This is a genomic window from Thorsellia kenyensis, assembly GCF_042432445.1.
Lineage (GTDB): Bacteria > Pseudomonadota > Gammaproteobacteria > Enterobacterales > Thorselliaceae > Thorsellia > Thorsellia kenyensis.
On the sequence record NZ_JBHLXE010000013.1, the window covers coordinates 115,344 to 173,014 of the forward strand.

General features: G+C 36.1%; 45 protein-coding genes, 4 tRNA genes and 1 pseudogene (2 of these 50 cut by a window edge). 29 read left to right on the forward strand and 21 right to left on the reverse strand.

What is annotated here, in order from left to right; all coding sequences use genetic code 11:
- Nucleotides 1-282: the 5' portion of a RidA family protein gene (locus ACFFIT_RS00985; protein ID WP_385875550.1), read on the reverse strand. Its footprint begins 102 nt before the window's first position; the window shows 282 of its 384 coding nt (coding positions 1-282); its start codon is at nucleotides 280-282; the stop codon falls past the left edge of the window.
- Nucleotides 283-371: 89 nt separating this feature from the next.
- Entirely contained in the window at nucleotides 372-1,262 is an 891-nt protein-coding gene (gene rdgC, locus ACFFIT_RS00990; protein WP_385875552.1) for a recombination-associated protein RdgC, read from the reverse strand.
- A gap of 252 nt (nucleotides 1,263-1,514) precedes the next feature.
- On the opposite strand from rdgC, the gene ACFFIT_RS00995 reads away from it, so the two are divergent.
- Nucleotides 1,515-4,418, forward strand: coding sequence for a heavy metal translocating P-type ATPase (locus tag ACFFIT_RS00995; RefSeq protein WP_385875554.1), 2,904 nt, complete (start codon nucleotides 1,515-1,517; stop codon nucleotides 4,416-4,418).
- Between the two features lie 121 nt (nucleotides 4,419-4,539).
- On the opposite strand, the gene ACFFIT_RS01000 is transcribed toward ACFFIT_RS00995, so the two are convergent.
- Together ACFFIT_RS01000 and cysQ are read right to left on the reverse strand one after the other, a co-directional pair.
- A complete protein-coding gene (locus tag ACFFIT_RS01000; protein WP_385875556.1) occupies nucleotides 4,540-4,692 on the reverse strand; it encodes a hypothetical protein in 153 nt (50 codons plus the stop codon).
- Between the two features lie 48 nt (nucleotides 4,693-4,740).
- A complete protein-coding gene (gene cysQ / locus ACFFIT_RS01005; protein WP_385875557.1) occupies nucleotides 4,741-5,589 on the reverse strand; it encodes a 3'(2'),5'-bisphosphate nucleotidase CysQ in 849 nt (282 codons plus the stop codon).
- A 134-nt stretch (nucleotides 5,590-5,723) separates the two neighbouring features.
- Between cysQ and cueR the strand changes: the two genes are divergently transcribed.
- The 15 genes from cueR (at nucleotide 5,724) to nuoN (ending at nucleotide 22,790) form a co-directional block, all read left to right on the forward strand.
- Nucleotides 5,724-6,110 (forward strand): Cu(I)-responsive transcriptional regulator, encoded by a 387-nt coding sequence (gene cueR / locus ACFFIT_RS01010; RefSeq protein WP_385875559.1) that lies wholly within the window; start codon nucleotides 5,724-5,726, stop codon nucleotides 6,108-6,110.
- 79 nt (nucleotides 6,111-6,189) lie between these two features.
- Nucleotides 6,190-7,101 (forward strand): site-specific tyrosine recombinase XerD, encoded by a 912-nt coding sequence (gene xerD, locus ACFFIT_RS01015; RefSeq protein WP_385875561.1) that lies wholly within the window; start codon nucleotides 6,190-6,192, stop codon nucleotides 7,099-7,101.
- A gap of 374 nt (nucleotides 7,102-7,475) precedes the next feature.
- Nucleotides 7,476-7,967: an NADH-quinone oxidoreductase subunit A gene (locus ACFFIT_RS01020; RefSeq protein WP_385875563.1), complete on the forward strand. Its 492-nt coding sequence runs from the start codon at nucleotides 7,476-7,478 to the stop codon at nucleotides 7,965-7,967.
- A complete protein-coding gene (locus ACFFIT_RS01025; protein WP_385875565.1) occupies nucleotides 7,964-8,641 on the forward strand; it encodes a NuoB/complex I 20 kDa subunit family protein in 678 nt (225 codons plus the stop codon). Before ACFFIT_RS01020 ends, ACFFIT_RS01025 begins: the two co-directional genes overlap by 4 nt.
- Nucleotides 8,642-8,725: 84 nt before the next feature.
- Nucleotides 8,726-10,522, forward strand: a complete 1,797-nt coding sequence (gene nuoC, locus ACFFIT_RS01030) for an NADH-quinone oxidoreductase subunit C/D (RefSeq protein ID WP_385875567.1) — start codon at nucleotides 8,726-8,728, stop codon at nucleotides 10,520-10,522.
- Nucleotides 10,523-10,542: 20 nt separating this feature from the next.
- The gene (nuoE, locus tag ACFFIT_RS01035; protein WP_385875569.1) at nucleotides 10,543-11,118 is read left to right on the forward strand and encodes an NADH-quinone oxidoreductase subunit NuoE; all 576 of its coding nucleotides are present in this window, start codon (nucleotides 10,543-10,545) and stop codon (nucleotides 11,116-11,118) included.
- A gap of 8 nt (nucleotides 11,119-11,126) precedes the next feature.
- Nucleotides 11,127-12,473 (forward strand): NADH-quinone oxidoreductase subunit NuoF, encoded by a 1,347-nt coding sequence (nuoF, locus tag ACFFIT_RS01040; RefSeq protein WP_385875672.1) that lies wholly within the window; start codon nucleotides 11,127-11,129, stop codon nucleotides 12,471-12,473.
- A gap of 97 nt (nucleotides 12,474-12,570) precedes the next feature.
- Entirely contained in the window at nucleotides 12,571-15,336 is a 2,766-nt protein-coding gene (gene nuoG, locus ACFFIT_RS01045) for an NADH-quinone oxidoreductase subunit NuoG (RefSeq protein ID WP_385875571.1), read from the forward strand.
- On the forward strand, nucleotides 15,336-16,310 hold the full coding sequence (gene nuoH, locus ACFFIT_RS01050; protein ID WP_385875573.1) for an NADH-quinone oxidoreductase subunit NuoH: 975 nt from the start codon (nucleotides 15,336-15,338) through the stop codon (nucleotides 16,308-16,310). Before nuoG ends, nuoH begins: the two co-directional genes overlap by 1 nt.
- 13 nt (nucleotides 16,311-16,323) lie before the next feature.
- Nucleotides 16,324-16,866, forward strand: a complete 543-nt coding sequence (gene nuoI / locus ACFFIT_RS01055) for an NADH-quinone oxidoreductase subunit NuoI (protein ID WP_385875575.1) — start codon at nucleotides 16,324-16,326, stop codon at nucleotides 16,864-16,866.
- Between the two features lie 122 nt (nucleotides 16,867-16,988).
- On the forward strand, nucleotides 16,989-17,558 hold the full coding sequence (gene nuoJ, locus ACFFIT_RS01060; protein WP_385875577.1) for an NADH-quinone oxidoreductase subunit J: 570 nt from the start codon (nucleotides 16,989-16,991) through the stop codon (nucleotides 17,556-17,558).
- Entirely contained in the window at nucleotides 17,558-17,872 is a 315-nt protein-coding gene (gene nuoK, locus ACFFIT_RS01065) for an NADH-quinone oxidoreductase subunit NuoK (RefSeq protein ID WP_385875579.1), read from the forward strand. Before nuoJ ends, nuoK begins: the two co-directional genes overlap by 1 nt.
- The gene (gene nuoL / locus ACFFIT_RS01070; protein WP_385875581.1) at nucleotides 17,869-19,707 is read left to right on the forward strand and encodes an NADH-quinone oxidoreductase subunit L; all 1,839 of its coding nucleotides are present in this window, start codon (nucleotides 17,869-17,871) and stop codon (nucleotides 19,705-19,707) included. Before nuoK ends, nuoL begins: the two co-directional genes overlap by 4 nt.
- 47 nt (nucleotides 19,708-19,754) lie before the next feature.
- Complete coding sequence (gene nuoM / locus ACFFIT_RS01075; protein WP_385875583.1) at nucleotides 19,755-21,290, forward strand: NADH-quinone oxidoreductase subunit M; 1,536 nt, start codon at nucleotides 19,755-19,757, stop codon at nucleotides 21,288-21,290.
- A 6-nt stretch (nucleotides 21,291-21,296) separates the two neighbouring features.
- A complete protein-coding gene (nuoN, locus tag ACFFIT_RS01080; protein WP_385875585.1) occupies nucleotides 21,297-22,790 on the forward strand; it encodes an NADH-quinone oxidoreductase subunit NuoN in 1,494 nt (497 codons plus the stop codon).
- Between the two features lie 386 nt (nucleotides 22,791-23,176).
- Here nuoN and ACFFIT_RS01085 read toward each other — a convergent pair.
- From ACFFIT_RS01085 to mngA, 7 genes and pseudogenes are all read right to left on the reverse strand, one after another.
- Nucleotides 23,177-23,938: pseudogene (locus ACFFIT_RS01085) on the reverse strand (IS5 family transposase).
- A 345-nt stretch (nucleotides 23,939-24,283) separates the two neighbouring features.
- Complete coding sequence (gene sstT / locus ACFFIT_RS01090) at nucleotides 24,284-25,486, reverse strand: serine/threonine transporter SstT (RefSeq protein WP_385875587.1); 1,203 nt, start codon at nucleotides 25,484-25,486, stop codon at nucleotides 24,284-24,286.
- Between the two features lie 347 nt (nucleotides 25,487-25,833).
- A complete protein-coding gene (locus tag ACFFIT_RS01095; protein ID WP_385875588.1) occupies nucleotides 25,834-27,288 on the reverse strand; it encodes a cation:dicarboxylate symporter family transporter in 1,455 nt (484 codons plus the stop codon).
- A gap of 244 nt (nucleotides 27,289-27,532) precedes the next feature.
- Nucleotides 27,533-28,897: an L-cysteine desulfidase family protein gene (locus ACFFIT_RS01100; protein WP_385875590.1), complete on the reverse strand. Its 1,365-nt coding sequence runs from the start codon at nucleotides 28,895-28,897 to the stop codon at nucleotides 27,533-27,535.
- Nucleotides 28,898-29,504: 607 nt separating this feature from the next.
- Entirely contained in the window at nucleotides 29,505-30,647 is a 1,143-nt protein-coding gene (locus tag ACFFIT_RS01105; protein WP_385875592.1) for a glycerate kinase, read from the reverse strand.
- Between the two features lie 47 nt (nucleotides 30,648-30,694).
- Nucleotides 30,695-33,397 carry a mannosylglycerate hydrolase gene (gene mngB, locus ACFFIT_RS01110; protein ID WP_385875594.1) on the reverse strand — a complete coding sequence of 901 codons (2,703 nt, stop codon included), beginning with the start codon at nucleotides 33,395-33,397 and terminating at the stop codon, nucleotides 30,695-30,697.
- Between the two features lie 50 nt (nucleotides 33,398-33,447).
- Entirely contained in the window at nucleotides 33,448-35,385 is a 1,938-nt protein-coding gene (mngA, locus tag ACFFIT_RS01115; protein ID WP_385875595.1) for a PTS 2-O-a-mannosyl-D-glycerate transporter subunit IIABC, read from the reverse strand.
- Nucleotides 35,386-35,612: 227 nt separating this feature from the next.
- Between mngA and ACFFIT_RS01120 the strand changes: the two genes are divergently transcribed.
- The gene (locus ACFFIT_RS01120; protein WP_385875597.1) at nucleotides 35,613-36,338 is read left to right on the forward strand and encodes a GntR family transcriptional regulator; all 726 of its coding nucleotides are present in this window, start codon (nucleotides 35,613-35,615) and stop codon (nucleotides 36,336-36,338) included.
- A 94-nt stretch (nucleotides 36,339-36,432) separates the two neighbouring features.
- Here ACFFIT_RS01120 and ACFFIT_RS01125 read toward each other — a convergent pair whose 3' ends face one another.
- From ACFFIT_RS01125 to ACFFIT_RS01135, 3 genes are all read right to left on the reverse strand, one after another.
- Nucleotides 36,433-38,673 (reverse strand): YgiQ family radical SAM protein, encoded by a 2,241-nt coding sequence (locus tag ACFFIT_RS01125; protein ID WP_385875599.1) that lies wholly within the window; start codon nucleotides 38,671-38,673, stop codon nucleotides 36,433-36,435.
- A 319-nt stretch (nucleotides 38,674-38,992) separates the two neighbouring features.
- A tRNA-Asn gene (locus ACFFIT_RS01130) sits at nucleotides 38,993-39,069 on the reverse strand.
- A gap of 23 nt (nucleotides 39,070-39,092) precedes the next feature.
- A tRNA-Asn gene (locus ACFFIT_RS01135) sits at nucleotides 39,093-39,169 on the reverse strand.
- A gap of 821 nt (nucleotides 39,170-39,990) precedes the next feature.
- On the opposite strand from ACFFIT_RS01135, the gene aroQ reads away from it, so the two are divergent.
- The 4 genes from aroQ (at nucleotide 39,991) to prmA (ending at nucleotide 43,372) form a co-directional block, all read left to right on the forward strand.
- Complete coding sequence (gene aroQ, locus ACFFIT_RS01140) at nucleotides 39,991-40,443, forward strand: type II 3-dehydroquinate dehydratase (RefSeq protein WP_385875674.1); 453 nt, start codon at nucleotides 39,991-39,993, stop codon at nucleotides 40,441-40,443.
- 128 nt (nucleotides 40,444-40,571) lie between these two features.
- Complete coding sequence (accB, locus tag ACFFIT_RS01145) at nucleotides 40,572-41,045, forward strand: acetyl-CoA carboxylase biotin carboxyl carrier protein (protein WP_385875600.1); 474 nt, start codon at nucleotides 40,572-40,574, stop codon at nucleotides 41,043-41,045.
- Nucleotides 41,046-41,076: 31 nt separating this feature from the next.
- Complete coding sequence (accC, locus tag ACFFIT_RS01150) at nucleotides 41,077-42,417, forward strand: acetyl-CoA carboxylase biotin carboxylase subunit (protein WP_385875602.1); 1,341 nt, start codon at nucleotides 41,077-41,079, stop codon at nucleotides 42,415-42,417.
- Between the two features lie 70 nt (nucleotides 42,418-42,487).
- Nucleotides 42,488-43,372, forward strand: coding sequence for a 50S ribosomal protein L11 methyltransferase (gene prmA, locus ACFFIT_RS01155; protein ID WP_385875604.1), 885 nt, complete (start codon nucleotides 42,488-42,490; stop codon nucleotides 43,370-43,372).
- Nucleotides 43,373-43,631: 259 nt separating this feature from the next.
- Here prmA and ACFFIT_RS01160 read toward each other — a convergent pair whose 3' ends face one another.
- Both ACFFIT_RS01160 and ACFFIT_RS01165 read right to left on the reverse strand, forming a co-directional pair.
- Entirely contained in the window at nucleotides 43,632-44,942 is a 1,311-nt protein-coding gene (locus ACFFIT_RS01160; RefSeq protein WP_385875606.1) for a sugar efflux transporter, read from the reverse strand.
- Nucleotides 44,943-44,976: 34 nt separating this feature from the next.
- On the reverse strand, nucleotides 44,977-46,767 hold the full coding sequence (locus ACFFIT_RS01165; RefSeq protein WP_385875608.1) for a DUF3413 domain-containing protein: 1,791 nt from the start codon (nucleotides 46,765-46,767) through the stop codon (nucleotides 44,977-44,979).
- Between the two features lie 203 nt (nucleotides 46,768-46,970).
- Here ACFFIT_RS01165 and ACFFIT_RS01170 point away from each other — a divergent pair, with 203 nt between their 5' ends.
- The 4 genes from ACFFIT_RS01170 to ACFFIT_RS01185 all read left to right on the forward strand — a co-directional run bounded on the left by ACFFIT_RS01170 (nucleotide 46,971) and on the right by ACFFIT_RS01185 (nucleotide 48,670).
- Nucleotides 46,971-47,510, forward strand: coding sequence for a DUF1523 family protein (locus ACFFIT_RS01170; protein ID WP_385875610.1), 540 nt, complete (start codon nucleotides 46,971-46,973; stop codon nucleotides 47,508-47,510).
- 295 nt (nucleotides 47,511-47,805) lie between these two features.
- Nucleotides 47,806-47,893, forward strand: a tRNA-Ser gene (locus tag ACFFIT_RS01175).
- 5 nt (nucleotides 47,894-47,898) lie between these two features.
- A tRNA-Thr gene (locus ACFFIT_RS01180) sits at nucleotides 47,899-47,974 on the forward strand.
- Nucleotides 47,975-48,187: 213 nt separating this feature from the next.
- Nucleotides 48,188-48,670, forward strand: coding sequence for an acetyl-CoA sensor PanZ family protein (locus ACFFIT_RS01185; RefSeq protein WP_385875611.1), 483 nt, complete (start codon nucleotides 48,188-48,190; stop codon nucleotides 48,668-48,670).
- On the opposite strand, the gene ACFFIT_RS01190 is transcribed toward ACFFIT_RS01185, so the two are convergent.
- The 4 genes from ACFFIT_RS01190 to cysS all read right to left on the reverse strand — a co-directional run bounded on the left by ACFFIT_RS01190 (nucleotide 48,644) and on the right by cysS (nucleotide 53,526).
- On the reverse strand, nucleotides 48,644-49,060 hold the full coding sequence (locus ACFFIT_RS01190; RefSeq protein WP_385875613.1) for a DUF423 domain-containing protein: 417 nt from the start codon (nucleotides 49,058-49,060) through the stop codon (nucleotides 48,644-48,646). The two genes, ACFFIT_RS01185 and ACFFIT_RS01190, sit on opposite strands and share 27 nt — an antisense overlap.
- Before the next feature lie 161 nt (nucleotides 49,061-49,221).
- Nucleotides 49,222-50,688 (reverse strand): tRNA lysidine(34) synthetase TilS, encoded by a 1,467-nt coding sequence (gene tilS, locus ACFFIT_RS01195; RefSeq protein ID WP_385875615.1) that lies wholly within the window; start codon nucleotides 50,686-50,688, stop codon nucleotides 49,222-49,224.
- A gap of 75 nt (nucleotides 50,689-50,763) precedes the next feature.
- Nucleotides 50,764-51,726, reverse strand: coding sequence for an acetyl-CoA carboxylase carboxyl transferase subunit alpha (accA, locus tag ACFFIT_RS01200; protein WP_385875616.1), 963 nt, complete (start codon nucleotides 51,724-51,726; stop codon nucleotides 50,764-50,766).
- 369 nt (nucleotides 51,727-52,095) lie between these two features.
- On the reverse strand, nucleotides 52,096-53,526 hold the full coding sequence (gene cysS / locus ACFFIT_RS01205) for a cysteine--tRNA ligase (RefSeq protein WP_385875618.1): 1,431 nt from the start codon (nucleotides 53,524-53,526) through the stop codon (nucleotides 52,096-52,098).
- A 197-nt stretch (nucleotides 53,527-53,723) separates the two neighbouring features.
- Between cysS and ACFFIT_RS01210 the strand changes: the two genes are divergently transcribed.
- From ACFFIT_RS01210 to purK, 4 genes are all read left to right on the forward strand, one after another.
- Nucleotides 53,724-54,212, forward strand: coding sequence for a peptidylprolyl isomerase (locus tag ACFFIT_RS01210; RefSeq protein WP_385875620.1), 489 nt, complete (start codon nucleotides 53,724-53,726; stop codon nucleotides 54,210-54,212).
- Between the two features lie 22 nt (nucleotides 54,213-54,234).
- Complete coding sequence (locus tag ACFFIT_RS01215; protein WP_385875622.1) at nucleotides 54,235-55,035, forward strand: UDP-2,3-diacylglucosamine diphosphatase; 801 nt, start codon at nucleotides 54,235-54,237, stop codon at nucleotides 55,033-55,035.
- A 93-nt stretch (nucleotides 55,036-55,128) separates the two neighbouring features.
- Nucleotides 55,129-55,632, forward strand: coding sequence for a 5-(carboxyamino)imidazole ribonucleotide mutase (gene purE / locus ACFFIT_RS01220; protein ID WP_385875623.1), 504 nt, complete (start codon nucleotides 55,129-55,131; stop codon nucleotides 55,630-55,632).
- A 39-nt stretch (nucleotides 55,633-55,671) separates the two neighbouring features.
- Nucleotides 55,672-56,817, forward strand: a complete 1,146-nt coding sequence (gene purK / locus ACFFIT_RS01225; RefSeq protein WP_385875676.1) for a 5-(carboxyamino)imidazole ribonucleotide synthase — start codon at nucleotides 55,672-55,674, stop codon at nucleotides 56,815-56,817.
- Between the two features lie 448 nt (nucleotides 56,818-57,265).
- Here purK and ACFFIT_RS01230 read toward each other — a convergent pair whose 3' ends face one another.
- Nucleotides 57,266-57,671, reverse strand: the 3' portion of a protein-coding gene (locus ACFFIT_RS01230; RefSeq protein WP_385875625.1) for an Ig-like domain-containing protein. It continues 3,173 nt past the right edge of the window; 406 of the gene's 3,579 nt are visible here — the last part of the coding sequence; the start codon falls outside the window, past its right edge; its stop codon occupies nucleotides 57,266-57,268.

The following is a 57,671-nucleotide window of genomic DNA, read 5'->3' on the forward strand; positions in this document are numbered from 1 at the left end:
GAAGAATTTTTCGTATACACCATTTATCAACGTAAAATCATTCATGTTTTTAATAAAAACTGTCATTTTAATAATATTATTAACACTCACTGAAGCTTCATCTAGTATAGCTTTAAGATTATCTAATACTTGTTGAGTTTGTGCTTCTACATTGTTAGGAATTTCACCAGTCTTGGGGTTCACAGGAATTTGACCTGAAGTAAAAAGCATTCCATTTACATTAATTGCTTGAACATAAGGACCGATTGCCGCTGGGGCATTTTCAGTATTAATTATTTTCATTTAAAACTCCTACTTGGTTAATAAAGTATAACAATAATAAAAAAACAGCATAACTTCAATAAATTTATGTAATAAAATATTTATTTTTACTAGAACGATTGATAGAGATCATCCAAAAGTTGTGTTAATTCTCCACTCATTAAAACAAAGTCTGCATCAAAACGCTGTGCAAAATCAGATTTATCAATATCACTATTTTGTTCTTTCAGAATATCAGTGATTTTTATGCGCTTTATCGTGGCTTCATGCGTTAATATAAAGTCTACTTTCTCTCTCCAGCTTAAAGAGATTTGCATTACACTTTTACCATTATCAATATGATGTAATATCTCTTCAGTTTGTAATTCTTGCTGTTTACACCGTATAACTCCCCCTTCAGCTTCATCAGAACGCAATTCTGCTTCTTGACCAAATTGAAGAAAATGGGGTAACTCATCTTCTTTAAGCCATCTTGTCATTGTTTTTTCAAGTGGTGTTTCAGGGACTAAAGGAACAACAGGAAGGCTACCTAAAGATTTTCTTAATAAGCTAAGCACTTCCTCGGCTCTCTTAGAACTCGATGTATTGACAACGACTCTTTGGTTTTTGAGATCCACCCACACCCATGTATTAGAATATCGACTAAAGGCTCTTGGCATTAATGTGATAAGAAGCTCTTCTTTTAAGGCCGCTTTTTCAGCTTTTGTTAATTTTCTGTCTTGTGCTTCTTCCGTGATCTGCACTTTTTCTTTTAACTGTTGGTTGATGACTTGTGCTGGTAGTATTTTTTCCTCTTTTCGCATCACCATCAGTTTTTGTTGTCCCACCTCATAAACATAATGATTAGAGTTGTTTTCTAATGGCGCGATCCAACCTAGTTTCATGATGTCTTGGGATTGGCACGGAGTAAACGCATCATTTTCAAGCCATTCATTCAATTTTTCATTTACCAAAGTATCATCTTTTTTTAATTGATAGACACGTAGATTTGTAAACCACATAACTCATTCCTTTTTATAATAGAGGGGTAGAAATTCGCCAACAACTTAAGGGTAATATTTTGCAAAAATATATAAGAAATATTTTAGCACACTTAGATGTTAAGCCGAAGTAATTGCATTTTTTGCTATTTTAAAAATACTTTAGGAATACCTGTTGACATTAACCTAATGGGAAGGTTTATACTCATCAGTGAATTAACACTATCATTTTGTGTCTACTAAGAATTATGGAAACGAGGAGTTAATAAGGATATGAAAAAAAATAAATGGATTCTTACTATAAATTTATCAGAACTTTCATGTGGTAAATGCGTAAATAAAATCAGTGGCTTGTTAGCTCAAAAATTTACAGAGAAGAACCCAATCGAAATTGCTCGCTTAGATAAAAAAAGCTTAACATTAATTTGCCCTGAATTTTATTCAAAAGAGCAGCTCAATGCGTTAGCAAATGAATTAGTCTCCGATATCACAGCGATGGGATTTGGTGCTATAGCGCTTCCCTTTACAATCAGTGGGGAAGAATCATCTAAATCACCCGTAATAGAAAATCTTACCCAAAATAACCACATAGAATTAAATTTCCATTTAGCTGGGCTATCATGCCAAAATTGCATAAAAAAAATAACGAATCTTTTCAGCAACGTCCCTTACATTGAAGTTAGAGAGGCAAGTAGAACGACATTAAAATTGATTTATGAAACGAATAACGAGGGGAATAATTCGCTAGACTTTTTGATAAAAAATATTACTTCATCTATTGAGAAAGAAGGATTTAGTGCAACTTATGACAATGCTGTTTATTCAACAAGTCAAGCTAATCACGTTCCTCCACGACCCAAACTAGAAAATCAATTTTTAGCCAGTGAACTACCAGCAAATTCACTAGAAAAAAAATCCCTCAGCCTCATGGTTAAAATTGAGGGGATGACCTGTGCCAGTTGTGTTTCTAGCGTGGAAAAAACCCTACAAAAAAATTCTGCAATCCAAGAATTTTACGTTAACCTGGCACAATCAAAAGTTTTTATTTCAGGACCTAAAATTGCGATTGATGAAGCGATAAAGAGCCTTTGTGCTATGGGTTATAAAAGTCATATTATTACAGAAGATGCCCATCCTTTAGATGAATCAGAATCTATCAATAAACAACAGAAAAAATACCTTTATCAATCAATTGCCGGACTTTTAAGTGCATTTTTACTTATGGGATACGGTATTTATGACAGTATGTTATTAACAGATCACAATCATTTTTTCTGGTTAATAAGTGGAATAGTAAGCTTATTGGTGATTTTTTTCACTGGGGGACACTTTTATAAAAATGCCTGGTTTAAGCTAAAACACTTACAAACCAACATGGATACTCTAATTGTTTTAGGCGTTTCAACTGCTTGGTTATACTCCTTTGTACTGATACTTTATCCTAATCTTATTGAGTCTTCACAGAGATATCTTTACTTTGAAGCTAGCCTTATGATTTTAGGATTAATTAATTTAGGGAGATATTTAGAAACTAAAGCCAAAAATACTTCGTCAAAAGCTTTATCAGATTTGATGAGCCTTATCCCAGACAAAGCAATTCTTGTCAGCCAATCTACTGAGCAATTGATAGATATAAATCAAATATTACCAGGTATGATTCTAAGGTTAAGAATCGGAGATAAAGTTCCTGTTGACGGTATTATCCAAGACGGGTATTTGGTAATAGATGAAAGTTTACTTACTGGTGAACCCATCGCTGTTGAACGAGTTAGTCATGATAAAATTTTTGCAGGGACGATTGTACAATCTGGAAGTGCATTAATTAAAGTATCCGGTGTAGGTAAAGAAACGGCTTTATCTCAAATTATACAGACTGTTGAAAAAGCACAAAGCAGCAAACCACCTATTGCAAGGATAGCGGATAAAATAGCTTCATTCTTTGTGCCTTGTGTCCTTATCATTGCACTTTTAACTGCTTTAGTTTGGTCCTTATTTGGTCCTGAGCCCACATTAAACTATGTAATTTTAACTACCATAAGTGTTCTTGTTATCGCTTGTCCTTGTGCACTTGGTCTTGCTGTACCTATGTCAATTATCACCAGCGTTGGAAATTCAGCAAAAATGGGGATACTTATTAGGGATGCTAATGTTCTTGAAAGAACGACGCAAATTGACACAATCATTTTTGATAAAACAGGGACTTTGACAGAGGGTTACCCTAAAGTCACTCAGGTAATTACCTCTTTTGACGGCAAAAAAGAAGTAAATAAGGATTTAAGTGAATTAAATTGGCTACATATAGCGCAATTATTAGAAACTCAAACCAATCATCCATTAGCACAAGGGATAATAGAGACATATTCTCAAAAATATTCAGACTACTGCAAGACACATTCTGCACCTAAGTTTAGGGACTATGAAATCTCAGAGTTTTATACTCATGTAGGCTTAGGCATTGAAGGGCAGCTTAACGGCAAAGTCTGGTATTTGGGTAACTCGCAATTACTTGAATCGAATTCGATTCGCATGCCAATTTCTGATGATGTTCTAAGTACCTTACACGAGTATCAAAACCGAGGTGCAAGCACTGTTTTTTTAGCTAATGAAAATGAATGTGTGGCTATTTTTATCATCGAAGACGATGTGAAAAAAAATGTGGGCGACTTAATTACAAAGTTAAAACAAAAATACACCCTTTGGCTTGTTACAGGAGATAATTCAAAAAGCGCTGAGGCTATTGCTAACCAAGTTGGAATTGATAATGTTATTGCAAATGCGACTCCGGATGACAAGGCAAAAACAATTAAGAAACTTCAGGATGAAGGGCTACTAGTTGCAATGATAGGGGATGGGATTAATGATGCTCCTGCCCTAGCAAAAGCCGATTTAAGTATTTCAATGGGTAAAGGTAGTGATATTGCTAAACAGACTTCGGATTATATTTTACTAAACAATGAACTTAATAAACTACCTGATTTATTTAAATTAGCCAAAAAAGTGCAAATTAACATCCGACAAAATCTTTTTTTTGCATTCATCTACAATATCATGTTGATTCCTATCGCAGCAGGTATTCTTTACCCTGTAAATGGGATGTTATTAAACCCCATGTTAAGCGCGATGGCTATGATGCTTTCTTCTCTAACGGTGGTTTTAAATGCCAATAGGATAAGATAGCCACAAGGTGGATTTTAACTTTGATTGGTACTCATTTTACTGTGTTCTAAATTATGAATCCATGAATAAAAAAAACAAAAAGAGACTCAAAAAGAATACAGGTATAACTATCCAGTATTTATCAGTAGCCTTTAGGACACAGTGAATAAGTATCACGAATCAATAACGTAATATACGTAATTGAAACCAAGATGCAGGTCTTGGTATTATTTAACGCCCACTGAATGGACATTCGGATGGTATCTACACCTGCAACTTGAAGTAACTCTTGCATATATTAATGCAGCACTTAGGTTTTACAGAGAAACACTCGAAATAAAATCTAAACGTTACCATACCAAGCTTTAAATGGTGGAGCAACAAATGACTCTTTAGGAGAATAATCAATTGTATTTCCATCCCAATCAGTCATATTTGCGCCACTGGCTATAACAATCGCTTCACCTGCAGCAATATCCCAGATGCTTATCGAATTAGCCCTTGGATAATATTGAATTTTCCCTTCCGCTAACCAGCAAAATTTTAAAGAGGAACCGACACTCTTAATTTCAAAATTACTCATGTTTTTGAGTAATTCATCAATTTTTTCACATCGATGAGAACGACTAACACTTATATTTGGGGGAATTGAGGTTACTGGTTGTATTGCTTGTATAGTTTCAGACTCTTGTTTAAATGCTTTATGATTGAATCCCCAGTAGGTGACTTCTTTGGCGGGTGCGTGTATGACTCCGAGTACAGGTCTTGCATTCCAAATAAGTGCAATATTTACGGTAAACTCACCATTCTTTTTTATAAATTCACGTGTACCATCAAGTGGATCAACTAACCAATAAACACTCCAGTGTTTACGTAAATCATACTCAATCAAGCACTCTTCACTGAGTATGGGTATTTCAGGGGTAAGTAGCATAAGCTGACTCCTTATATATTCATCAGCAGCAAAATCTGCTGCAGTAACAGGAGAGCTGTCTTTTTTGCTATCATAAGAAAATCCATCAGGTGAGTTGTATATAGTTAATATTTTCTCTCCTGCATTTTTAGATATATCAATGACATCGTCTGCTAATTGTGCAAAAATAGGGGTAGTTACATCATTAATTTCTTTTAATGAATAATTTTTTAACTTATTCATAGGTTTCATAGGTTTCATAGGTTTCATAGGTTTCATAGGTTCTCCTGTGCTTATGTTTTAAAAGTGGGCATTTCTAGAATAGTTCTTTATATTGTAAAGTATTTCCATCAATTAGATAGGCTTAAGCCATTGGTTTAGATCATCGACTGAATTTATCAAAAGAGCACTCAATGAAGATTGGAGAAATAGCAAAAAAAGTGGGGGTTAGTGCAAAATCGATTCGCCATTACGAAGACATAGGTTTAATAGCCGCACCCATTAGAGCAAAAAATGGCTATAGGTATTATGATCAAACTCACTTTGAGGCTCTTCGCCTCATAAAAAAATCAAGATTCGTCGGTTTTACTTTAGAAGAATGCAAGACTTTACTGGAACTTTGGGCATCACCTAATCGAAAAAGTAAAGAAGTTAATGCTACTTTACTCAAAAAAATAGATGACATTGATGCACAGATTAAAGCATTACTTACGATGAAATCAATGCTAACAGAATTATCAAATCAATGTCCAAATGATGATACTACTTATTGCCCTATTATTTCAACATTAATTAAGTAATTTAGGGTACCGCCAAACAATTGGCATCTTAATTTGCTATATTATTTAAAAAATTACATTACGGTTAAAGGTTAATAAATTGTCACTTAGTAAAGAAGAAAAAATCATCCTAATAGATGAATTTATAGAGTTTTTATGGTTAGAACATGGTCTCTCAGAAAATACCTTGATGGCATACAAACAAGATATGATAACTTCTTTTAACTATTTCATATCTATGAATCTCGATCCTATTACTCTTACCTCTAAAGATTTAAAAATTTGGATTCAAGATAGACTCGCAGCAGAATATAAATCAGCCAGTGTCAGTCGCCTACTTAGTACTTTAAAACGTTTTTTTTTATTCCTTTATGCCAATCAAAAGCGAGAAGATGATCCTACAGCGACTCTAAATCCACCCAAAATACCAAAACGGCTTCCTAAAGAGTTAAGTGAGGAAAAAGTAGCGGATTTACTCAATGCTCCCGATATTCTAAACCCGATAGAGCTTAGAGATAAAGCAATGTTAGAATTACTTTACGCTACAGGGCTTAGAGTCAGCGAATTAATTTCTTTAAGTTTCAGTAATATTAATTTAGTCCAAGGTGTCATTAGAGTAGTGGGTAAGGGAGATAAGGAAAGACTTATTCCGCTAGGTGAACATGCGATTTATTGGATAGAATCTTATTTGAGTCAATCTAGACCCACTTTAATTAAAGATAATATCGCCAAAGAAACAATTTTTCTTAGCAATCGTGGTCAAATGATGACAAGGCAGACGTTTTGGCATAGGATAAAATATTACGCTTCGAATGCTGGTATCGATGCACAAAAACTCTCTCCTCATGTACTGAGGCATGCATTCGCGACTCATTTACTCAATCATGGTGCAGACTTAAGAGTCGTTCAGATGCTATTGGGCCATAGTTCTTTATCCACCACACAAATCTACACTCATATAGCTAATACAAGACTAAGACAGTTACATAAAAAACATCACCCTCGGGCATAATTTTTAACACTTGATTAAATCTATATTTACTTATAACATATAAGGATTATTGTAAAAAAATATCCCTTGACTTTATATTAAGTAGGTTTATAGTTCCGTAAATTATTTAATAAAAACATGACATTTAAATATTTAAAAAAATATCATTTGGATTATTTTTAAACTATTGATTTATCAGGAATATATCACCAAAAAAATTAATTTTAATGGTCTTAATTTCATTGAGACGTTAAACGTTATTATTGTATATTTTCGAGAATGTTGATGTTTTCAGATCTTGGTTATTCGCTGGTTCTACATTCAACCTCCTCTTATGAATGGTTAATTACTAAATTAACTTAATAAATGTTGTTCATTCAATTAGGTGCAGGGTTATGACATCCACTCTACTATCACATCATTGGTCATTTGCTATTTTTATTTTAGGCGGTCTAGGTCTCTGCATTTTTATGCTACTTGGAGGATATCTCTTAGGTGGTAGGGCTAAAGCAAGAGCAAAAAACGTGCCTTTCGAGTCTGGGGTCGATTCAGTCGGTTCAGCTCGGATGAGAATGTCGGCTAAATTCTACTTAATCGCCATGTTTTTCGTTATCTTTGATGTTGAAGCATTATATTTATTTGCGTATGCCGTTGCGATTAAAGAAACGGGTTGGGTAGGGTTCATAGAAGCATGCATATTCGTACTCATTCTACTTAGTGGTCTAATCTATCTAGCTAAAATTGGCGCCTTGGATTGGACGCCTTTACGTTCTCAGCGCAAACCACTTAAAGTCATTGATATGCAAATCGACCATACTATTTCTCAAGGTAAACCTAAATATGCCTTAGAACAAAACAATCAAGCTACAAAAGAGGCGAATCAATGAAATACACCTTAACCCGCATAGACCTAGATGGCGAAAATAATCAATATCCACTTCAAAAACAGGATGTTGTGCAAGATCCTCTCAATCAAGATTTATCAAAAGGTATCTTTATGGGAAAACTTGATCATGTACTAAAAGACATGGTCAATTGGGGTCGTAAAAATTCACTTTGGCCTTACAATTTTGGTCTTTCCTGTTGCTATGTAGAAATGGTAACCTCTTTTACTGCCGTTCATGATGTTGCAAGATTTGGCGCTGAAGTTTTAAGAGCTTCACCTAGACAAGCTGATTTCATGGTTGTTGCTGGCACACCTTTTTTAAAGATGGCCCCAGTCATTCAACGACTATATGAACAAATGCTTGAACCTAAATGGGTCATCTCTATGGGTGCATGCGCTAACTCTGGTGGTATGTATGATATTTATTCTGTGGTTCAAGGTGTTGATAAATTTTTACCAGTAGATGTTTATATTCCTGGCTGCCCTCCACGCCCTGAAGCTTACATGCAAGCACTATTATTACTTCAAGAATCAATTGGTAAAGAAAGAAGACCTCTCTCTTGGGTGGTTGGTGACCAGGGTGTATACCGTGCAAATATGCAATCAGAAAAAGAACGCAAACGGGCTGAACGTATTGCGGTCACACACTTACCTTCACCTGATAATGTAAGATAAAAACAAAACATCCAATCTGATTGGATGTTTTTTGTTTCAGTTGACATGATTAAACTTTTTAATGAGCCTTAATGGGTATCAAATATGACAGATGTAACGCAAAACAATGTAGTTAAACCTTGGCAAAACCAAGATTTTAGAAACCTTCCAATCATAAATGAACTCTTCACTCAGTTTGGAGAGAACACATTCTGTCTTCAGTCAACAAGAACTGGGATACCTGTGGTCTGGGTAAAAATAGAGAAAATAATCGATGTATTAAGTTATCTTAAAAACATAACTAAACCTTATAATATGCTGTTCGATCTGCATGGTGTTGATGAACGTTTAAGAACACACAAAGAAGGCTTACCCGACGCCGATTTCACTGTTTTTTACCATCTTATTTCAGTGATGCGCAATGAAGATATCATGCTTAAAGTCGCATTAAACGATTCCGACTTGAATCTGCCAACGGCAACCCACATTTTCCCAAACGCGAACTGGTATGAAAGAGAAACGTGGGAAATGTTTGGTATTACTTTCAAAGGCCACCCTCATCTAACGCGAATTTTGATGCCTTTTACTTATGAAGGACATCCACTAAGAAAAGATCATCCTGCGAGAGCAACCGAATTCGACCCTTTTGTGCTCACAAAGCAAAAAGAAGATTTGGAGATGGAATCCCTGAAATTTAAACCTGAAGCATGGGGAATGAAAAAAGGGACAGAAAACGAAGATTATATGTTCCTGAACCTAGGACCAAATCACCCTTCAGCTCATGGTGCATTTCGTATTGTTTTACAACTAGATGGTGAGGAAATTGTTGATTGTGTTCCTGATATTGGCTATCACCACCGTGGTGCTGAAAAAATGGGAGAAAGACAATCTTGGCATAGTTACATCCCATACACGGATAGGATAGAATACTTAGGTGGCTGTGTAAACGAAATGCCTTATGTACTTGCTGTAGAAAAACTTGCCGGTATTGAAGTTCCTGAGCGAGTGGAAGTCATTCGTGTAATGCTCTCTGAACTCTTTAGAATAAATAGCCACCTTTTGTATATTTCCACATTCATACAAGACGTTGGTGCCATGACACCAGTATTTTTTGCATTCACCGATAGACAAAAAATCTATGATTTGGTTGAAGCAATTACTGGTTACAGAATGCACCCAGCTTGGTTTAGAATTGGTGGTGTTGCTCATGATTTACCAAATGGCTGGGAAAAATTATTACGTGATTTTCTCGATTGGATGCCTAAACGCCTTGATACCTATGTTAAGGCTGCTCTTGAGAATACGATACTCAAAAGTCGTTCTATAGGTGTAGCGGCTTATAATGCCAAAGATGCTCTAGATTGGGGTGTGACCGGAGCAGGGTTAAGAGCGACAGGTATCGCATTTGATGTGAGAAAATGGCGACCTTATTCAGGCTACGAAAATTTCGACTTTGAAGTACCAGTCGGCGACGGAATAAGTGACTGTTATAGTCGAGTGATGCTCAAAGTAGAAGAATTACGACAAAGCCTTCGCATATTAGAACAATGCTATCACCATATGCCTGCAGGACCCTTTAAAGCAGATCATCCTCTTACCACCCCACCACCGAAGGAAAGGACACTGCAGCACATAGAAACGCTTATAACGCATTTCTTACAGGTATCTTGGGGACCTGTAATGCCTGCAAATGAGTCATTCCAAATGATTGAAGCTACAAAAGGTATAAATAGCTATTATCTTACTTCAGATGGCAGTACAACAAGCTACCGTACAAGAATTCGTACCCCTAGCTTTGCTCATTTACAACAAATACCATCGGTAATAAGAAAAAGTTTAGTATCTGATTTAATTGTCTATCTTGGCAGCATCGACTTTGTTATGTCTGATGTCGATCGTTAAAGTAATTAAGGTAATTATCAATGAGTGAAAATTTTAACAGGGACGAACAACAAATTCGTGTAATCAACTTAGCGACAGATGCAACGGCATCTGATTTGTCTAATTCTATTTCATCAACTGACGTATCGTTTGAATTATCTAAAGAGGAATTTGATGCGATTGAAGCAGAAAAACACCACTATGAAGACACAAGGGCTGCATCTATAGAAGCGTTAAAAATTGTCCAAAAACATAGGGGATATGTTCCTGATGGTGCAATTTATGCTATAGCTGAGCAGCTAGATATTTCGCCTGGAGATGTTGAAGGGGTAGCTACCTTTTATAGTCAAATTTATCGTCAACCTGTTGGTAGAAATATCATTCGCTACTGTGATAGTGTAGTCTGTTATATCACTGGTTTTGAAGCTGTTTTAACTGCCATAGAAAACACATTACAGATCAAACCAGGTCAAACAACCCCAGACAATCGCTTTACCTTATTACCGACTTGTTGCCTAGGAAACTGCGATAAAGGTCCTACCATGATGATTAATGACGAAACACATAGTCATCTTACACCGGAACTTATTCCAAGCCTATTGGAGCGTTACTCATGAGTAAATTCATCAATCCTATTATCAGAACAGAAGAAACTCATCCTTTAACATGGCGAATTAGAGACGATAACACCCCTGTATTTCTTGATGAATACCGCAACAAAAATGGGTATGCGGGTGCAAAGAAAGCTCTAACAACCATGACACCAGATGAAGTCGTTGAACTTGTCAAAAATTCAGGACTTAAGGGTCGTGGTGGTGCAGGTTTTTCTACAGGTACTAAATGGAGTCTAATGCCCAAAGATGAGAATAAAAATATCCGTTACCTCTTATGTAACGCAGATGAGATGGAACCTGGTACATATAAAGATAGATTGCTTATGGAAAACCTGCCTCATCTACTGATAGAAGGAATGCTCATTTCTGCGTATGCGCTTAAAGCATATAGAGGTTATATATTTCTACGTGGAGAATATATCGAAGCTGCAGATAGATTGAGAAAAGCCATAGGTGAAGCTCACGAAGCAGGATTACTTGGTAAAAATATTTTAGGGTCTGGATTTGATTTTGAACTTTTTGTACATACAGGTGCAGGACGTTACATCTGTGGTGAAGAAACAGCATTGATTAATTCACTGGAAGGCAGAAGAGCAAACCCTCGCTCTAAACCGCCCTTCCCAGCTGTCTCTGGTGTTTGGGGAAAACCAACCTGTGTTAACAATGTCGAAACTTTATCAAATGTTCCAGCTATTCTTGCTCATGGTACCGAGTGGTACATAGGTCTTTCTGCAGGTAAAAGTAACGACGCAGGAACTAAAATGATGGGATTCTCAGGAAAAGTAAACAATCCTGGTCTTTGGGAACTCCCTTTTGGCACCACTGCACGTGAAATTCTTGAAGATTACGCCGGTGGTATGCGAGATGGTTTAACACTAAAAGCTTGGCAACCCGGTGGTGCAGGGACAGACTTTTTATTAGACTCACATCTAGATTTGCCAATGGATTTTGAACATATTGCTAAAGCTGGCAGCCGTTTGGGAACTGCACTTGCTATGGCAGTTGATAATAATATCAATATGGTTTCTCTCACGAGAAATTTAGAACAATTTTTCGCAAGAGAATCCTGTGGCTGGTGTACACCTTGTCGTGACGGATTGCCTTGGAGTGTAAAACTGCTACAGGCCTTAGAAAAAGGTCAAGGGCAACCTGGTGATATTGAAACACTAGAACATTTATGCCGTTCACTTGGTCCAGGTAAAACATTTTGTGCTCATGCACCTGGTGCAGTGGAACCACTACAAAGTGCCATTAAATATTTTAGGCATGAATTTGAAGCTGGCATATTACAACCGCTTGGAAATGCAAAAGAAATTAAAGGCATACAGGCTAATAATTTGTTAAAAACTCGTTGGTAATTGAACGAGTTTAAACAATATTTAAATACATATTTATAATAACGGATTGAATTTCAATCCCATTCGCTTAACAATAAGCTGTAGGAAAATATCGATTATGGCTACGATTCATGTAGACGGAAAAGAATATGAAGTCAATGGTTCCGACAACCTATTACAGGCTTGTCTTTCACTTGGCTTAGATATCCCCTATTTTTGTTGGCATCCCGCGCTTGGAAGCGTAGGTGCTTGTCGTCAATGCGCGGTCAAACAATACGCTAATGCTGAAGATACACGTGGAAGATTAGTTATGTCATGTATGACGCCAGCTCAGGATAATACTTACATCTCCATCGATGATGAAGAAGCAAAAGTATTTCGTGAAAGTGTCATTGAATGGCTTATGACTAATCATCCGCATGATTGCCCAGTGTGTGAAGAAGGCGGTAACTGTCATCTGCAAGATATGACTGTCATGACTGGTCATAGTTTTAGACGCTATCGCTTTACTAAAAGAACACACAGAAACCAGAATTTAGGCCCATTCATATCACATGAAATGAATCGGTGCATTGCCTGTTACCGTTGTGTAAGATATTACAAGGATTATGCTGACGGCTCAGATTTTGGTGTGTATGGTGCTCACGACAATGTCTATTTTGGACGACCTGAAGAAGGGGTTTTAGAAAATGAGTTTTCCGGAAATTTAGTTGAAGTCTGTCCTACCGGGGTATTCACTGATAAGACACATTCTGAACGTTATAATCGTAAATGGGATATGCAATTTGCACCTAGCATATGTCAACAATGTTCTGTTGGTTGTAATATAAGTCCTGGTGAACGATATGGTGAACTTCGCAGAATCGAAAATCGTTTTCACGGTGAAGTAAATCACTATTTTTTATGCGATAGAGGAAGATTTGGATATGGCTATGTAAATTTAAAAGACAGACCAAAACAACCAATCCAAAAACGAGGTACTGATGCAGTTAATCTTACTAGTCAAGCCCAAGCGATTGAAGGTACAGCTGATCTAATCAAAAATGCTCAAAGAATAATTGCCATAGGTTCAAGCCGTGCGAGCTTAGAAAGTAATTATGCACTCCAAAAACTTGTAGGCCCGGAAAATTTTTATGCCGGTGTAAACAGAAAAGAATTGGATTCATTAATAACAATTTACAGTGTATTAAAAAACAGTGGTGTCTACACACCAAGCTTACGTGAAATAGAATCTTATGATGCGATAATCATCTTAGGTGAAGATATCACTCAAAGTGCTGCAAGAATAGCATTAAGTGTACGTCAAGCAATAAAAAGTAAAGCACATGTTATGGCGAATGAGGACAGAGTATCCGAATGGCAAATTGCGGCCGTAAAAAATATTGGTCAAAGAGCAAAATTCCCACTATTTATAACAAGTACGCACCAAACTCGTTTGGAAGACATGGCAACATTGCACCTTAACATAGCAACAGATGTGCAGGCAGCACTTGGCTTTGCCATAGCAAACAAAATTGATGCAAAAGCAACACTCTCTGATATACAAGTAAATAATAGCTTTACACAAGAAATCGAGATGATATCAAGTGCACTGAGTAGTGCTAAAAAACCTCTCATTATCGCGGGTACTACAGCAAAAGACAATGAGCTCATAAAAGCTGCGAGTAATATTGCGATGGCTTTAAAAAATACGGGGAAAGAAGTCGGGATTACTTTTGTTGCGTCTGATGTGAATAGCATGAGTATGCCAATATTGACTAATAACAGTCTTGATGAGGCATTACAAGAAATCACCGAAGGTAAAGCAGATGTATTGATTGCCTTGGAAAACGATCTCTATCGCTATGCAACAATGGACGCGGTTGATAATGCTTTAAAGAAACTTAATCGTTTGATTGTCATCGATCATCAAACAACAAAATTGAAAGATAAAGCAAAAATAATTCTTCCCGCCGCTTCATTTGCTGAAGGAATGGGTACAGTCATAAACCATGAATTTAGATTACAGCGTTTCTTTAAAGTCTATGATCCTAAATTCTATGAGAAAACAAATTTAATACAAGAGAGCTGGCGCTGGATAAGTGATATCATGATCCATATGAATCATGAAAGAGCTGTTGAGATTAATAATTTCGATGCCATGATGTCATCTTGTGAAACAGCTTACCCTGAGCTTAAAGGCTTAAGTGAACTATCTTTAGATGCTGATTTTAGAGTTAAAGGCCAAAAACTGGCTCGTTCTCCACATCGTTACAGTGGCCGTACGTCTATGCTGGCGGATAAAAGTGTGCACGAACCTCGTCAGCCACAAGATCAAGATTCTCCTTTTGCCTTTTCAATGGAGGGCAATAATCAACCTGCTGCTAAGAGACAAGAGATTGCTTTTGCTTGGGCACCAGGCTGGAACTCGCCTCAAGCTTGGAATAAATTTCAAAATGAAGTAGGTGGAAACTTAAAACATGGTGATCCAGGTTGTCGTCTATTGAACAATAGTGCTGGCAAAATCCCGTATTTTTCTTCTAATAGTAGTGAAACTAACGGGCAGCCTACAGGGCTACAGATTATATCCCTACCTCATTTATTTGGTACTGATTACTTATCAGCTAAATCAGAAGTTATGCAAGATAGATTGACGAAGCCCTATTTAAAGGTGCACTCGAATGTAGCAAAAAACTTTGGCATTAAAAATGGGGTAACAGTACAAATTTCATTAGGCCAAATTGTATTTATCTTCAAAGCTGAAATTGACGACCATTTTGTTGATAACTCGATCGGATTGCCGCTAGGTCTTCCTAATTTAAGTTTGGCCTATGCTAATGAGAAAATTCAATTAATCAAAGTGATTGATGCGATAGAAATCAAAGCGACAGAGGAGATGAAATAATGGCATGGTTTACTCCTGAAGTAATGACTGTATTAACTGCTATTCTTAAATCGGTTGTTATTTTACTTGTTGTCGTAATCTGTGGTGCCCTAATGAGCTTTTTCGAAAGAAGATTGCTTGGGTTATTTCAAGGTCGATATGGACCGAATAGAGTCGGATATGGTGGATCTCTACAATTAGTTGCAGATATGCTTAAAATGTTTTTTAAAGAAGATTGGGTTCCTCAATTTTCTGATAAATTACTATTTACTTTAGCACCTGTTATCGCCTTTGTCTCTTTATTGCTTGCTTTTGCTATTGTTCCGATTACACCTAATTGGGTTGTTGCAGACTTGAATATTGGCTTACTCTTTTTCTTTATGATGGCGGGACTCGGTGTTTACGGAGTCCTATTTGCCGGCTGGTCAAGTAATAATAAATATTCACTATTAGGTGCAATGCGTGCTTCAGCACAAACGCTTAGTTATGAAGTATTTTTAGGTTTGTCCTTACTAGGCGTAGTCGCACAAGCTGATTCATTTAATCTCATGGCTATTGTTAATTCTCAACAAGGTCTATGGAATATTATCCCGCAATTCTTTGGCTTTGTGACATTTGCTATTGCAGCTGTTGCAGTATGTCATAGACATCCATTTGACCAACCGGAAGCTGAACAAGAAATTGCCGATGGATATCACATAGAGTATGCTGGAATGAAATTCGGTCTCTTCTTTGTGGGAGAGTACATAGGTATAGTCACTGTATCCGCTTTAATTGTTACCCTATTTTTTGGTGGTTGGCATGGACCATTCCTACCTCCTTTTTTATGGTTTGCTATAAAAACTGCTTTTTTTATGATGATGTTCATACTCATAAGAGCTGCACTACCAAGACCTCGTTATGATCAAGTCATGGCGTTTGGCTGGAAAATTTGTTTGCCACTCACTCTTATCAATTTAATGGTGACGGCGTATTTTATACTTTTAAATCAATAATTGGGGTAAGACCATGACGTTGACAGAATTAGCCGTTGGTTTCTACACTCAACTGCGCAGTATCTCAATGGTTGGCTTAAATGCCTTTAAAAAACGTGAAACTAGAATGTATCCTGAAGAACCAGTTAATCCGCCTCCGCGGTTTAGAGGGCGTATTGTTTTGACAAGAGATCCTGATGGTGATGAACGTTGTGTCGCTTGCAATCTTTGTGCTGTTGTATGCCCTGTAGGATGCATTGCACTACAAAAAAGTGAGCGTGAAGATGGGCGGTGGTATCCTGAATTCTTTCGCATTAATTTCTCGCGTTGTATATTTTGTGGGTTATGCGAGGAAGCTTGTCCAACAACTGCAATCCAATTAACTCCAGATTTTGAGCTTGGTGAGTTTAAAAGACAAGACTTGGTTTTTGAAAAAGAAGATTTATTGATATCAGGTCCGGGCAAATACCATGAATACAACTTTTATAGACAATCAGGTATGGCGATAAATAACAAAGACAAAGGTGATGCTGAAAACGAAGCAAAACCAATAGATGTGAAAAGCTTATTACCTTAATTATTAAGTGAGTTTTTTCAATGTTTTGTAAATTGTTTTGACCCTATTTTTTGTTGGTTTTAATTAGCTTTTTTATTGTTATGTACACTCTAATTAAAACTGTAATAACGAGGAACTACCGCATGCAAATTGCATTTTATTTATCGGGGCTTATCGCCATATTAGCGACCTTAAGAACGATAACGCATACTAACCCAATACACGCCTTACTATATTTTGTCGTGTCACTGCTATCTGTAGCATGCATGTTTTTTACTTTAGGCGCATATTTTGCTGGAGCTTTAGAAGTCATTGTCTATGCAGGTGCCATCATGGTTCTTTTTGTATTCGTAATGATGATGCTAAATTTAGGACATACAGTAGAAGCGCAGGAAAAAGCGTGGCTTAAGCCTTCAGTTTGGATTGGTCCTGCCCTTTTATCTTTTTTGTTACTGCTTACTCTAGTTTATGGTATTAGTCATTTACAAGGTATTCCAAGCCTATATGAAGTTAAGCCTATTGGAGCAAAAGAAATTGGTATAAGTTTATTCAGCACTTATGTGCTTGGCGTAGAATTAGCCTCTATGATGTTACTAGCGGGTCTTGTCGTGGCATTTCACGTTGGTCGTGACAAAACACCTCAAGAATTGACACTTCATGGAGAAGTATTAAAAGACGAGATCACCCGTCGCAATCAACAGGAGCATAACTAATGTTAGATGGCAGAATTCCTATTGAGCATGGTCTTATTATTGCTGCAATTTTATTTATTCTAGGACTTACAGGTCTCTTGATAAGACGTAACTATGTTTTTATGCTAATAAGCTTAGAAGTGATGATTAATGCAGCGGGACTTGCATTTATTGTCGGTGGTGCTGCACATAACTCTGCTGATGGTCAGGTGATGTACATTTTTTTAATTACACTTGCAGCAGCTGAAGCGAGTATTGGGTTGGCGTTATTACTACAACTGTATCGTCGTCGCCACACCCTTAATGTTGATACAGTAAGTGAGATGCGCGGATGAGTTTATTACCCTTAACCATTATTTCTCCTATCATAGGCTTTATTATCTTAAGCTTTTGGGGAAGAAATTTAAAAGAAAATACGGCAGCTACAATAGGAATTACCTCCGTGGGTATTGCTGCTTTGGCAACATTATTTGTCGGATTTAACTACATGAGTCATACGCCTGATGCTCATATGACTCTGCACCTATGGACGTGGATGCAAGCAGGAAGTTTTAACATTCCCTTCTCATTGACACTAGATGGTCTATCATTGACCATGTTAAGTGTAGTCACAGGCGTAGGTTTCCTAATTCATATTTATGCCTCTTATTACATGCGTGGTGAAGAGGGATACTCTCGTTTCTTTGCTTACACTAATTTATTTATTGCTAGCATGGTAATACTTGTCCTTGCTGAAAATATGGTGGTTTTATATCTTGGCTGGGAAGGCGTTGGATTATGTAGCTACTTATTGATTGGTTTTTATTTTAAAAATCCTGCTAATGGCGCGGCGGCTATGAAGGCATTCATTGTTACGCGCATAGGTGACGTACTATTAGCTTTTGGTTTATTTATGCTCTATCAAGCTGCTGGCACACTAAACATGCAGGAGTTGGCCACAATTATCCCAGCAAAACTCGAAGCCGGCTCACCTGAAATTACTTGGGCAACTCTTATGCTTTTAGGTGGCGCTGTAGGTAAGTCTGCCCAGCTACCTTTACAAACCTGGCTTGCAGATGCAATGGCAGGACCTACCCCTGTTTCAGCGCTTATACATGCTGCTACAATGGTGACTGCAGGCGTCTATTTAATTGCTAGAAATCATGTTCTATTCCTGCACGCACCAGAAGTTCTACATTTTGTCGGTATAGTTGGGGCCGTGACTTTATTATTAGCAGGATTTGCAGCACTAGTGCAAACGGACATTAAACGCGTTTTAGCCTATTCAACCATGAGCCAAATCGGTTACATGTTCTTAGCATTAGGCGTTCAAGCTTGGGATGCTGCTATCTTTCATCTAATGACACATGCATTTTTCAAAGCGTTGTTATTCTTAGCTTCAGGTTCTGTGATATTAGCCTGTCATCATGAGCAAAACATGCTTAAAATGGGCGGGTTAAGAAAAAAAATCCCACTGGTTTATCTATGCTTTTTAGTCGGTGGAGGTGCATTAGCCGCTTTACCACTTATTACCGCGGGTTTCTTTAGTAAAGATGAAATTTTAATAGGTGCACACGCGAATGGTGACAATGGGTTAATGATTGCAGGTTTATTTGGTGCTTTATTGACTTCGATTTATACCTTTAGAATGATAATTCTTACTTTCCATGGCGAGGAAAAAACAGAAGCTCATGGCTTAAATGGTATTACACATCATTTACCTTTAATTATTTTGCTTATTCTATCTACAACTGTTGGCGCATTCATACCCCAACCTTTGAATCATGTGTTGCCAGATTTAAAAGATGCCAATGATGCACATCTCACCATAGCAATTATTTCTTCTATTGTCGCTATTGTTGGAGTATTGATTGCATTTGCACTGTACCAAGGAGAACGCAAACTAGTCAACATCATCAAAGCCAGTACCTTCGGTAAAATACTTTCAAACTTATGGTTTCATGCTTGGGGTTTCGACTGTCTTTATCATTGGTTATTTGTTAAACCTTTCCTATTTATTGCGAAAATCTTACATAAAGATCCGCTAGACAAAACGGTGGATTCAACCACATGGCTCGTTAGATTAGCAAATAAAGGGTTGACGTTAACAGCTAATGGACAAACTCGTTGGTATACCGCAACGATGCTTATTGGTGCAATTGTTTTACTTATTTTATTATTTTGGTTATAACGCTCGCGTTATGTTATTTAATTAACTTACAAGGAAGATAACACGCCATGATACTACTTTGGCTTATTCTTATCCCTTTTATCGGCGGATTACTTTGTTGGCTTATCGAAGTGCTTGGAGGTCGTTCTCCTCGTTCAATAGCCTTAATTTCCATGGGATTAACATTAGTTATTTCTCTTTATTTATTGGGACAAGGATCATACGATCTCTCTCCTGCGCAAAGCCAGCAAGCTTGGCCCTATCCTCCTTTAAAAATAGATTGGATCCCTTCGTTAGGGATATCATTATACCTAGCAGTAGATGGTCTTTCGCTATTAATGGTTATTCTGACCAGCTTATTAGGTATTATGGCTATTTTGTGTTCATGGAAAGAGATAAAGCATTATGTCGGTTTCTTCCACTTAAATTTACTTTGGATATTAGGTGCTGTCATTGGAGTCTTTCTCGCCCTAGACCTCTTCTTATTCTTTGTTTTCTGGGAACTTATGCTCGTCCCAATGTATTTTTTAATTGCATTATGGGGCCACAAAGCCGCTACAGGTCGTTCAAGAATTTCAGCAGCAACTAAATTCTTCATTTATACACAAGCAAGCGGATTGGTAATGCTTATAGCGATCATCTCCTTGGTGCTTATTAACTACAGAAATACTGATGTGATAAGCTTTGCCTATGATAACCTTCTAAATGTTGAAATGAATGAAACTACTCAGTTTATGCTTATGTTAGGTTTCTTCATTGCTTTTGCCGTGAAAATGCCTGTAGTTCCATTGCATGGTTGGTTACCTGACGCGCATAGTCAAGCTCCTACAGCAGGTTCTGTTGATCTTGCAGGTATATTACTTAAAACAGCAGCATACGGATTATTACGTTTTTGTTTACCTCTTTTTCCAGAGGCGTCAGCAAGCTTTGCCCCTATCGTAATGGTATTCGGACTGATTGGGATTTTTTATGGTGCTTGGATGGCATTTTCTCAAACAGATATTAAGCGCCTTATCGCCTATACGAGTATCTCTCACATGGGATTTGTCTTAATTGCAATTTATACTGGTGATTTAGTTGCCTATCAAGGTGTAGTTATACAAATGATTGCTCACGGTTTATCTGCCGCTGCACTATTTATAATTTGTGGTCAGATCTACGAAAGATTACACACACGAGACTTAAGAGAAATGGGAGGACTTTGGTCAAAAATCAAATGGATACCAGCTTTTTCTTTAGCGTTTGCTGCTGCGAATTTAGGCATGCCTGGAACAGGTAATTTTGTAGGTGAATTTATGATTTTAATTGGTAGCTTTAGTGTTGCCCCTTCGATAATCATAATAGCGACTTTTGCATTAGTCTTTGCTTCAGCCTATTCACTTATCATGGTACAAAAAGCTTTCTTTGGGGAAACAAAATCAGATTCCGTCATAGCAGGTATGACTAAACGTGAAATGACCATTATTTTATCATTGCTTGTTTTACTTATTTTATTAGGTTTTTATCCAAAACCTATTTTAGAGATTTCAGTCGGGGCTATGACGCATGTACAAACCCTGTTTACTGATGCGATTTTACCTTCAACTACTACTATAAGGCCATAATTAACAATGACTTCTATAAACCAATTAGCGCTGTATGATCTAATTGCCCTATTGCCCATATTAATCATTGGATTAACTGTGGTCATTGTCATGTTAGGCATCGCTTGGCGCAGAAACCATTTTTTAAACGCAACGATTACCGTTATCGGGCTAAATCTGGCTTTGATATCAGTTATCTTTCTCTTTAATGACATCACAACCTTTGATTATAATGTCACTGCATTATTTATAGCTGATAATTTTGCATTATTTTTCAGTGGTCTAGTAATAATCGCCACTTTGGCAACATGTACGTTTGCGTATCCTTGGTTAAGTACTTACCCTGATAATAGAGATGAGTTTTATCTTCTCGTTGCTATAGCTGCATTAGGTGGGGTAGTACTTGGATATGCAAACCACTTTGCCTCATTTTTCATTGGAATTGAACTTTTAACACTTCCACTCTTTGGGTTGGTTGGATATACCTATCAATTAAAGCGTTCACTAGAGGCATCAATAAAATATTTGATTTTATCGGCTACTGCTTCCTCTTTCTTACTTTTTGGAATGGCACTTATTTACGCACAAATAGGTTTACTTGATTTTCAGAGCGTAGGGATTGCTATCAATTCATTGGGACTTGAAAATACACTCTTAGCACAAAACATGATCCTGCTTGCAGGGATTGGAATGATGTTAGTGGGTATAGGGTTTAAATTATCATTAGTTCCGTTTCACCTATGGACGCCAGATGTATATCAAGGAAGCCCTGCCCCTGTTACAACATTCCTTGCGACCGCAAGTAAACTTGCTACACTTGCAGTTGTTTTACGCTTTTTCACATCAGGCATTGCACAGGGTGAAATTGCTTCAATAAATATTGTACTGATGATCATGGCTATCTCTTCAATCTTATTTGGCAACATCATGGCTTTATTTCAAAATAATATTAAGAGAATGCTCGGTTACTCATCGATTGCACATCTTGGATACATTTTAGTTATACTAATGTCTAATAAATCTGATAGTGCAGTGATGGATGCAGTATCAATATATTCAGTGGCTTACTTATTTAGTAGCTTAGCTGCATTTGGTGTCATCAGTTTGATGTCTTCCCCTTATAAGGGAGATGATAGTGATGAGTTATTCTCGTATAGAGGTTTATTTTGGTACAAACCATTTTTAGCCGCTATTTTAACTGTCGCCCTTCTCTCTTTGGCTGGAATTCCATTGACTGCTAGTTTTTTTGGGAAATTTTACATGATTAAATTAGCAGTGGATAATGAATATTGGTGGTTAACAGGTGCTATTATTCTTGGCAGTGCTACGGGTATCTACTTCTACTTAAGAGCAATGGTAAGCCTCTATCTTAGAGCGCCTAACAATAGCCAACTAAGACATAAAAATACAGACAATTGGGCCAGTACTGCAGGTGGAGTAGTTATTTTATTTTCTGGTATAATGATCATTTTCCTCGGAATATACCCTGAACCCTTATTTTCATTAATAAATTTAAGATGATTTTTATTCTTAAGAATAATCTAAAAGCCGTAGCTGCATATAAAGCTACGGCTTTTTTATGCCTTAAACTTAGGTAGATCGCTTCTTTAATTATAAAAAAATAGTAAAACCAAGATAGGATAATAGCAATGTTGATATCAACGCTTGCATGATAAATTAAATATTCTCACTAGGCGGCGTCTTGGTATTTAAATAAAAAATGAAGTATACTTCAAAAGAGGCAAGAAAATTAATAACAGTATTAGCTGCTGTTCAAAATACTTTTTATTACATTTCAATAGATCAGGTTAATTCTTCACAAATATATGCAGGATGATACCAAGATATCACTAATCATAGAGGTGTTATATAATAATTAGGGGCTGTTGACATTTAGAGAGCGTTTTTTATACATGCATAGGCAACCACATCATAATAAAAGCAATTGCAATAGTGCTTTTAAAGCAAATTTCTAATTTATCATACCTCGTTGCAATTGCTCTGTAATGTTTTATCCTAGCAAAAGCATTTTCAACCAAGTGCCTTATTTTGTATAAGTGTTTATCAATCGAGCCCGGATTTAAGTCCTTGCCATAATTACGTTTTGGGATAATGGGTGTTTTGTTAAGGTTCGATATCAGCTCTCTTAAAGCTTTTGAGTCATAACCTTTATCAGCTATAAAACATTCAAAATCGCCAATATGCTTAACTAAACTTTCAGCGTGAGTTACATCATGCCGCTGTCCCTCACTGAGTTCGAAGTAAATAGGTAGTCCAAAACTATCAACAATAAGATGTATTGTCGTCGAATTACCCCCTCGGCTTGTACCGATGGCTTCAGAGCTATCAGTTGCAGCACCTGTGCTATGCTGATGTGCACGTATAATAGTGCCATCAGCAAACACCCATTCTTTATCGGCGATATGTGCCAGCTGTGTTAGAATCTCTAAAAAACCTTGTTTATGAGCCCATCGATTAAATCGTTTATAAACAGCATTCCAGCACCCAAATTAAGTGGGTAAATCACGCCAAGGCACACCAGTACGGATCCTAAATAAAACACCCTCAAAAAATAATCGGTCTGATCCTTTGATATAACCTATATTAACCCGGTTGAAAAGTTTTTGTAGAAAATTCCACTGACTATCCGATAAAATCAATCTCGGCATGACATTTACTCTTTTATAATATATTTTCGCAGACTAATTATAAAAGCGTTATGCCTCTTATCAAACACTTTTCACTTCAAATGATTGTTTATCAACCAACTTATGCGTGCTTAAATTTCGTTCACCAAATGTCAACAGCCCCTAGTAATAACTAGTTAAATACTATAATTTTTAAATAATTACTTTTATTCTATGGCAAGGATAACATGAATAATTTATTTAATTCTAGTGACCATTTACATAGCAGTGTAAATGGTCACTTTTAAGAGTACAGTGCAATTAAAATGACTTGAAAATATGATTAAATGAGCACATATTCATAGAATATCCTTACATTATTTCCACCTAAGCATTATGGCGCTTATCAATTGCAGCAGTAAAAATAACATCAGTAGAACTATTTAATGCTGTTTCAGCAGAGTCCTGAATAACGCCAATCGCTAAACCCACCCCAACAACTTGAAAAGCAATTTCATCACTGATACCGAACAAACTACAAGCTAATGGAATAAGTAATAAAGATCCACCTGCCACACCTGATGCGCCACAGGCTGATAAAGTTGCTACAACACTTAAAATCACAGTAGATAATAAATCTACTTCTATGCCTAGTGTATTAACGGCAGCAAGGGTTAGAACAGTAATAGTAATTGCAGCTCCCCCCATATTAATAGTCGCACCTAATGGTATAGTGACAGAATAAATGCTCTCATTGAGATTCAATTTCTTTGCTAATGCCATATTCACAGGAATATTTGCCGCACTAGAGCGGGTAAAAAATGCAGTAATTCCGCTCTCTTTGAGACAAGTAAAGACTAATGGGTAAGGATTGGATTTAGTTGTCACAAATACAATCAATGGGTTAACAACTAAAGCTAGAACAGCCATAGCCCCAAGTAGGACACCTAAAAGTTTTGCATAATCAACAAATATATCTAATCCATTTTCAGAGACTGTTTTAGTAACCAATCCGAAAATACCAATAGGGGCTAGTCGAATAACGACTTTAATGATAGATGAAATACTTGAACTTAAATCACCAAATAAAGACTTAGTCGTATCAGATGCTTTCATCAAACCCAGTCCTAATGCAATGCCCCAGAGTAAAATACCTAGATAGTTAGCTTCGAGTAATGCATTGACAGGGTTATCAAAAAGTTTAAATAGTAAATCCTTTAACACTTCGATTACACCTTTTGGCGCAGTATCCATTACTTCAGCATTAGGGAGTGTTATTGTTACAGGAAAAAGTTTACTAAAAATAATCGCCAGAACAGCAGCGGAAAATGTACCAAAGAGATAGAGAACTATAATGCCTCTAAATGATTTAGTTTGTTCACCTGTACCTCGGTGATTAGCTATCGCAGAAGCCACTAGTATAAACACTAATATAGGAGCAACTGATTTTAAAGCCTTAACAAATAATTCACCCAATATACCTATGGGGGCTACGGCGCTCGGTGCATAAAGACCAATAATTGTACCTAGAATAATACCAATTAAAATTTGCAGTATAATATTATTCATCAGAGGTTGTTTTTTAATCATAAGAACTTCCTTAAAAGATAACACAAGAATTTAAAAAATTTCTGCCGTGAATTACAACAAATAATAGTAGTCATCGCTTATTTTATTTGTCTACAGAGACATTCTGTACTTTACTGTAAAATTTTCAAACAGGATTCATAAATGTAAAAAGTACAAACGTAAAGAGTACGACATTATCCGTTAAATTGCACGAACTTTAAAGATTAACTGAATAGGAGTGGGATTTAGATTTAACTCAAGAAGGCTATATGGTTTAGGGTAAGTTGTTGAAACTATTTAATGGATTTACTTTAATTTAAGATAAATTTTATTTCAAAGCAAATCCAATAATGATAAAAAATTAGCAATTAACTGATTTGATTACTATCATCACTTAAATCAACTTGAACGCTTGGATCGTTAAACACTGTCATATCCATTGTACCCATTTCTTTATCTGTGATAACCGCAGCAGTCATTGTACCTGATACATTAGCTAAAGTTCTTGCCATATCAATGATAGGATCGATAGCCAAAATAACTGCTATCATCGGAAAATATTCACCCATTCCCATACCTGATAAGGTAATGCTCGCAGCAATCGTTGCCGTACCAGGAATACCGGCAATCCCAATAGAACCCAATACAACAACCAGTACTAACATCAAATAAAATTGCAAATTAATTTCTATTCCTAGGGTTTGTGCCAGCATAACGGCCAGAAGTGCTGGGAAAAATCCTGCACATCCATTCATTCCGATGGTACTTCCTAATGAACCCACTAAATTAGCACTGGCAGCATTGACCCCCATCCGAGTTTTCAAGGTAGAAATTGTCATAGGCAAAGTCCCTACAGATGAACGGCTTGTGAAAGCCATTAACCAAGTCGCAGCGGCTTTTTTAATGAACATTAAAGGCGAAATTCCATGAATCATTACAAGCAAGACATGAATAAAAAGCATAATTGCAGTGGCAATATAAATAGCGAGCACGAAGGAGGATACGTTATAAATTTCTGTCATGCCATTAGAAACAATAGTTCTCGCAAGAAGAGCTATTACAGCGTAAGGCATATACTTAATGATAGTCATTGCAATCGACATAACAATCTTATAAAGACCATTGATAAAGAGTTTAAACGCACCAATCGCTTCAGGATTTTTTTTCTCCATACGATTTGCCCCAATGCCTAAGAGAGCTGAAAAAATCACAAGCCCTACAACGTTATCAGAACTCATCGCTCCAATTATATTACTTGGAATTAAGTTAACTAAGGTATCAACTAAGTTTTTATACTCTCTAATCTCTGCAACTTTTGTGGTATTAGCGATTTGCGTATTAGTAAGTTCTAAACCTAATAAAGAGGCCAAACCTATCCCAACGACAGCTGCAACAGCGGTTGTGGATAATAACCAAAAAATACTTCTCACCGCCACCTTTGGTAAGTTTTCTTTACCAGAAAAATCTAATATTACTTTTACAATAGAAACAAAAATTAAAGGAATCACCAACATTCGAATAAAAGCCACAAATGCTCGACCAAATAAACCGTACCACGTCGCTGTTTCTTTCATCCATATAGGCATAGTTGCCACAGGCGGGTAGCCTGCACTTGTTTGAATTACAAATCCAAGAACTCCGCCTAGAACAAGCCCTGCCATCATTCTAATTGAGAAACTGGTTTTTTTATCTTGTAAGAATTTTATTACATAGAAAAAAACGCCTAATAACAGCAAACTAAGAAGGGTTTGGTAGTGGGTAATATGCAAAAAATTTTGAAAAAGTACCCCATTAAAAATTGCACTGCTTGGTGCATCCGTCATAAACAACTCCTTAAACTAGTTTCCGTATATTTTATAATTTTATTTTTTCACTTTATCTATAATTTATAAATACATTTAATGTATTATTCTACTGTATTTAAATAGGAAAAGTCTTATAACTGTTGGTTGTGAACAATAACTTTCTGTTATATCGTTTCAATTTCTTTCATCACTCTAGCACATTGTGACTTAATCATTACAACTTTTTAGTGATAAGGATTATAAAAAATATTGATAATACAATTTAGCAACTGTCTTTATTAACCATGATTTCAATGATTTGAACATCAGTTTGCAACATACTTCCTTGCGCTAACTGACACAAATTATCTATCGATTTATCAGCATTATGACTTACAATCCCCTCATTCGCTGTGACTCCTGTATCATTTAATGCCATTAACACAGATTTGAGTGCCGATGTAGCGGAGGTTGATACTTTCATAGCACAACTGTTCGCTGCACCATCACAAATGATCCCTGCAATATCCCCCACCATACTTGAGAGAGTCCTATCAATAGCTGCATATTTATTTTCAGCAAGTAACCAAGCCATACCTGCTCCTGCGCCCATCGCAGCAGTGCTTACTGCACATAGCGCTGAAAGTTTAGGGAGCTTAGAATGTATATAAATAGCAATTAAATGTGAAATAATGAGGGCTCTCGCACGTTTTTCGTTATCTACCTGCAAATAATCAGCAACAACAACTACAGGGAGCGTCGCACTTATGCCTTGGTTACCTGATCCTGAGTTACTCATAGCGGGTAAGACTGCTCCGCCCATTCTTGCATCAGAGGCGGCAGTTGAACGAATAACAATTTGATTTTGTAAATCATCAGACAATAAACCATTTTTGATGTGGCCTTGCAACGTTCTGCCTATATGTAACCCATATTCTTTAGCTAATCCCTCTTTTGATAATGCGTCATTCAACTCTTGAGCTTGAAGAATAAAAGCAATTTGTGATAAAGGTATATGCTCGGCAAATTCAACAATTGATAGTACTGATGCTTGTGATAAATCATAATTTGATCCTTTTTTTAACGTTATGTCATTGACTGCTTCAAAGATAGTCTCTCCATTTTTTTCAATATTAACAATATGAGTATGACCATCACTTATCGTCACACTGACTGTTTCAGTCTCGGTTGAAATTCTGGATTTAGAATACAAAATTGGTGTTGAGGGTTCTATAACTACAGACACTTTGTCTTTATCTAGCATTTTTTTGGCCAATTCGACGACATCATTTGTTAGGCCTTTTAATACTTCTAAATTTCCATCAGGATTTCCACCTAACGCCCCAACTGCAGCTGCGATAGGTAAACCGACCATACCTGTACCAGGTACACTGACCCCCATGCCATTTTTCATCAAATTGGGGGAAACAAAACCTTCAATTTTGCTGATCTTTGAAAATTTTTCATGAACAGAAGTCCCATGCCCAAAAAGATATTTTGCAGCAACTGCACTGGCAAGTGCCAAAGAGATAGGTTCAGTACACCCCAAGGCAGGAACCACTTCATGATTAAGTGCTTTTAAGTATTCATTCCAAAGTATATTATTTTTTGTAATGCTTTTATTTTCTTGATTTTCTGGTGTTGACATATGCCATCCTATTTTTTGTATAGATTATTTCCACTGCCGGCTAATCGGCCTTAAGGCATATTACTCATTTCACCTATACCGTGCAATTAATTATTTCTATTCATAATTACCATGATATTTTACTTGTTTGAATATTTGGGGGGAGTTAAAAAACTATTTAGCTCATGATTACGATGTTTATGTTGTTATAATCACTAACAAACTGAATTTATAGACACTTTTGCTTGAGGGAAACTTAAAAAGATAATTGCTTTAAAGAAAGAAAAAATACACTTATTAACTCCCGCTTAAAGTCATAAAATATAGCTATAATTATCTATTTATACTGATGTTACATCAAGTTACAGGCGCAGATAGTATCCCAACATCCATTCAGTGGAGGTTAAACATTACCAAAATCTGCATCTTGATTTCTATTACGTATATATTTTATTCATTTCTTTTACTTAGGGAATTGTAGATCAGAGATAAGTTCGTAGACATCGTATAAAGTTGATTTAGAGATAAATCTGAACTTCTGTGAGTTATACTATCCTTACACAATTATTCTAAAGAATTATTAGATAAATTGTGTAACAGATATTTTTTTAAATGGATTAAACGATTTTTAACGCAGTTTATCGCTGATTTTTAATAATGAAGCTATCGCTGATGCCGTATTATATAGATTAAATTTAGCTTCGGCTAAAACTTTCTCAAGCGGTTTCAAAGATCTTAGTATAGGAAAGACGACAGCAAAATAGTCATCAAGTTTTTCAACTTCATCACCTAAAATTCCACATATACCAATTACAGGAATGCCATTATCTTTTGCTAATTTAGCAACACCTAGCGGCGTTTTTCCAGATAAAGTCTGATTATCCATCCTCCCCTCACCGGTAATTACTAAATCTGCTTGTTTAATAACTTCATCATAGCCCAACTCTTTTAAAATAAAATCAATACCGTTAACAATTTTAAGTTGCGGGACTATTCGTGAAAGTCCATACGGAGCTCCCCCTGCAGCCCCCATACTTGCATGTTCAAAAGTAATAGATGGGTTGATGAATTCAGTTTTTGTAGCGAAATTATGAAGTGCGGCATCAAGCAAAACTCTTTCTTCAAAAGAGGCTCCTTTTTGTTTTCCAAAAATATGGCTTGCGCCATTAGCTCCACAAAGCGGATTTTGTACATCACATGCGACAATAAATTCTATTTCTTTTAACCTAGGATCTATGTTCGATAGTTCTAATGTATCAAAATCAGCAAGCTTTATTCCTCCTTTGGGCAAAGTATTACCGTGTTTATCTAGTAATCTTGCCCCCAGTGCCTCTAATATACCCGCACCTGAATCATTAGTTGCACTACCTCCTAGACCTAAAATTATTTTACTGACACCGCTATCTAGTGCAGCTTTAATTAATTGTCCTGTCCCGTAACTTGTTGTTATTTTTGCATCTCTTTGTTCAGTTTTTAATAGTGGAAGTCCTGAAGCAGCGGCTATCTCAATTAAAGCAGTCTGGCCTTCATCAATTAGGGCAAATGTTGCCCTAATTTTTTGTTCTAAGGGATCTAATACTTCTATATCGATTTTTTGCCCAGGTTGAGAATATAAAATAGCATCAACTGTTCCCTCCCCCCCATCTGCTAAAGGTAATAAACTATATGTGGCCCTAGGAAACTTCGTCAAAAATGCACTATGTATAATTTCGGTCACTTCTGCCGCACTAAGGCTTTCTTTAAATGAATCAGGGGCTATAACAATATGCATTATTGACTCCATTTTATATTAGGTATGCCACATTTAGTGTGGCATGATTACTTATCAATTTTAAAACTGAACGTTTTGACCTGATTAGGATTAAAATATACTTCTGAATCTAATAAATTATCTTGCTTTATTTGCTCTTCAGCTAAATTAACCTCAAAATATTTCCTATAGGGTAAATTAAATTTAGGCAAGGCAATGTTATTTTGGTTTGTTGAAGAAGGATTAAACCATCGACTTATTATTGCATCACTATTTTCTGCTTTTTTTAGTACACTCAACGTTATTTTGCCAGGTTTCGTATTGACTAAACTATATGTTACAGGTGTTATAAATGACTCAAGATTCAATTTCATTGCGTCATAAGGAATTTTATTATAAAAACGTATCGGTGTATTGAATTCCTTAGCTTGACGCATGATTTCTGCATTCTCAACACTGTCTTGATAAATACCTAGACCAATTCTAGTACTAAAGTGGCCTAACATTTGTGAATCCGGAGTTGGTAGCTTAATACCCGAAGGGCGCCCCGGTCTTAATAATAAATTTTCCTTGCCAAGTACACCCACTGAACGGAATAAGGTCAACGCTATTGCTTGATTACCTTGCCAATCAATGACTTCAAATTCTCTTAAACCTTCAGTAAATAGCGCAAAAGACATATTTTTTACTTCATTTTCTACGGCAACAAAGTTAAGCATTTGCCATACTGGAATTGGTGCTTCTTTCCAGTCTTCTTGCTCCCAATAAGTCATAGCGTCATCTTTAACCGGTCTTGAAATTGTTCCAAATTGTGTGTCTGCGATGACTGATTCACTTATCCATTGATAAGGAAATAGAACTCTTACTCGGTGATCTTCAGCGTCATTTTTCCAGTAGGCATCAATATGAATTTGTGAATCCCCCCTATTTAAGGCAACTGTAAAAGTAATTTCAATTAAACTATTTTTTAATTTATCTTTTCGTGCATCTAAATCTTTTGGTACAGACATTTCTATTTGAATTTTGGCTTTTTCTTGCCATGGCGATGAAGTGATCTCTACCTTAGCTTTATTTTCTGTACTATATAATAACCATTCATCTCTTGATGGCGAGTAATCATATTCATCACCATCATCAGATCCCTCTTCTATAAGTAATGCGTTATCGAAAGTTCTATTGGTTTTTTTATCCGTAATATTGATACTGCCATTTGCCTGTATTTCAATAATATAAAAATCATTTTCAATTTTGTTGCTTGAATTTTCTTTTCTATCAAGAATCGAGATGGCATCATTGCTTCCAGAAGCAGATTTTTTTTCAATACTCAATGCTACATAGCCCATCGCAGGTATTTCTATCGGCAACTGAATTTCATATTCCATGAAAGGATCGTAATTACCATAATGAACAATCTGCCTATCGACTAATCCAGGATCGATTTCTTTAGCGCTAAGAATGCTATATTCAATTTTATTTCCTGCAACATCATATAAATTAAAATCACTTGCTCGAATACGTATAATCGCATTCACAATACTGTTACGTGGATAAGGTAAAAAATTGAAAAATGCTAACCTATCTCTAAATGTTCCGGATTCTGAACTAGGAATTTTCTCCATATTATCTACAATCTTACGCATGTAAAATTGTATTAAATTTTCAGCCATATCATCGGCAAGCCAAAATCTCGACTTGATTTCTTGATGAACAGGATCGCTACAGCAACAACTTATTGAGTCATGGGCATGATTTTTCATAATTTCTTTCCACATTTTCTCAATTAAACCATGGTGATACTCACATCCAAGTGAATATGCAATGGTTGCTAATGGCTCTAATTGGTTACTGATTTTATTTTCTATGACCGCATTTTGTATTTTGATATCCATTCTTGTAGAAGAAATTGTGCGATGAACCCGCATATATTTTCCATCATTAAATTCTCCTATTAATCTTGGAAGTTGATCCTTTTTCACTTTCAGCTTCTCAAAAATTGTCTCATAGCGGCTAAGTAAGAAATTATAATTAGGAAATATTTCCTTTAACAACTCTATAATGTCGAAAATATTTTGTTGGATAGGCATTTGATCATGCCCATTTGGTAGTAACAAATCACCGCCAAATGATGCTTTTTTGAGCACTTCTAAATAGTTATTTAAACGTTTAAATAACGCGTCTTTATCATCTGGTAGGTATTTTCCTATTGCATATCCTAAAGGTAATACTTGAGCTATTACTTCACTACCATCAATAGATTTCCATACAAATTCTGTATGATGTGTTCCGTGTCTCTCGCTACATCCTCTCCAAAACATGGCATCTTCAATGCCAAAACCGTTTAAAATTTGTGGCAATGCTGCACTCATACCAAATGAGTCTGGTAAATACCCTATATTCATTACTTCTTTAAAGGGTTTACAGTCTTTCATTCCGTAAAGTAGATTACGTGTAATCGACTCTGCCCCAACCATCATAAGATCAGTCTGAGTATACCAAGGGCCGATGATAAGCCTTTTTTCTTCAACTAATTTTTTAACACGTTCAACTGCATCTGGCTTGACAGCGAAGTAATCTTCTAAAATAGCTGTTTGTCCATCAAGTACATAAAAAGGATAATCAGGATCAGATTCTAATCGAGTCAAAATTTCTTCCATATTATTCACTAGTAGAATACGAGAATGCTCAGCAGTAAAATACCATTCTCTATCCCAATGCATATGTGGAGTAATATGCACATTGATCTCTCTATTTGCCTCTGTATTTATATTCATATTTTATCCTCAAAAATATGCCTATGCGTTTTACATAGGCAACTTAAAATTTATATTGCAAATTTTCCGGTTGCGACAGCGTGTTTGCGCCATGAGATCAACACAAGGGTAGAAATCAAACTACCGAGCAAAGCCGCACCAAACCATATTCCTGCAGAGGCAAATGCTCCTAGTGGATTTTCAGTCAGAAGAAACATAGAAAATATTCCTGCGCCTGGGGTTGATAAACCAATCGACGCCCATCCAACTATAGCACCAGTCACAGCAGATCCTACTAAAAATGAACCAATAACACGGATAGGATCTTCTATGGCCATAGGTATAGCTCCTTCTGTGATCCCGGCTAAGCCCAATAACCAAGTTGACTTGCCCGTTTCAATTTCAAAGTCTTTAAATAATTTAGGAGCCATTAATGTAGATGCTGTTACTGTAAATGCAGACACCATTTTAACAGAGGCAAAAATTGCATAAGGCCCGTACACCTCATTTGCCATAGCCCCTAAACAGAACGCATAAGCGGCTTTATTAACAGGGCCGCCTAAATCAAAGGAGACAAAACATCCAATTATAACACCTAATAATAGGGCGTTGCTTCCAGATAAAGAGTTCAACCAATTAGTAAGGCCCGTATTTACAAATGCAACAGGCTTACCAATGACAAAAAGCATTAGACTTCCTGCAATTAAAGTACCAATTACAGGATAGAGATAAAAACTCAAAAAACCATTAAATGTAGGAGATAAGCGGATATATTGCTTTACATAACGCATAACATAGCCTGCTATCAATCCACCGACTATACCCCCTAAAAATCCAGAACCAATTAAATTTGCCGCTACACCCGCAGCAAATCCAGGACCTAATGCAGGTTTATCTGCTAAAGAATATGCGGTATAAGCTGCTAGTACAGGTACCATGAGCACCCCTAGCAAATTACCACCTAATTTTCGATAAAGCCATAACCAAGAATTCTCTGTCTCATAGACTGCTTGAAGTCCAAAGATTTGAGTGATTAAAACTGCTATAGCTAATACAGTTCCCCCTGCAACTATCAGTGGGACTGCAAAAGATATACCACTTAAAAGCGCCTGTTTTAGTTCGGTTTTAAAGCCAACTTTATTTTCAACTGTCGCGGTTTTATGTGATTTAGTCATATCTCTTGGCGTCTTTTTAGCTAATTCTAGCGCCTCATTAATAATACTTTCTGCTCTTTTGATGGGTTCAGCAACAGGTACTTTAATGGTCGGCAGACCTGAGAATCGTTCTAATTCTTTGATAGCTACTTCTGAAGCAAAAATACAAGCCGTCGCATTATCAAAATCTTCAACAGAAATTCTTCCTTCTATCCCATTAGCTCCTTGCTTTTCAACAACGATTTTAACACCTAATTTTTTTCCTGCCTTTTCCAAATATTCAGCCGCCATATAAGTATGAGCTATACCGGCAGGACAGGCTGTTACACAAACAATGACTGGCGCTTTTTCCAGTAAAGCAACTTCTGATGATGATTCTGTTGGTTCTAATTGTTCCTCAATCGCTTGAGACAGTAATCCTAATAACTCCTCGGAAGTTTTGGCATGAATGATTTTTTCTCTTACCTCATCATCCACTAAAGCAGTTGTTAATTGGGTGAGCAGTTGAATATGTGTAGTACCAGCTTGTGCTTCCGGTATAGCAAGTAAAAAAATTAAATTAACGTCTTCCTCTCCATCAATCCCATTCCACGCTATTGGCTGTGCTAGTGTTGCTACAGCAAATGCAGCTTCATTGACTGCCACTGATTTACCATGAGGAATAGCTAGTCCTTCCCCTAGCGCCGTCGGGCCTTCTGATTCACGTTGCATCACAGCATTTAAAAAGGCTGATTTATCTGAAATTTTACCTTTTTGGTACAAACCTTCAATTAATGCATTAATCGCCTCATCGCTATTAGAAAAAGGAGATTGGATATATATTAGTTCTTGAGTTGTTAATTGGGTAAGATTCATTGTTTTCCCCTTATCAATAGGTAAACCTTATCTAAATATGCATAAGCCTCGTACTTTTATAGCTACAATCTAATTTCATTCGCTATAATTGCTTATAAATCGTATAATAACTCATATAAAAATAATACAAATACAATACAAAAACAAGACAATTATCACACTTTTTATAATAATTCAGCTGGAATACTTATTTTCATGAGCTGAATATTAAGAAGCAGAGGTCAATTATGGCGAAGCAGCCAAGATATAGAACAATTGCAAATTCAATTAAAGATCTAATCAAACAAGGTGAGTTTGCTCCAGGGGATGCAATTTCAACAGAAGCCGAACTTTGTAAGATATTTGGTGTCAGTCGTGTTACCGTCAGACAGGCGCTGAAAAAACTTATAGAAGAGGATGTTTTAGAAAGTATTCAAGGCAGTGGTACTTATGTTAAGCAAGCACTAGTTGATTATGATATCTATCAAATGACAGGTTTTGAGGAAAAGTTTGATACGAGCAGTAGGCACTCTCACAGTGATGTTTTAGAATTCACAATAACAAAACCAAACAAAAACATAACAAATACATTACAATTAACAGATAACGAAAAAGTTTATTATATTAAAAGAGTACGATTTATTGACAAAAAAGCAATTACCCTAGAAGAAACATGGCTCCCATTAAGATTATTTCCTGATCTTACCTATGAAACTATGCAAGGTTCAAAGTATTATTACATAGAACATATGAAGAAAATGGTGATAGATAGAAGTGAACAAGAAATATTGGCTGTTATGCCCAATAAAGATGTTTGTACACATTTAGCTATTCCTATGGAACAGCCTATCATTGAAAAAATATCTATTGGATACTTAATAGATGGGACTCGATTTGAATATAGCAGAAATTTTTTCAAATCCTCTGAATATAAATTCACCCTTACAGCAAAAAGAAAATCAATTAAAATCTAAATGTATTAAAAGATTAAAATCTCTATTTAGCTTTTATAAAAAAAACCATATATCACAATTATGACATATGGTTTTTTTATCTCATTTTTCAAGGTTATCGAGCTATTTTTACCTTGGTATGTTTTGTCATCGCCGGCTGAAAGCTTTGCCTACGATTTTTTCTCTGCGCTTCACGCACCTCGTCACGACTAGGTGGGGGTACTAAACACTCTTTTTTATTACCTATTAGATGTGTCAATCCCATAGTTTCTAGAGCTTCTCTTATCATTTTAAAATTAGCAGGATCATGATATCGCAATAAAGCTTTATGTAAACGACGTTGCTTATCACCTTTGGCACTCTCTACTTTTTCACTATTATGATCAATAGGCCTCAAAGGATTCTTTTCTGTATAATACATGGTTGTTGCATTTGCCATTGGAGAAGGATAAAAATTTTGAACCTGATCTAACCTGAATCGATTTTTCTTCAACCAAAGCGCAAGATTCACCATATCTTCATCCGTTGTACCTGGATGTGCCGATATAAAATAAGGAATAAGATATTGTTCTTTACCTGCTTTTTTAGAGTACATATCAAAAAGTTGTTTAAACTTATCATAAGTCCCCATACCAGGTTTCATCATTTTAGACAGAGGCCCTTCTTCCGTATGCTCTGGCGCTATTTTAAGGTAGCCTCCCACATGGTGCTCAGCTAACTCTTTAATATAACGAGGATCTTCCACGGCTAAATCATAACGGACCCCTGAGGCAATCAAAATCTTTTTGATTCCAGGTAAACTTCTCGCTTCACGATAAAGTTCGATAGTAGGCTCATGATTTGTATCCATAAATGGACAGATGGTGGGATAAACACAAGAGGCCCTTCTGCATGACTCTTCTGCTTTAGGAGATGTGCATTTAAGCATATACATGTTCGCTGTAGGGCCACCTAAATCAGAAATAATACCTGTAAAGCCTGGCACTTTATCACGAATATCTTCGATTTCCCTGATGATCGATTCCTTTGAACGGCTTTGTATAATTCGTCCCTCATGCTCTGTAATAGAACAAAAAGAACATCCACCATAACAACCACGCATAATATTAACGGAAAAGCGAATCATTTCGTATGCTGGTATTTTCGCCCCACCATAACTTGGATGAGGAATCCTCTGATACGGTAAACCAAATACGCTGTCCATTTCATCAGTAGTCAAAGGAATAGCTGGTGGATTAGCCCATAGATATCTATCACCATGTTGTTGCATTAATGCACGCGCACAACCAGGATTAGTCTCATGGTGTAAAATGCGTGAAGCATGGGCATATAGTACTTTATTGTTCGCTACTTGCTCGAAGCTAGGTAACAATATATATGTTTTTTCCCAAGGCCTTACCTTAGCGGGTTGAATTGTAATGCGCTGAGGCTCTGCAGCTTTTTTAATGTTTAATTTTTCATCGATTGCATCAATAGCAGAGATTGCATTTTCGTCTTTTGTTGGACCACCCTGTGTTTGACAGGCAAGATCTTCGCCATATGGATTAGGTATAGGATCTATCTTTCCAGGGGTATCAAAATGAGTAGAATCAACCCCCTTCCAATCATAGCGTGGAAATTTACGTATCATGGCTGTACCACGAATATCTTCAATTTCTTCTATCTTTTCACCAGCAGCTAAACGATGGGTTAATTCAACCAAAGGTCTTTCTGCATTGCCATAGATTAAAAAATCAGCTTTGGCATCAAATAAAATAGAACGTCTTACTTTATCAGACCAATAGTCATAATGAGCAATACGTCTAAGACTGGCTTCAATTCCACCTAGAACGACAGGGACATCAGCAAAGGCCTCTTTACAGCGTTGAGTGTATACAATGGAAGCTCTATCGGGGCGTTTACCCCCCTCATTATTGGGTGTGTAAGCATCATCGTGTCGCAATTTTCTATCAGCAGTGTAACGATTGATCATTGAGTCCATGTTACCTGCAGCAACACCAAAGTATAAATTGGGCTTACCAAGCTTCATGAAATCATTTTTATTGCTCCAATCAGGCTGAGCAATGATTCCCACGCGAAAGCCTTGAGCTTCTAAGAGCCTACCAACGATAGCCATACCAAAACTAGGGTGATCGACATACGCATCACCTGTCACAATAATGACATCGCAACTATCCCAACCTAGAACATCCATCTCTTCTCGCGACATGGGTAAAAAGGGCGCAGTACCGTAGCACTCTGCCCAATAAGGGGTATACGAAAACAGATGTTTATCTGTTTTTATTAGAGACTCAGGTTTATTTTTTTCGAGTAAGTTTTTAGCTTGTAAATGTTTACCCTGATTGGTATTTGACATATTTTTTAGTTTTATTTTTAAAAGAATGTGGAATATCGACTATGATTACGCACAATTAGGTAATAAGCGATGACATGAACTAGAACATTATAGCTGTTGCTTAGGATTCTTCAAAGTAAAGAGTCACGTTAATTAATTAAATTTACGATTTTATTCTACAACACCTTAAAAATCAAAATACATTAGACTATTTTAATTTAGGTAAAGATCTATGTAATCAAGTAAAACATTAGTGAAAATAAATTTTTTCTTTGAAGTTATAGTTAGAAAAGTTTGATTCTGAGGTAAACAAAATGATTAGATTAAGAGTTGATAATTTTGGCTCCCCTGGCTGGATTCGAACCAGCGACCTGCGGATTAACAGTCCGTCGCTCTAACCGACTGAGCTACAGAGGAATTACAAAATATTATTTTTAAGTTGGCTCCCCTGGCTGGATTCGAACCAGCGACCTGCGGATTAACAGTCCGTCGCTCTAACCGACTGAGCTACAGAGGAACATCCTAAAAACAGCGCAAATGATATCGATATATTTAACAGTTGTCAAAGCAATTTTGCAAAAAAATACTCAAGTGTTTAACTAATAACCAAAAGGAGGGGGATTTAACTGTTCAATACTTTTAACTGGCAAGATTCAAAATACACGCTTTATATGTTTAGGGTAAAAATTATCTTGATAGCAACTCTACGCCTAATTATGACTAATGAAGTGAAAACTCGTATTTAGGCTTTGAAGACAAATAATGCATTACTCTGAGTATATACATACTAGGTTTTTAGACATTTTTGAATTTCAATTAATTTATTTATTTCTTGTGATGCAGTTCTATTTTTAACTCATTAATTGAAAATTAATGAAAAAAACAACTCAATGTTTTTCATTTTATGGTATTTTGCTGCAATGTAGTCATTCCTATATAATCAATTTGTTGACGTTAATTATATCTATAAATACTATATTTCGAGATAAATATCTATTGTAGCTATGCTAGTTGCTATAAACAACAAATTGAATGATTTATAGAATATAACGCTTAACTTAACCTAAAATGACAGCTAAATTCAAAGCCCAGATTTTAACAATACATCAACCAGTGGATTTATTAACAAAGAGTGAAGTGTATCAAAAATCTAATTATTTTTTCTCTATCACGAATGATATTAATGATTAATGGCGACAAAAGATAAATACTTATGGTAATATCTCTCACTTTATTTGAATGCAAATTGCTTAACTAATTATAACCAATTGAATTAAAGGTTCTTAATTTATTAGGCAATTACGAATAATGAATTCTAAAAACTATCGACTATCTATTATGCAAAAAAATTTCAATATTCTCATTCTTAATGGGCCGAATCTTAATATGCTAGGAATTAGAGAGCCTGAGAAATATGGTGCTTTAACGCTCGGCAATATTATTGAGCAACTAAAAACAAAATATTCAACTCAAGATATCACATTGGCTGATTTTCAGTCTAATGCTGAACACGAACTAATTGAAAAAATTCATAAAGGATATAAAAAAATAGATTTTATTATAATTAATCCTGGTGCGTTTACGCATACAAGTGTAGCCATAAGAGATGCTTTGTTATCAGTCAATATTCCTTTTATTGAAGTTCATCTTTCAAACGTCCATGCAAGAGAACCCTTTAGACACCACTCGTATCTTTCAGACGTAGCTAAAGCAGTTATTTGTGGAATGGGCCACAAAGGATATGATTATGCAGTCGATTTTGCTATCGACTCACTACGCAAAATGTCATAGTGCTATATCATTATCCAGAAAAATCAAATAAAATACCTTAAAAATTCTAATTATGACAATTTAATTCGCTGTTTTATGATGACACTTTAAAACGCAATATTCACTATTTAAAACAAGAGAGAGACATTATGGATATTAAAAAAATTGAAAAATTAATCGAATTACTTGAAAATTCGGGTGTATCAGAGATAGAAATTACTGAAGGTGAAGATTCAGTTCGCATCTCACGCCATGCTCCAAATCAAGTTGTTGCCATGCCGCAAATGCAGCCTATGTATGCTCCTGCAGCCCAAGCTCCTGTTCAAAACTTAAGTGCAGCCGTTGCAACTCAAACCAGCATGTCTGCGGAAGCACCAGCGGCTATTTCTGGTCATACAGTGAAATCACCAATGGTCGGTACTTTCTATCGCTCACCAAGCCCTGAATCAGCAGCATTTGTTGAAGTAGGTCAAAAAGTCACTGTAGGTGACACGATCTGCATCGTTGAAGCGATGAAAATGATGAATCAAATCGAAGCAGATAAATCAGGTACTGTGACTGCTATCCTTGTAGAAAATGGTCAAGCTGTAGAATTTGACCAACCTATGATTGTTATCGAATAATCTATTCATCGAACAAGACATTGAGGTTAACATGTTAAATAAAGTACTTATTGCAAATCGTGGAGAAATAGCTCTTCGAATTTTGCGTGCTTGTAAAGAATTGGGAATTAAAACGGTAGCAGTTCACTCTACTGCCGATAGAGATTTAAAACACGTTTTACTTGCTGATGAAACTTTATGTATTGGTCCTGCTCCATCTGTAAAAAGTTACTTGAATATTCCAGCAATAATTTCTGCTGCAGAAGTCACAGGAGCTGATGCTATCCATCCAGGATATGGTTTTTTAGCTGAGAATGCAGATTTTGCTGAGCAAGTGGAACATTCTGGTTTTATTTTCATCGGTCCTAAAGCTGACACTATACGTCTTATGGGAGATAAAGTTTCCGCTATTAGTGCAATGAAAAAAGCGGGCGTTCCATGCGTTCCTGGATCTGATGGTCCATTAACTGAAGATATGGCGCTGAATCGTGAATTAGCAAAAAAAATTGGATATCCTATCATTGTAAAAGCATCTGGTGGCGGTGGTGGTCGTGGAATGCGCGTCATTCGTTCAGAAGAGGAACTTGAATCTTCTATCATCATGACTAAAGCTGAAGCAAAAGCTGCATTTAATAATGATATGGTTTACATGGAAAAATTCCTTGAAAATCCAAGACACATTGAAATTCAGGTGATGGCAGACGGTCAAGGTAATGCTGTTTATTTAGGTGAACGTGACTGTTCAATGCAACGCCGCCACCAAAAAGTAGTAGAAGAAGCTCCAGCGCCTGGTATTAGTGAGGCCGATCGTAAGCGTATTGGTGAACGTTGTACAAATGCTTGTATAGAAATTGGTTATCGCGGTGCAGGTACTTTTGAATTTTTATACGAAAATGGTGAATTTTACTTTATAGAAATGAATACCCGTATTCAAGTAGAACATCCTGTAACTGAAATGGTTACCAGTGTTGATTTAATTAAAGAGCAACTCCGTGTTGCTGCAGGATTACCACTGACAATTAAACAATCCGATATCAAGCTCACGGGTCATGCGATTGAATGTCGAATAAATGCTGAAGATCCAGAATCTTTTTTACCAAGCCCAGGTAAAATAACTCGCTTCCATGCTCCAGGTGGAATGGGGATCCGTTGGGAGTCCCATATCTATGCTGGTTACAGTGTTCCACCTCACTACGATTCAATGATAGGTAAATTAATTACTTACGGAGAAACAAGGGAAGTGGCTATTGCTCGAATGAAAAATGCCCTTAATGAATTAATTGTTGATGGCATCAAAACTAACATTCCATTACAACAAAAAATTATGAATGATGAAAACTTCCAGAAAGGGGGAACAAACATTCATTATTTAGAGAAAAAACTCGGTTTGTAACACGAAACTTTATGTAATGTTAATTTAAGCCCTCAGTGCATGCACATGAGGGCATTTTTTTGGGGGCTATATGGCTTGGATACAAATTAAAATACCTGCTTTAGATAAGCATGCAAACCGAATAAGTGATGCATTGATGGGATTTGGTGCACTGAGTGTCACATTTCAAGATACGCACGACGACCCTGTTTATGAACCTTTGCCAGGTGAGACTTTACTTTGGCATAATACAGATATTATTGGGCTATTTGATGCAGAGCATGACATGCAAAAAGTCATAAAACAGCTAAGTTATGTTTCCATTCTAGGACCTAATTTCAAACATAAAATTGAGCAAATTGAAGACAAAGATTGGGAGCGAGAATGGATGGATAATTTTCATCCGATGCAATTTGGTAAACGGTTATGGATTTGCCCAAGTTGGAAAGAAGCCCCTCACCCTGATGCGGTAAATGTACTTTTAGATCCAGGCCTTGCTTTTGGAACTGGGACGCATCCTACAACCTCCTTATGCCTAAGTTGGTTAGATGGCCTTGATTTATTAGATAAAACAGTAATCGATTTTGGTTGTGGTTCTGGCATTTTAGCGATTGCTGCATTAAAGTTAGGTGCAAAATCAGCTATTGGTATTGATATCGATCCTCAGGCAATAGAAGCCAGTTTAGATAATGCGAAAAGAAATGGCGTTGAGGACAGATTAACGTTATATCTTTCTCAAAATGCTCCTGATAATCTGAAAGCGGATGTCGTGGTGGCTAATATTTTGGCAGGTCCACTTAAGGAGTTAGCGCCATTGATAAAAGCTAAAGTGAATTCCAAAGGGTTGATTGGACTTTCTGGTGTTCTTGCATCACAAGCTGAAGAGGTTGCTTTAGCCTATGTGGAAGATTTTACTATTGATGAGATTGCGGAAAAAGAGGAGTGGTGCAGAATTACTGGTGTTTCCAAACAATAGCTCAAACAAGATAAAAAACGCCATAAATGCCAAAGCAGTTAAAATTTCTTATTTTAAGAGACTATTCTTTTTGCAGTTAATGAAAGAAGAGTGAAATTTCATCCTTTCACTCAATAACATGGCAGCTATACTGTATAAAATCCCTCTGTTTTTATTAGTATGATCTATTTTCGCGAGAATTAGGTATTCGCCAAAAATAGATAGAAAGCCTAGAGGCCTCAAAAGCCATGAGGCCATCCTGTTAATTAGATAGCTTTACTCAACTCAGACCTTTAACATTATTTTCATCTTCTAGTTCATTTTTTTCAGAATTAGAACGCGACTTAATAAAGCTAAGACAAATAAGTGCTATGATAGCGAGCGAACCTGCGAAGTAAAATATTCCTATATATCCCCACAATTGTACGACAATTGCAAAACCCATCCCACTTAATAAAGAACCTAAACGTCCTGAATTCATGAAGAGTGTTGTTGCGTTCCCCGCTTGATTAGGCATTAATTCTTGAAAGTAAATGATGCCAATACTCGCGAGTAAACCAATGAACATCGCATTAAAAATTTGAGCTGATAGCAAAACCCAAGTTGATGAGGCTTGACTCATAGTTAAATAAAACAATAAAGCACAACAAGCTCCTGCAATAAGGATGTACTTTTTAGGGACTTTATTGGCAAAAAAACCGGTCAAAATAATGAAAGGGATCTCTATGCCAGCCACAACTCCCATCATTAACCCAGGTAAACTCTCAGGTAATTTTAATGTTTCAACGATATAGAGTGGCATAGTTATAATGTACATACCGTTAGCAGCAAATAAAAAGGTGCAAGATAGCATCAAGAGCAGAACAGTTAAATTTAATTTAGATTTGGGTTTACTTTCATTGCTCACCGTGCGTTTTCTCACAGCCAATACTTTTATCTTAGGAAGATAGGCCAATATAAGACAGAATGACAACAGCAAGCTGATGGCTGAAAATAGATAAAGTGCGGTGAAGTCATAATGGACAATCATAAAAAAGGCAATAGGCGGGCCTAACACCCAAGCTAAAGAAATGCCTGCACGCATTGTAGACATAAATAAATCCGATGTTTTCCCTCTTTGCATGGTAAATTCTCGAGCCATTGCAAATAGCTGTGCATGAACAATGCCTGCCACGCTCGACAAAAAAATCCCTAATATAAGCAATAACCAATAATTACGGCTAAAGGCAAATAAGGCACATTGCATTACTCCAAAAATACAACCATAAGCAATAAGTCTTTTTCTGTCACCAGCTTTATCTGACAAAACGCCAATAAATTGTCCTATCATCATGCCAACTAACGCGTTGGTGAAAAAAAATGCACCTATCCAAAAAGAAGGGGTTTTCTCACTCTCTTTAATAAAAAAAGGTTGAATACTTGGTAAATTGACGTGTTCTTTCAAAAATGTACTTAGCACAGGGATTTGTAATGCACCTGTGACACCAACAAGAAATGTAGAGAGTAAAAAAGTAATTATAATTGCATTTTCGTTTTTATGGAATTCATTATCCTGAATAGGATCCTTACCTTTAAAACCCCTAAAACTCATGCTACTCTCCCATTAATACTGACTAATAAATCAACTAATCACTCCAAAAACGTTGCAAGTCGAATAGCGCTTGTAGGACTAATCCTAATTGTTTCTTCTTAAAGTCTGAATCTTCTGCTATCTTTTCATTCTTAACAGATGCAGAATCTTGAACACGAATCTCTGATACTTCATCCGTATGATTGTTGAATAATTTGACACTACGAGCATTCAAAATAACACTACCTTCAGGATTCTGAACTATCATATTATCAACGCGGCCATCAACCCAAAATGGATTATGCTGAGTATTAATAAATAGATCTTCACCTTGAGAAAAATCATCAGTCAAATTAGTTACCCTCAAGGCTCTCTTAAGCAAAGTAACAACGATATCTTGATGTGTTGTCACTTTATCAACGGGGATCTCTAAAGAAACTTCAGGCCATTTAACCATCAGAGGAACTTTCAAAGGAGAGTGTTCGTTCTTTTTCCCATCACTTGTCGATTTGGCCGTTATAATTACAACTGTATTGTTATTAAATTCATTAATTTTAGCAAGTAAGGTTTGCCATTTATCAGGAGAATAAAGTGTCTTTTGTGATGAAAGTAACATTGTGACAAAAAATGGCATGGTCTGTTTACTTTGATTTAAATCCGTCATTTTCGCATGAAGTACTTTTTTATCTAGTATCGTTGAGACATCTCTATTTAAAATGTCTACTAATGCTCCTAATGTTTTTATATTTTGGGGTTCATGACCAAATCGAGTAAGACCTTTTTCTGTGCCGAATCCCATATCATAATGAAGTTGAAAATATCCTCTTTGTTCTAATGCTTGACTAAACATTGAAGGGAGTTTGTCTCTTAGAATTGCCTCTTTGTAAATAGGCGAAATCCCATATTCAAGAGCAAATAATGGTTCTTTAAAGCTATAATGATTATTAAAAGAAAAATTCATTTCTTTGAATTTATTCAATCCTGGTAACTTATCAATGGTTTCTTGAGTTAACTCATCAAAAACTACTAACACGATTGAATAGCCTGACGCCTTTTCATCTAAAGCCATAGGAGTTAAGGGGTAATTTACTTTATGCAAAGTCGGATCGCCCTCTTCTACTAATCTCGATTCATAAGATTTTTCGTCAAAAAAACCATATTGAGATAAAAAACTTCTGGCTGTCATGGGATAGGACAATGGATAGTTGGCTTTTTGCATCGTGATAGGTCGATAGAAATTGGCATCTGCCCAAGCAAATACAAAATGGGTTGCCATAAAACAAAAAATAAATAACGTGCTAAGCCATATAACCCAACGTTGTCGTTGTAAGCTACGTAATTTTAACCAACTCCAATTAGCAAAAAGTAATTGAATCAAAAAAATAATAGGCATGAAAGCAAAAAACCTTTGCCACTCATGAGTCGTGACGTTATAACTTGGTTCAATTAATAGTGCCCAGACCAACGAATTTAAATGCAGATTAACACTCAGATAAACTTGCTGATCAACTAACATAACGGTTAAAGCAATGGTTGCAAGACTAATTGCAATGATACGTATTGTTTTAGGATTTCTGAGAATAAAACTGAGTGGAAATATAAATAGCAAATAGCTGATAAAAACGAGGAAACTAAAATGCCCCAGAAGACTCACCATTGCATAGACTCTACCGCCTAGCGTATTAGGCCAGTCCATAATGAAAAGATATCGTGAGGCAAGTATAACAGCAAATAGAATATTAAATAGAGCAAACCAATGCCCCCATGAGACGATTTGATATCTCAGCTCATCATGATTATTTTTTCGTTGTAAATTTTCTTTATGCTTTAAAAAAGATAGTTTCATTCAATTTATATATTCTCAGACTTTGTTATCAATTAACCTACAAATTAATTTAAAATATTTTTAATTCTATTGAGAGTTATTTTATCATGTAATTCAAATCTTAGCGCTTAATTATTAAAAACGATATACAATAGTATGTATTTTAAGGATAGCCTTTATATTCGTGTTCTCCTTGCTAAATTTATTTAAAATAAGGATATACTATGTTACTAAAGCGTATTGTTTATTCAATAGTGGCTTTGTTAGCCATCGTTAGTTTTATTTGGTTAGATTATTATCTACCTTCTCGTGAATTAGTGAAAATTGTAGGTACAGAAGTTAAGCGTGTTGATGGTGATGGTGTAATCACGACCAATAACCCTGCAAATGGTCAAATTAGGGATGTTTATTACATCAGCGCGAACAGGAATTGGCAAAATGAAGATGGAAAGATTCAAGAGAGGGTCTTTCGCAATGAGGATACAGGGTGGGGATTTCCTTTTTACTTTAAGTTTAATTCTGCTGATGTTCAAGCAAGGGCAAAAGCATTTGAACAAAGTCAGGAACTTGCTCTAGTGACTACCTATGGCTGGCGGATGAATATGTTCAGTATGTTTCCCAATATTGTCAGCATCACTCAAGCGACAGCAGATACAAATACCTACTCAATAAGACGCTATTTAGGTATAGGTGCTTGGGCTAGTGCTTTTATATTTATCACAGTATGGTTAAGAAAAAAATTTAAAAAAGCTGAAAAAGAATAACCTACCATGATTTATTGGTTTATTCATATTTTATGAACAAGTAAATAACTATTAGAATAAAGTTACAACATTTTGAATTATGTTAATAGACTGATAGTGTATAAAATTAACAACCAGCACTTTGTGCTGGTTTGAGTACAAAGTGCTTACAACTCAAGTTAGGGTGTTATTTATGCAAAAACCAGACAAAAAACACCTTATTTGCTCAATTAAAAGCCACTTAAACTTTTTTTTTCACTTTTATTAAAAAATGTGTAGACAGGATATGAAAGTATCTGTAGAATTCGCTCCCGTTGGAAGGATGGCCGAGTGGTTTAAGGCAGCGGTCTTGAAAACCGCCGTGTGTAACAGCACCTAGAGTTCGAATCTCTATCCTTCCGCCACTTTTGCCGGCTTAGCTCAGTTGGTAGAGCAACTGACTTGTAATCAGTAGGTCGCCAGTTCGATTCCGGCAGCCGGCACCACACAGCAAAAGTGTATACATTAGTTATCACATGAAGATAAAATATGAGACGCGTAAGCGTCTTTTTTTTTGTTAGCACTTTATTCATTAAACTTTAACAAGTAATAACAAGCAATAACAATTGAATTAAAAAATAATTTTTAATTCTGTGATAACTGAATTATCTTTAACATGTCAATTTTTCCTACTTGTTTAAACCGAAAGCAGATAATTTATGTCCCTAGTACATATTAAAACTTCTTATCCAGAAATTGCAGCCAATAGCGTTTTTTGTGCCGATCTTCTAAAAATTAGCCCAAGTCTTGTCGATGAATTAGAATTTCTTCATAATAAAAATGACCAATTTTTCATCTACACCGCTCATTTTAACGGCCACATCATCGGATTATTATCTTTAACGATAGATCTTAATTCAAATATCAAATCAATACCCCATCTAATTGTTCGAAAAAGCACTCAAAGACGAGGAGTTGGGCTTTACCTTCTGCATCAGTCAATCATTTCATTTGACAACGAATATAGTGCGTTTAAGCCCTATTCCTGGGAAATAAACATTAGTCGCTCAGTAATCGGTGAATTAAATAAAAACAATCTTTCATGCGAAGGATTAAATGCGGCCTATACATACTTAGTTAATGCACTCAAAAATGAATTTAAGTCATTAGATTCTCTAAATATTACGGTAATATCTAAATAAGGCTAGAAATAATAAAAACCATCCCATAATAAAGAAAGCCCCACCTATAGGCGTGATAATACCTAATATTTTAACGCCACTAAGCACTAGACCATATAAACTGCCACAGAAAAAAATAATTCCAAGCGCAAATAGCACGCCTATTAACTGCAAATGACGTTCTATTAACTGAAGTTTATGCTGAATAGTTAGCGAAATTAGCCCGATTAAAAACAGCCCTACGCCATGGAAAAATTGATACAAAACGGCAGTTTCCCAAATATCAAGAGTGCTATCGTCTACAATTGTCCTCAATCCATGGGCACCGAATGCTCCTAAAAGGACAACCAAGCCCATATTAAGTGCAGCTATCATCATCCATCTTAACGCTCGTTTTTGCTTGATAAACATAAAATCCTCTTATTGTACTGGTATAGTTTTTTATATCTTAGCCTAGGTTTATTTTAAACGATTAAATAGTTTCTAATAAGTGAATTCATAGACGTATGAAAAAAAACAAACCGGCATAAAACCTCTTCATCACCCAACTGGTTCCAAGATAGATTTTATCCTTAACTGAGATCGGCTACAAATACGCCTAAAGCACATAACAATCGATCATTTTCAAAAATCATAGGTACAAGACGCCTTTGCCATGGAGGTACACCATAATAGTGCCAAAGTTGTTTGAGGGTTTGCCTATGAATTTTATTGGGTAATTTTATTTTTGTCGTATTAGCTAAGTTAAATTTTACCCTCAATACCTTAGTCTCTAACACATTAAGATACTTTATTAAGGATAAGCTTGCGTTTGGACAAGATTCACTATTTAAACGAATAAAACACACAATCTCATTAAAACTTATAGGTTCTTGCTGCCAGGGCAAAATAATATTGGGATGATCTTTTGAAAGAACTAATTCGTCCTCCTCCCAGTGAGAAAGCGCTTGCTCTGTCAATAAATGGAATGCTTCAACCAGATAGAGTTTATCTTTATATCTTCTGATCTCTAATCGTGTGAGTTTGTCTTTCGCTAAACCTAATTCAACCAGCGCTGTGGAATCTTCTCGGCTAAGGACAACTTCATCCCAAATTCTCCGCAATTGTTCTCGTGAGATGGGCTGTAATGTATATTGCTCACACCATTTTTTAATAATTGCTTGTCTTTTTTCAAAAGACCACTCTTTTAATGGAGAAATCAAGAGTGTTTTGTCAGCAAGAGAACTGACCGAGTATAAGATAGGTGAAAGCAATTCATCTAATAATTTCGCTTCCTGGTGGCATAACTGTGCACTCATTGCAACTGATTGGTTAAATCCAGGCCAACGTTCATCTAACTGAGGAAGGATTTTTAAGCGCAAAAAATTTCTATCAAACCGTGTGTCTTCATTACTTTCATCTTCTATCCAAGTCAGCTTGCGGTCAAGAGCATAGTTTTCAAGTTCACGACGAGTAATATTGAGCAAAGGTCTTAATTGCCATTGCCCTGTATCTAATTGTTGACATGGGGCCATTGAGCTAAGACCCCTTATGCCACTTCCTCTTTTTAGTGCAAGTAAAAAAGTCTCCGCTTGATCATCTAGATGCTGTGCTGTGAGTAATAGTGTATTGTTGCCTAAATGTTTTTTAAATGCTGCATACCTAGCATCTCTTGCTGCAGCTTCAATTCCACTATTTTTAGGATTTACTGTCACTTTTTCCACAATAAACTTTACATCAAGTTCTGCACATAATCGACGGGAATGATCAGCCCAATCATCAGCGTTTTGACTCAAACCATGATGGACGTATAATGCTGTTATCTGTTTAATTAGAGGAAAAGAAATAGCTTCTTTTTGCGGCCTATCTTTTGTCTGTAGCGCTTTAAAATGATGCAATAGATCCAAAAGAACAACCGAGTCTAGCCCACCACTTAATCCTAATAATATAGTGATTTCAAAGTTTTGCCCTTTTTGTTCAGCAGAATGATTCGAGAGATACTTTTGAAAACAGTCAAGTAGATGAGAATAAAAAGGGTGTGTAAAAAATTCATTAGACATGATATGAGTGGCTATAATTTATGAGTTTAAAACACGATCTAAGAGTTATCCTCTTTAGATCGTGTTTTATAGGGATCAGCAGTATCCATATCCCATTAGACGGGCATAACGTCTATCTAACAGCTCTTCGATTGATAAAGAAGAGAGAGCTTCTAAATTTTTTATAAGCTCCGCTCTTAAGTTAACAGCCATTTCAGGGACATTTCTGTGTGCGCCACCTAGGGGTTCTGCTATGATATTATCAATTAACTTGAGTTCTTTAAGGCGTTGTGCAGTAATGCCCATAGCATCAGCAGCAATAGGTGCTTTATCTGCACTTTTCCATAAAATAGACGCACAACCTTCAGGGCTTATCACCGAATAGGTACTGTACTGAAGCATATTCACTGTATCACCTACACCAATAGCAAGAGCACCGCCAGAACCACCTTCGCCAATGACAGTACAAATAACCGGCACTTTTAAGCCTGCCATTTCACGTAAATTTCTTGCTATAGCCTCAGATTGACCTCGCTCTTCTGCACCTACTCCTGGATAAGCACCTGGAGTATCGATGAATGTAATGATTGGCATTTTGAAACGTTCAGCCATTTCCATTAATCTAAGAGCTTTACGATACCCTTCTGGAGCAGGCATTCCAAAATTACGCCTGATTTTTTCTTTAATTTCGCGTCCTTTTTGATGACCTATGATCATCACCGGTTTATCATCAAGACGTGCGATACCACCTACAATCGCTTTATCATCCGCATACGCTCTGTCACCAGCTAATTCATCAAAATCAGAAAATATTTGGCTTATATAATCTAACGTATAGGGTCTATTCGGATGACGTGCGAGCTGAGCAATTTGCCATGCACCTAAATCAGAAAAAATCTTACGCGTCAAGTCGTTACTTTTTTCACGCAAACGTTTTACATCCTCTTGCACATCGATATGAGAGGTTTTCGGATCCATTGAACTTAAAGAGTCAATTTTTGCCTCAAGTTCTGCAATAGGTTGTTCAAAATCTAAAAAATTCATTGACGCAGCGGCCATAGTCTATCTACCTAAAATGATGTTTAAAATATTAGTTATATATATAGATGTATCGCTATTATATAGATTGAAGTTAAAATCTATCGAAACAAAACCAGCAAATACATCCAAAAAATTGGTAATAAATAAGTCTTATCGAGAGGTTCTTATAGAACGCGTTAAATGTATCACAGCACGATTTTACTCATTAGTATTGAGAATTCTATTCATAAGGCGATTATTATACCATAACGCAAAATAGACGCTATTTCCATTTAATTTAGAATTAAATTTATTGATCCCACACTCAATTTTACACAAAAAAAGGCAATATGGATATGATTTAATGCACCAAAGAATCCTGCTAGTCAATTTATAATGCACTTTTACTTATTTTCTTCTCCAAGTTGTACCTAAAGGTCCATCTTCTAATTCAATTCCCATTTCAATAAGCATGTCTCTTGCTTTGTCAGCGGCAGCCCAGTCTTTAGTTTCTCTTGCCAACTTTCTTTGTGCAATAAGTGACTCAATTAAAGATATTTCACTGTTGGGTTTTGCTGGGTCATTTGATTTGAATGCCCCTGTTTTTTGCTGTAAAAACTGCTGTACTGGCAGGTTTAAAACACCGATGATCTGACCTAGTTCACGAAGAACTGCGGCCAGATCATCAGCAGAATTTCCTTCCTGATCATTGGTGTTATCTGCTTTAAGACGGTTAATTTCTCGGGCTAAGTCAAATAATACTGCATAAGCCTCTGGGGTATTAAAATCATCATTCATGGCAGATTTGAAACGTTCAATATACGTTTTTCCACCACACGGCTTAACATTTTCGTCTGTACCTTTTAATGCCATATAAAGCCTTTCTAAAGCACTTCTAGCTTGAGATAAATTATCATGACTGAAATTGAGTTGACTACGATAATGTCCTGATAATAAAAAGTATCTGACTGTTTCACCATCATATTGGCTTAATACTTCTTCAATAGTAAAAAAATTATCGAGAGACTTAGACATTTTTTCACTGTCAATCATGAGCATTCCAGAATGCATCCAATAATTAACATAAGGGCCATCGTGAGCACAGCGTGACTGTGCTATTTCATTTTCATGATGAGGGAACATTAAATCAGAACCGCCTCCATGAATATCAAAATGCGTACCTAATTGTTTTGCATTCATCGCTGAACATTCTATATGCCAACCAGGCCTGCCCTCTCCCCAAGGAGATGCCCATGCGGGTTCACCTGGTTTCGCACTTTTCCATAGCACAAAGTCCATGGGATTTCGTTTTGTTTCTTCTATGCCGACTCTTGCACCTGCTAATAGATTTTCTAGGTTTTGTCTAGAAAGCTGACCGTATTGTTCAAAACTTTCAACCGAGAACAGCACATCACCAGAACTGGCTATGTAAGCGTGTCCTCTATCAATCAATTTCTGGGTAATTTCAATTATCTCTTGAATATGTTCTGTCGCACGAGGTTCTTCATCAGCGGGTAAGATATTTAGCGAGCTAAAATCCTCATGCATTTTTTTGACCATTCGTGCGACTAGTGCTTGCCATGGTTCATTATTTGCATTTGCTCTATTAATTATTTTATCATCAATGTCAGTGATATTACGTACATATTTTACTTGATATCCCAAATATCTTAGATAACGCACAACAGTATCAAATGTTGAAAAAGTGCGTCCATGACCAATATGACAAGCATCATAGACAGTGACCCCACAAACATAAATATCTACTTTTCCAGGAGTAATTGGAACAAACGCTTTTTTTTCACGTGTTAACGTATTAAATATGTGCAGTTGTGACATGTTGGCGACCTATTTTTGCATTTTAATTGTGAGAGTAAGATGATTGTTATAATAAATAAAAACAAAATATACCATAAAAGCATGTAAATCAAAAAACTCTCTCGTAAAAAGAATTTTAAAGATTAACGGATTTACAAATAAATGCTAAACTAATGGAATATTTTTTTATTGTCCTAATTACTCCAAGGAAAACTAATATGATTACATTACATACCAATTTAGGTGATATAAAGATTCAAACGCATGAAGATAAAGCTCCGATTACTGTTAAAAACTTCTTAAAATATTGTGAAGAAGGCTTTTATGATAACACTATTTTCCATCGTGTTATAAAAGGGTTTATGATTCAAGGTGGTGGCTTTACTGAAGATATGGATCAAAAAACCACAAAACCTTCTATTAAAAATGAGTCGAATAATGGGCTCAAAAATACTAAAGGAACGCTTGCGATGGCAAGAACAAATGATCCTGACTCAGCCACATCGCAATTTTTTATTAATTTAGTTGATAATAGTTATTTAGATTACGTTTCAGACAGATCACCTGGTTACTGCGTTTTTGCAGAAGTCATCGAAGGAATGGATGTGGTTGAGAAAATTAAAGACGTTAAAACTTCAAGGCATGGCATACATCAAGACGTTCCTGTTGAAGCCGTTGTCATTACCCATGTGACTATCACTGAATAGGCTTATTTAATAGGCATTTAATGTGCGTAAATCTCTTTTTATCATTGCAGACATCCATTTAATGGAATCAAATGCCAACATAACTGAGGGTTTTTTACTTTTTTTAGCAAAAGTAAAAAAAGAAGGCTCAGCTTTGTATATTCTTGGGGATTTATTTGATGCTTGGCTAGGTGATGACATGCTGAGTGATTATCAAAAAGAAATTGCTGAGCAACTTTTAGAATTAAGTCAAATCATTCCTTGTTATTTTATCGCAGGTAATCGTGATTTTTTATTGGGCGAAGACTTCGCAAAAAAAGCAGGTTTCAAACGCATAAAAAAAGAGAGTATCTTGCTCGCCTATAATCATAAGAAATATGTTTTGATGCATGGAGATACCCTCTGTACCGATGATATTCCATATCAAAAGTATAGAAAATGTGTCAATAATCCTCTGGTTCAATTATTCTATAGGCATTTGCCTAAATACGTTAAATATCGACTTGCTAAACATTTAAGAGAACGAAGCAAAGCAACGAATCAGAAAAAATCTCAAGCCATTATGGATGTTAATCAACAAGCCGTTGAACTGCTTGCAGAAAAAGACAAAATAGATTATCTAATACATGGGCATACCCATAGACCAAATTTGCATAAAATTTCACTTCCAACTAATCATTTAGCCTATCGGATGGTCTTAGGTGATTGGGAGCAAAAAGGATGGTATATCCAAATTGATGAAATTCCACAATTAATACAATTTACTTGGGGGAATAAAACTATAACCCCGTTAAAAGTTCTTAGTGAAGCCACTCTATTTCCTGACTTCATCAAAAGAGAATAACAATAGCATATAATTACTTTAACGAGACTTCATTTAATGGGTATAATAAGCAAAATATATTTTCCGCTGACCATTAACACATAAGGATGCCAAATGTCTTCAAATTTTTCTGCCAAAATTGCCATCGTCATGGGTTCAAAAAGTGACTGGGCAACGATGAAACATGCTGCTGATCTGTTAGATGAGCTTAACCTTAGTTACCATGTAGAAATAGTTTCCGCGCATAGAACACCAGATAAACTGTTTTCTTTTGCTTCAACTGCCAAAGAAACAGGGTTTGAAGTGATTATTGCTGGAGCAGGAGGCGCCGCTCACCTGCCAGGTATGATCGCAGCAAAAACACTTATCCCAGTGTTAGGTGTGCCTGTTCAAAGTGCGGCACTGAGCGGTATAGATAGCTTATATTCAATTGTACAAATGCCTAAAGGGGTTCCTGTAGGCACTTTAGCCATAGGTAAAGCAGGTGCTGCAAATGCCGCACTTCTTGCAGCACAAATTCTAGCAACTAATGATAATGATTTATTCAAAAGATTACATCAATGGCGTGAGCAACAAACTGAAATGGTACTTAATCATCCTGATCCTAGAGAGGAGTAATTCATGGTAAGTTCATCTCTTTTTACTCAAAATCAACCTATCCAAAATGTTTACGTGCTAGGTGATGGCCAACTCGCAAGAATGCTAAGGCAAGCTGCAGAGCCTTTAGGTGTTAAAGTTAAAGCCATCGGTTTAGAGTCTAAACTTTCAATTGATTCATTAAAACAAGAGTTAACTCAACCCACCTCAATTACAGCAGAAATAGAGAGATGGCCTGCGACACCTATTACTGATTTTTTATCTTCACAACCCTGTTTCGTTAATCAAACCGTTTTTGCCCAATTAGCAGATCGCTATACCCAAAAAAAATTAATTGATCGATTAAATCTGAATACCGCACCATGGCAGTTACTCCCTGAAGAAGACAAATGGCAAGATTTATTTAACAATTTAGATAAAAACATTGTCATCAAAACAAGGACCGGTGGGTACGATGGACGTGGTCAATGGCGAGTCAATAAAGACAACATCAACGAGTCACTTCCTAAAGAACTTGTTGGTGAAGCAATTGCTGAAGCGATGATCCCTTTTAACTATGAAATTTCACTAGTTGGCGCCAGAAATTATGAGGGTGAAAAAGTTTTTTACCCTATAACTCATAATTACCATCAAGAGGGTATTTTAAGAGCCAGCGTGGCATTTTCGGTTAACTCAGAGCACCAAGAGACTAAGATAGCATCTGAACATCCTTATAAAAAGAATCTTTTAAAACTGCAAGAGATGGCAGAAAACATGTTAGGTTCTTTATTAGATGACTTACAATATGTTGGTGTTCTCGCTATGGAATGTTTTGTAGTTAATTCTGATGACGGTCCTAGGCTGCTTATCAATGAGTTAGCACCTCGAGTACATAATAGTGGACACTGGACACAAAATGGTGCGTCAATTAGCCAGTTCGAACTACACATAAGAGCGATTTGTGGTTTACCTTTACTAAAACCAATTATTTACAATACATCTGTCATGATAAATATTATTGGAACCCCGATTAACTATGCCTGGCTTAATCACAGTCTTATTAATTTGCATTGGTATGATAAAGAGCCAAGGATTGGAAGAAAATTGGGTCACTTAAATATATCGTCCACAGATAAATGTTTAATAAATGAAGCATTAGATGCTTTATTCTTAAACTTGCCTGATGAGTATAGTGATTCTATAGAATGGGTCAAAAATACCTTGTAACTTTTTTATAAAATGTGCTTTCAATAATGATTGGGGCACATCCCTTTACTTTTATACGTTCTCAAACTTTAGTTCTGCTAAATAAAAAAGTCTTTTCGCATTCATTATAAAAAGTACACAAAAAGCAGTCCGATTTTATGATCTCTTTGTATATGGATTGATTTTTGCAAAGAGAAATCTGAAATTCAGTCTCTATTCGTCAATTCAAACATCTGTTTTTGAAGAGATAATTCAAAGATGAGCGCTATATATAATTGAAGTGTTTTCTATTTTTTATTTTCTGGCTATAAATTTGTTTACGATCACTGAAATTCCTTTAAAATTTGATTTTGGCAGTTTAGAGACTCCTTTAAGAATTTACTTACGGCGCATTCTCATCAGCTTTATGATAAAGAACTACCTAAAACTCCGTTCTATAGAACTAGAGTTTTAGGTAAATGCTAAATAATTACAAATCCATTGCTAATTCATTATTAAATAATCCACTGGCTAAGGATTGTAATGGGATAGATGAATATAAAGAAACCCCATCAGATAATATTTTAACTTCATCATTGATTGCAATATTAACTAATTCATCCTTATTTATCTCTAACTCGGAACCATCTACTAATAAATCGTCTTGGTTCAATTGATAAAAGTCAAATTCATCACCAGAGTCTAACTTCAGATGATCCCCTGTATTCATCTGAATATTGTTGTGTATTGAAGCAAAAACATGATCCACATCAGCATTTTTCTCATTATTTTCAACAACAAGTGACAAAACCTCATCAATCATATTATCAAAAGATGTTATCGTCTGGCCTGTTGACTCTACAGTAAGAGTAAATTGAGATTGATTTGTAGAATCA

Bases quoted from the DNA above. Each gene is read 5' to 3' on its own strand.
- nuoH (WP_385875573.1), top strand. From the start codon at position 15,336: ATGGCATGGTTTACTCCTGAAGTAATGACTGTATTAACTGCTATTCTT.
- accA (WP_385875616.1), bottom strand. From the start codon at position 51,726: ATGGCCGCTGCGTCAATGAATTTTTTAGATTTTGAACAACCTATTGCA.
- cueR (WP_385875559.1), top strand. From the start codon at position 5,724: ATGAAGATTGGAGAAATAGCAAAAAAAGTGGGGGTTAGTGCAAAATCG.
- mngA (WP_385875595.1), bottom strand. From the start codon at position 35,385: ATGAATCTTACCCAATTAACAACTCAAGAACTAATATATATCCAATCT.
- ACFFIT_RS00995 (WP_385875554.1), top strand. From the start codon at position 1,515: ATGAAAAAAAATAAATGGATTCTTACTATAAATTTATCAGAACTTTCA.
- tilS (WP_385875615.1), bottom strand. From the start codon at position 50,688: ATGTCTAATGAATTTTTTACACACCCTTTTTATTCTCATCTACTTGAC.
- nuoN (WP_385875585.1), top strand. From the start codon at position 21,297: ATGACTTCTATAAACCAATTAGCGCTGTATGATCTAATTGCCCTATTG.
- aroQ (WP_385875674.1), top strand. From the start codon at position 39,991: ATGCAAAAAAATTTCAATATTCTCATTCTTAATGGGCCGAATCTTAAT.
- ACFFIT_RS01170 (WP_385875610.1), top strand. From the start codon at position 46,971: ATGTTACTAAAGCGTATTGTTTATTCAATAGTGGCTTTGTTAGCCATC.
- sstT (WP_385875587.1), bottom strand. From the start codon at position 25,486: ATGATTAAAAAACAACCTCTGATGAATAATATTATACTGCAAATTTTA.
- accB (WP_385875600.1), top strand. From the start codon at position 40,572: ATGGATATTAAAAAAATTGAAAAATTAATCGAATTACTTGAAAATTCG.
- nuoM (WP_385875583.1), top strand. From the start codon at position 19,755: ATGATACTACTTTGGCTTATTCTTATCCCTTTTATCGGCGGATTACTT.
- ACFFIT_RS01000 (WP_385875556.1), bottom strand. From the start codon at position 4,692: ATGCAAGAGTTACTTCAAGTTGCAGGTGTAGATACCATCCGAATGTCC.
- prmA (WP_385875604.1), top strand. From the start codon at position 42,488: ATGGCTTGGATACAAATTAAAATACCTGCTTTAGATAAGCATGCAAAC.
- nuoI (WP_385875575.1), top strand. From the start codon at position 16,324: ATGACGTTGACAGAATTAGCCGTTGGTTTCTACACTCAACTGCGCAGT.
- nuoL (WP_385875581.1), top strand. From the start codon at position 17,869: ATGAGTTTATTACCCTTAACCATTATTTCTCCTATCATAGGCTTTATT.
- ACFFIT_RS01105 (WP_385875592.1), bottom strand. From the start codon at position 30,647: ATGCATATTGTTATAGCCCCTGATTCATTTAAAGAAAGCCTTAGTGCG.
- nuoE (WP_385875569.1), top strand. From the start codon at position 10,543: ATGAGTGAAAATTTTAACAGGGACGAACAACAAATTCGTGTAATCAAC.
- cysS (WP_385875618.1), bottom strand. From the start codon at position 53,526: ATGTCACAACTGCACATATTTAATACGTTAACACGTGAAAAAAAAGCG.
- ACFFIT_RS01210 (WP_385875620.1), top strand. From the start codon at position 53,724: ATGATTACATTACATACCAATTTAGGTGATATAAAGATTCAAACGCAT.
- nuoG (WP_385875571.1), top strand. From the start codon at position 12,571: ATGGCTACGATTCATGTAGACGGAAAAGAATATGAAGTCAATGGTTCC.
- ACFFIT_RS01020 (WP_385875563.1), top strand. From the start codon at position 7,476: ATGACATCCACTCTACTATCACATCATTGGTCATTTGCTATTTTTATT.
- ACFFIT_RS01185 (WP_385875611.1), top strand. From the start codon at position 48,188: ATGTCCCTAGTACATATTAAAACTTCTTATCCAGAAATTGCAGCCAAT.
- rdgC (WP_385875552.1), bottom strand. From the start codon at position 1,262: ATGTGGTTTACAAATCTACGTGTCTATCAATTAAAAAAAGATGATACT.
- ACFFIT_RS01095 (WP_385875588.1), bottom strand. From the start codon at position 27,288: ATGACGGATGCACCAAGCAGTGCAATTTTTAATGGGGTACTTTTTCAA.
- nuoC (WP_385875567.1), top strand. From the start codon at position 8,726: ATGACAGATGTAACGCAAAACAATGTAGTTAAACCTTGGCAAAACCAA.
- purE (WP_385875623.1), top strand. From the start codon at position 55,129: ATGTCTTCAAATTTTTCTGCCAAAATTGCCATCGTCATGGGTTCAAAA.
- nuoK (WP_385875579.1), top strand. From the start codon at position 17,558: ATGTTAGATGGCAGAATTCCTATTGAGCATGGTCTTATTATTGCTGCA.
- nuoJ (WP_385875577.1), top strand. From the start codon at position 16,989: ATGCAAATTGCATTTTATTTATCGGGGCTTATCGCCATATTAGCGACC.
- ACFFIT_RS01190 (WP_385875613.1), bottom strand. From the start codon at position 49,060: ATGTTTATCAAGCAAAAACGAGCGTTAAGATGGATGATGATAGCTGCA.
- mngB (WP_385875594.1), bottom strand. From the start codon at position 33,397: ATGAATATAAATACAGAGGCAAATAGAGAGATCAATGTGCATATTACT.
- accC (WP_385875602.1), top strand. From the start codon at position 41,077: ATGTTAAATAAAGTACTTATTGCAAATCGTGGAGAAATAGCTCTTCGA.
- ACFFIT_RS01160 (WP_385875606.1), bottom strand. From the start codon at position 44,942: ATGAGTTTTAGGGGTTTTAAAGGTAAGGATCCTATTCAGGATAATGAA.
- cysQ (WP_385875557.1), bottom strand. From the start codon at position 5,589: ATGAAACCTATGAAACCTATGAAACCTATGAAACCTATGAATAAGTTA.
- ACFFIT_RS01165 (WP_385875608.1), bottom strand. From the start codon at position 46,767: ATGAAACTATCTTTTTTAAAGCATAAAGAAAATTTACAACGAAAAAAT.
- ACFFIT_RS01100 (WP_385875590.1), bottom strand. From the start codon at position 28,897: ATGTCAACACCAGAAAATCAAGAAAATAAAAGCATTACAAAAAATAAT.
- ACFFIT_RS01120 (WP_385875597.1), top strand. From the start codon at position 35,613: ATGGCGAAGCAGCCAAGATATAGAACAATTGCAAATTCAATTAAAGAT.
- ACFFIT_RS01125 (WP_385875599.1), bottom strand. From the start codon at position 38,673: ATGTCAAATACCAATCAGGGTAAACATTTACAAGCTAAAAACTTACTC.
- ACFFIT_RS01025 (WP_385875565.1), top strand. From the start codon at position 7,964: ATGAAATACACCTTAACCCGCATAGACCTAGATGGCGAAAATAATCAA.